Origin of the sequence: Bradyrhizobium sp. SZCCHNR1017 (genome assembly GCF_032381375.1) — a bacterium.
Taxonomy (GTDB): domain Bacteria; phylum Pseudomonadota; class Alphaproteobacteria; order Rhizobiales; family Xanthobacteraceae; genus Bradyrhizobium.
In genome coordinates, this window is record NZ_JAUHIR010000027.1 from 1 (window position 1) to 56,222 (window position 56,222).

Below are 56,222 nucleotides of genomic sequence, written 5' to 3' on the forward strand. Positions count from 1 at the left end.
TAGGTGGCGAAGCTCGCCGCGGTGTTGCTGTGGCAGTTCGAGCACTGCAGCGTCCCGGTCGGGATGTGCGGCGGCGTGGTCATCCCCATCGCGGTCTTGCCGTTGTGGCAGGTCGCGCAATTGGTATCGGTCGCCGCGTGCTTGAACGCCGCGCCGCCGAAGCTCGCCGTGCTGGTGTGACAGGACTCGCACGGCAGATTGGTCTGGAGATGGTTGCTGGACTTGCCGCGCGCCGTCGTCCCGTTGTGGCAGTTGGCGCAACCGGCGACAATGCCGGCGTGGTCCATCTTCATTCTGATGCGAAAGCTCGCCGTCGACCTGTGGCACACATCGCATGGCGCCGTCGTCGTGATGTGATTCTTCGACTTGCCTCGTGCCATCACGCCGTTATGGCAGGTCGTACATGACGCCTTCGCCTGGGTATGATCGATCGCCCGAACGTCCTTCCATGTCGAGGTCTGGTGGCAGCTCTCACATCGCCTCGTGGACATCGGGTGGTTGACCGACATGCCCGCCGTCTGCGCGCCGTTGTGGCAACTGGCGCACTGCGTCTGCGTGCCCTTGAACCGCCCGCCGACGTGACAGGACGAGCACTCCACCCCGACATGGCTTCCGGTCAGCGGAAAACCTGTCGAGGCATGGTCGAATGAGCTCTGCGCGGCAGCATGCCCTGCCAACACGAGAGCGAGCAGCATACAGGCGAGCAGCCACTGCACCATACGGTGCGAGGCTCGCGCCACCAGCCCCAGCTTGCTGTAGCAGCTGCTCAACTCCAACTCCGCTCTTCACTCTCGACTCGATCGCCAGCCGGACATCCGACGGAGACCGGCCGACCCCAATCCAGCCGAGACCGTTGAGCGTCCGCTGCTCGGCGGTCGCCCCGACAAATCCAAGACACCCTTGCGGATTTCCCCTACGGCCCGGCGGCACGTCTTCCCCAGCCACCGAATACTCGGAACGCTCCGTGCTCCCTTGATCGAGCGCTGCATCGATCGGGCGACGACGGAGTCATCGGCCAGATCACGCAGCCTTCGCTACGCCTACGACAGGGCTTCCAGAGACGCGCAAAGCTGGCCCAAAACTGGGCCAAGCTGAACTCAAGCTGAATGGAGGTTAAGGTTTCTGACGTCGCGCGCGCGCAATGGTCCCGCAAGCTCATCACGCAAGCCATTGATCTGCATGCGAACTGATAGCCGCTGCGAGCCGATGTCAGCTCGACACGATCTCAGACGCCGTGTGCGGCCAACGCAGCCGTTCGAATCAGTTCCTGATCTGAACGTTGCGCCATCCCGTTGCGACATGGCAGCGCTCGCACGTCTGACCGAAGGTGCCATTATGCACGTCCGAGCTGCGATGACAGCTGAAGCAATCCATCGGCAACTTCAGATCCGGCGGCGACTTGGCCTTGTGACAGGCCTCGCACGTGATCTTCTGGTGGACACCGACCAGCGGGAATCGTGTCTGCCGCGCGTGATCGAAACGCCAAAGCCGCCACCCATTCGGATTGTGACAGCTGGCGCACCGCCCTCCAAGCTTCCCCTGGTGGAAATCCTTGTGGCAGCTTTCGCAGGCCATCGGCGTATTCTTGTAGGTCGGCGTCCGGTGGCACTCCTCGCAAGGCACCGACTTGTGCAGACCTATCAACGGAAAACGCGTAATCTCGTGATCGAAGGTGAGCTTCTTCCGCCAGCCCGCATCGCTATGGCACGTCTCGCAGCGTTCGCCGAGCTTGCCCTGATGCGGATCCTGCTTGCGGTGACAGGACACGCATGACGTCGCGAGTTTGTCCCGATAGAGATCACCCGTATGGCAGCTCTCACACTTCACCTTGGCATGCGCATTTCGCAGCGGGAAGCGGGTCTTGTCGTGATTGAAGCGGACCGTCTTCCATTTCTCCTGATCGTGACACGTCTCGCACTTGTCGCCGAAGCGGCCGCCATGGACGTCCTGAAGACGGTGGCATGAGCCGCACGACGTCTGCAGATCCTTGTATTGCTCGCCGGAGTGGCACGTCGCACAAGCGACCGACTTGTGGGCGCCCACGAGGGGAAACCGGGTCTTCGTGTGGTCGAACTCCTTGGTCGCGCGCCATTTCACCGCCGTGTGGCAGTTCTCGCAGCGTTCACCAAGCCGGCCGCGATGCGGATCGAGCGCCTTGTGACACTCGAAGCAGGTCGAGGGCGTGTTGCGGAACTTCACCTTCGCGACGTGACATCCCGCACAAGGCACGGTCTTGTGCGCATCGACCAGCCGGTAGTTCGTCATGTCGTGGTCGAAGGTTTCCTTGTCGAGTTGGACGATGTCGGTTCCACGCCCCTTGTGGTCGGTGTGACACTGCCTGCACTCCTGGCTCAGCGCCGCCTGGTCGCGTCCGTGCAGGCGCTCACGCTGCCTGCGATCGACGGCAATCTCCTTGTGGCAATCGAGGCAGAGGCCCGACTGTGCCTTCCGGGTATAGGCTTCGTGGCACTTTCCGCACTCGCTCTCGAGCTTGGCATGCTTCTCGGCCAGCGGGCCGGGCATGACCAGCTTTTCCAGCAACGTCTGTGCTCGAACTCCGGCCGATAGCATGGCAACGCCGGCCAGGACGGCGACAACGACCGCAACACGCCACCGCATCACGCAACTCCGTCAATAGTGATGGACGGCCCAGACATGAACGACGCCCGCCAGCAGCATGAGAAAAAACAGCGGCAGATGAAGCACATGCCACAGCGAAAACAATCGTTCGAAGAACGTCAGCTCAGCGGCCTTGCGCACTGCGGCGGCGTAACGCCGCACCACCTCCTCGATTCGCTTCTCGCGACGCCGTCGCTCGGACCACGACCATCGCGCGCGCTTGGCTTCGGCGCGAATGAGCCGGCGCGCTTCCGCAACCACATTGGCGCGCAGCCGTCTCGTCCGCGCTGCGATGACCGCGCCGGTCCGCAGGCTGCCCAGCGCAGTTCGCGGCACCTTGTTGTCGAGCCCCTTGCTGAAGGCAGCCAGCTCCCGCGACACGAACGAGACGGCCTGCATCTCCTCACCGAGCTCCGTTCGCATTGCCTCGGCCTCGGCGAGCAGCTCCTTGACACGCGCTCTCCCGCCATGGAGGCCCATATGGATCTTGCCATAGATGTAACGGCCGATCACGCCGCTGATCGCCACGATCAGCATGGTGAAGAATGCCACGTTGCTGTTGAGCGCCCCCAGTTGGAAATTCGCATGGAATAGGATGAGCACGGGACCAACGACGCCGAGCAGCATGTGGGTCCTGAACCAGAACGGCACCGAGCCGATGCCCCGCAGCGACTTGAAGCGCTTGCGCATCGAATAGGCCAGCAGCGACAGCATGGCGACGCTGCCGTAGATCCCGAGCCAGTATCCGGTGCCGGAGCCCGGCGTAATATACTCCTCCTCCTTCTGCAGCCACCCGACGGCAATCGCTCCGAGGACGATGACCGTGATGACGACCGGAATGGTTCCTCGAAGAGGATTGCCGCTCGCGCGAGCGACCGCTGCTCTGCTCATGACCTCGACGTTTCCTGTGAATCCCGAATGCCGGATCGGCGGAAGCCAGACCCGTTCGCGGAGCCCCGGATCTCAGTCGAGAGAGAACTTAGTGATAACCACTTGCAACAACCCTCTCCGTCTTCCGACACCGACGTCATTAGTCCGAAATCAGTGCGAGCCATATTTCCGCCGACGGCATCTGTTCAACGAATGATCCAATCCTGGTCTCCAAGACGTCAGATCATTCTGGAATTTCTATGTCGGCATCTCTTGAGAGGAATTTGCATCTAGCACCGCATCCGACCTTTTCACGCGGAGTTCGCGGTCGGCGACTCTCTATCTTCCGCTGTTAGTTCGTAAGAAAGAGAGAGACGACATGGCGATCGATCTCCTGATTGTCTACGCCGCGCCAATGCTCGGCGTCTGGGCCACTTACATGGCCGTGCGCAAGCGGAAGGAAATAAAGAGCGTCGCGAAGCTCTCGGCCGCCAAGGACGCCGGTCTTCTCGAGCCGGCATCGCTCCATCCCATCATCGATCCTGCCTTGTGCATCGGCTGTGGCTCATGCGTCAGGGCGTGTCCGGAGGGTGACATTCTCGGCCTGATCGGCGGCAAGGCGTCGCTGGTCGAGCCTTCGCATTGCATCGGACACGGCGCCTGCAAGGCAGTGTGCCCCGTGAACGCCATCACGCTGGTGTTCGGCACCGAAACGCGCGGCATCGACATTCCGAACGTGGACGAGGCGTTCCAGACCAACGTGCCCGGCATCTTCATCGCCGGAGAGCTCGGCGGGATGGGGCTGGTCCGCAACGCCATCGAGCAGGGACGCCAGGCGATCGACTCCGTCCGCAAGGTCAAGAACATCGGCAAGTCCGATATGCTCGACGTCGTGGTCGTCGGCTGCGGTCCGGCCGGACTCTCCGCCAGTCTCGCCTGCCTGCAGCATCGGCTGCGCTTCGTCACGCTCGAGCAGGACTCGCTCGGCGGCACCGTCGCGCACTTTCCCCGCGGCAAGCTGGTGATGACGGCACCTTTCACGCTGCCGCTCGCGGGCAAGTTCAACTTCAGAGAGCTCAGCAAGGAGCAGTTGATCGCCTTCTTCATGAGCATCGTGCGCAAATCCCGCCTCAAGGTGAACGTCGGCGAACGCGTCGAGGCCGTCACGCGAGTCGGAGAAGGCTTCGACGTCAGGACGAACCGCGGCAGCTACAGAACGCATGCCGTGCTCCTGGCGATCGGGCGCCGCGGAACGCCGCGCAAGCTGGAGGCTCCAGGCGAAGAGCAGACCAAGGTCGTCTATCGACTGGTCGACCCCGAGCAGTATCGCGGCCAGCACGTGCTCGTCGTCGGCGGCGGCGACGCTGCATTGGAAGCCGCATGCTCCATCGCCGATGAGCCTGGAACGACGGTGACCCTGTCGCATCGCAGCGAGTCGTTCGGTCGCGCCAAGCTGAAGAACCGTCAACGGACGGAAGCAGCCGCGCAATCGGGCCGGCTCCGCGTCATCTACAATTCGTCAGTCAAACGGATCGGCGATGACGACGTCGAGATCGATGCCAATGGCAGCACGAGCACGATCCCAAACGATGCCGTCATCGTGTGCGTCGGCGGCATTCTGCCCACCGCATTCCTGAAGAGCATGGGTATCGAGGTCGAGACGAAATATGGCACGGCTTAAGTCCTCTCACGTCATCATCCCCCTGATCTGTCTCGTCGGCTCGACCGTGCCGTCGGTCGCCCCGGCCGGCGAAACGCCGGCCGGCGTGAGCTCCGAAGCATCCGCGAGCCAGGCGGCCGATGCCGCGATCCGCGCCGGACATCCCGAGGACGCACTGAAGCTGCTCGAGCGCGCCGCCAGCGCCGGCAATCCGGAGGCGCAGTACCGACTTGCATCACTTTACCGCGCCGGTCTCGGCACCAGAGCAGACGACACGCTGGCGTTCAAATGGATGGAGGCAAGCGCAAGGAAGGGACACGTCAAGGCGCAGTATAATGTCGCAGCGATGTGGCTTGCGGGCCGCGGAACGCCGGCCGATCCCGACCGGGCGCGGGACTGGCTACGCAAGTCGGCGGCGGCCGGCTATCAGCCCGCCGAGCAGTTGCTGGCCGACATGGTCAACCGAAATGTGCGCCCGCGCGCCGGGGAGCCGGCGCGCGAAGCTGCGCGCAGGCCGCCCCCGACGCTCGATGCGCAGGCCGCCATGCGAAACGGCCATCCGGCCATCATCGACGCCGCCCTGCGCGGCCAGTTCGATCCGATGCGCCAGCTCATCGCTGCGAAGGCTGACGTCAACGCGGTCAACGAGGACGGCGATACGCCTCTGGCGATCGCCGCGGCCGCCGGGCATCTTCGGCTGGTGGAGCTCCTGCTCGCCTCGGGAGCCAATCCGAACACCAGCAACCGGCGCGGCGACACGCCATTGATGCTGGCAGCGGACAAGGATCATGGAGACATCATCAGACTGCTGCTGACCAAGGCGGCCGACCCGTCTGCAGCGCGTGCAGATGGCGCGACCGCACTACTGATGGCGCTCAGCCGCTGCAACGGCGCCGCTATCGCCGCGCTCCTCGACGGCGCCTCCGGCAGTCTGCCCGCGTTGGCAGACGGCCGGACCCCACTCATGGTCGCGGTCGCGTCGTGCCCCAATGGCCCGCTCGATCGGCAACTCGTTCAGAGATCCGACCTCAACGCCGCCGATGGGCAGGGCCGCACCGCACTCTGGCACGCGGCCGGCAATGGCAATACGCACGCGATCGGACAACTGATCCGCGCAGGTGCGGACGTCAACCGCGCTGACACCGACGACAAGACGCCGTTGCTGAATGCCATCGAAGGCCGCAGCGCCGCGGCCTCGCTGCTTCTGTTGGACCATGGGGCCGACCCGAAACGCGCGACAAGAGGCGGAAATACCGCTCTCATCCTCGCTGCGCGCGCCGGGCTTGCGGATGTCGTCAGTGAGCTTCTCAGGCGCAAGGCCGACCCGAACATGCGCAACGGCCAGGGCATGAGCGCGCTGATGATGGCGGCCCATGAGGGGAACATTGGCATTGCGCACAGCCTTCTCGCCGCCGGTGCCGAAAAGCAGTTGAGGAACAAGCGCCGCGAACGTGCCACGGACATCGCCGCCGCCAGCGGTCACGGCGATATCGCCAAGCTTCTGGAATAGCGGACGATTTCGTTTCGCCACCCTGCCCATCATGCGGTCGACGTCGCGTTCGCTGCTCGACGGCGCGGCAGATGATTCGCGAGATATATCTCAATGAATATAACGCTAAGTACCAAGACGCCCCGATGATACCGTTCTCCGGCCGTGAGTGCGAATGAGTTGCAGTTACACTACGATGCACGTCGATGGATCATCATCATTCCGTACGAATGATGCCTCATTCGGCGCATTGATTGTCGGCGCATCACAGACACTTGATAGTTAGCTGCAGGAATATCCGCTGCAGTCGGAGATAACAAATGACAGCGGAGGTCGGATCGTTTGCGCTCATTCTCGCGCTCCTCGTATCGCTGGTGCAGTCGATCGTTCCGTTCGCAGCGCTGCGCCGCCAATCCGCGATGATCGCCGGCTTCGTTCGTCACGCTGCCTTGACTCAGTTTCTGTTCGTCGCGATCGCATTCGCATGCCTGACGTCGCTGTTCGTCCACTCCGACTTTTCAGTCCAGGTCGTCGCAGCGAATTCGCACACGCTGAAGCCGCTGCTCTACAAGGTCTCCGGAGTCTGGGGAAACCATGAGGGATCCATGCTGCTGTGGGTCCTGATCCTCTCCTTGTTCGGCGCGGCAGTTGCATTGTTCGGAACGAACCTTCCGGAGCGGCTGCAGAGCAACGTTCTCGGCGTGCACGGCATGATCGGCCTCGGCTTTCTGGCGTTCATCGTCTCGACGTCGAATCCGTTCGCGCGGCTGGTCGATGCTCCCCTCGAAGGCAACGGACTGAATCCGATTTTGCAGGATCCTGGCCTCGCCTTTCATCCACCGTTTCTGTATCTGGGTTACGTCGGCTTCTCGATGGCGTTCTCGTTCTCGGTCGCCGCGCTGATCGAGGGAAAGGTCGATGCCAGCTGGGCCCGCTGGGTCCGACCGTGGGTGCTCGCGGCCTGGTGCTTTCTCACGATTGGAATCACGCTGGGCAGCGCATGGGCGTACTACACGCTCGGCTGGGGCGGCTGGTGGTTCTGGGACCCCGTCGAGAACGCCTCCTTCATGCCGTGGCTTGCGGGGACTGCGCTCCTGCATTCCGCCCTGGTGGTCGAACGTCGGAGCGCCCTCCAGAGCTGGACGATCCTGCTGGGGATCGTGACCTTCTCATTGAGCCTGATCGGGACTTTCCTGGTGAGGTCCGGCGTGCTCACCAGCGTTCATGCCTTCGCACAGGACCCGTCGCGTGGCGCATTCATCCTGGCGCTCATCCTGGTGGCGACCGGCGGGGCGTTGACGCTGTATGCGATCAGAGCCCCAAGCCTGAAGCACGGTGCGCTGTTCGCAGCCGTCAGCCGGGAGAGCGGCCTCGTCCTCAACAATGTGCTGCTCACGGCAGCCGTGGCCACCGTGTTTCTCGGCACGTTCTACCCGCTCCTCGTCGACATGCTCGGAAACGACAAGATCTCCGTCGGTCCTCCCTACTACAACTTGACGTTCGTTCCGATCATGGTTCCGCTGCTGCTTGCCATGGTGATCGGCCCGGTTCTGAAATGGAAGCGCGATCTCCTCGTTGCGGCCCTGCAACGACTCCGCCTGGCCGGGGGACTTGCGGCATTCATTGCCGTCGCGATCCTCGTCGCGACGTTCGGACAGCGTTTCCTGGTTGCGTTCTTCTTCGGCATCGCCGTCTGGCTCGTGATCGGCTCGCTAATGGTGCTGGCTCATCGCGTCCGCCTCGGCATGACGACTCCCTTGGCGACCTCGCTCAACCTCGCGCGCACCACCCCGCTCGCGGTCTACGGCCTGGTGCTGGCCCATGCGGGAATGGGCGTCACCGTCGCAGGCATTACCGGGATGACCGCGTGGGCCAGCGAGAAGGTGCAGATGCTGCGGCCGGGCCAGAGCCTGCAGCTCGCGGGCTACGACATCAAGCTGCGCTCGATCGGAAAATTTCCAGGCCCCAACTACGAAGCCGAGCGTGGCACGTTCGACATCACGCGGAACGGCAAGCCGTTCACGCAGCTTTCCAGCGAGCGCCGCTTCTATCCCGTCAGACAGCAGCAGACGACCGCCGCCGGCATTCGAACCAACCTGATCTGGAACGTCTACGTGACGCTCGGTGATCCCGACGACAAGGGCGCGTGGGCGGTGCGCTGCTACTATCACCCTCTGGTGCCGCTGGTCTGGATCGGCGCACTGATGATGGCTTTCGGCGGCTTCATCTCGCTGGCCGACCGGAGATTTCGTGTCGGTGCTCCGCGACGGGCGATGCGGGCCGTACCGACTGCCGTTCCTGCTGAATAGGACGAGATATGCCGCGCCTCCCCTATCTCATACCTCTCGTGGCTTTCGCCGCACTGGCCGCTGGACTGGCTTTCAGCCTGACCAACGATCCGCAGCGAATGCCCTCGACCCTGATCGACAAGCCGACGCCGCGTTTCCAGCTCGCGTCGCTTGACGGCAAGAGCGGCGGTCTTGCCAATACCGACCTGCAGGGCGACGTGGTCCTGCTCAACGTTTTCGCATCCTGGTGCCCCGGATGCCGCGTCGAGCATCCCATGCTGCTCAAGCTCGCAGAGAGCTCCGCGATCCCGATCTATGGGCTGAACTGGAAGGACGATCGGAACGACGGCAAACGTTGGCTTGCCAAGCATGGCAGTCCCTATGCCCGTGTCGGCTCCGATGAGTCCGGCCGGGCCGGCATCGATCTTGGCGTGACCGGCGTTCCCGAAACCTTCGTGATCGATCGGGCCGGCCGCATCCGCTTCCGCTATCCCGGCCCGCTGACCGAAGATGTATGGCGTGACGATTTCGAACCTCTGCTGAAGGCACTCAGGAGCGAGTCATGAACTGCCGGCGGATCAAGCGCGCGGCCGAAGCGCTGCTCGTCAGCTCGCTCGTGCTGACGGCGACATGGTCGCCATCTCGTGCGGTGCTTCCCGACGAAATGTTGCGCGACGAGGGACTGGAGGCGCGCGCGCGCGCGCTGGGCCAGGAGCTGCGCTGCGTCGTTTGTCAAAATCAGAGCATTGACGACTCCAACGCTCCATTGGCGCATGACCTGAGGGTGCTGCTGCGCGATCGCCTGCAGGCCGGCGACAGCGACCGGCAGGCGGTGGACTTCCTGGTCGCACGCTACGGCAACTTCGTCCTGCTCAAGCCTCCCTTGCAGTGGAATACCATCGCGCTGTGGATCGGTCCCCTGCTCGCCCTGCTCACGGCCGCCGTCGGCTTCGGCCGCTACGTGCGCCGGGCGGCAGCCAATGCGAGTGCGCCCGAGGCGGAGCACGTCGCTCCGCTCAGCGCCGACGAACTCGAAGCCATCGAGGCGATCCTCGATCGACGGAGCCTTTCATGATGCTGTGGCTGATCCTGACGGCGATGATTTCCGTGGCCGCCGTGCTCATATCGACGCCATTCATCCGCAGCTACGAGCGGAGACAGTTGGCTTCGGCTCAGGGACTTGCCGTCCACCATGACCAGCTCCGCGAGATCGAGAACGAAACCGCACGCGGCCTGATCGACAAGTCGGATGGCGAGAACGCGGCCAGCGAGATCAAGCGGCGCATTCTCGCCGCAGCGGCCGCCGAACAGCCGCCGGCGCCCTCCCTCGCCAGCTCCGAACGAAAATTTGCGCTCAGTGTCGTCACGCTGACGGTGGTGTTCGGCTCCGTCGGTCTGTATGCGGTTATCGGAAATCCGGATGTCCCCGCGGCCGGACCGGGCCAGACCGCCAGCAGCACGACGGCGAGGTCGGTTGGCGAGGCGCGATCCGACGCCGGCACCCAGGCCATTGCCTCGCTGGAGCAGATGACCAGCCAGGACGGTCGCGACCGACCGCAGCAGGGCAGCGGACTGCCGCCGGTCGAAGAGATGATCCAGCGTGTGCAGACGAGACTGGAGCGGAATCCCAAGGATGCCGACGGATGGCGGCTGCTGGGCTGGTCGCTGTTCAACATCGAGCGCTTTGCAGAGGCGGCACAGGCCTATGCGCGCGCAATGGAGCTGCGGCCAGGCTCGGCAGAATACCGCAGCGCACGCGGCGAAGCGCTGGTGCGGGCGGCGGACGGCACCGTCACGTCCGAAGCCCGCGCGGACTTCGACGAAGCACTCAAACTGGATCCCAAGGACGCGCGCGCCCGCTTCTTCATCGGCGTCGTGAAAGAACAGGAGGGAGACAAACGGGGTGCGATGGCCGACTGGACGGCGATCGTATCGGAGGCCGATCCGAACGAGCCGTGGCTGCCCGATCTCAAGCAGCGGCTCGGCGCGCTTCGTCGCGAGCTCGGAGAGGACGGCGGCTCGCCATCGCCTGCCCGGCCGAACCTGTCCGCCGAGCGCATGCAGGAACTCCTGCGCTCCGGCAAGACCTCCGCGACCGAGCCGGCGGAGCCGCGCGGCCCCCGCGCCGAGGACATCCGCAAGGCGGAAAGCATGTCCACACAGGACCGCAACCTCATGATCCGGGGCATGGTGGATGGCCTTGCGAGCCGACTCGAGCAATCACCGCGCGATGCAGAAGGCTGGATCAAGTTGATCCGCTCGCGGGTGGTACTGGGCGATGTCGAGGCGGCGAAACAGTCGCTGCAACGCGCATTGTCGGTCTTTGCGGACGACGTCCCGGAGCGCACGCGCATCGCTGACGCAGCCAAAGAGCTCGGGATCAATCCATAGCGTTCGAGGCCCGATCAGCGTGTCCGCATCGTCGGAACCCGTTCGGCAACCGGAGGAATGGCAATGCGCATTCTGCTCATAGAGGACGAGCCCGTCTACGCGGAGCGCATCAGGGAAAGCCTGGCCGATGCCGGTTTCGAGGCGGATCTCGCCACCGATGGCAAGCAGGGCTGGATGCTGGGCAACAGCCAGCCCTATGATGCCGCGGTGCTCGACCTCGGCCTGCCGTGCATTTCGGGCCTCGACGTGCTGCAACGCTGGCGTCATACCGGGCACACGCTGCCGGTGCTGATCCTGTCCGCCCGCAGCGGCTGGGTCGAGCGTGTGAACGGCCTGAACGCAGGCGCGGACGACTATCTCGAAAAGCCCTTCAAGGCGCAGGAGCTCGTCGCGCGGGTCAAATCGCTGCTCCGTCGGGTCTCCAGCAGACCGGACGCCGTGCTCCGCCTCCGGCAGATCGAATTCAACGCGGCGGCCGGCCTGGTCAAGAAGGACGGGGAGATCGTCGACCTGACTGCACTCGAGTTGCGCGTTCTCGAACTCCTCATGCGCCGCGCCGATCATATCGTGTCGCAGACCGAGCTGCTGGAGCACATCTATCCGAGCAGCGACCATCGCGACTCCAATACGGTCGAAGTCTACATTGCCCGGCTCAGGAGAAAGCTGGGGCGTGACTGCATTCGCACCGTCAGAGGCATGGGATATCGCTTCGGGTAGAGCAATGTTCAGCCGCAACTTCCGAGCCCGGATGCTCGCGGTCGCCGCGATCTGGATTTCCATCGTCTTGTTCGCCAGCGGGCTCGGGCTCTCGATCGTCATTCGCCGTGTCGTCGAGGCCCACTTCGATCATGACCTGCTGGATCACGCCCGCGAGCTCGCCGATCTCGTGGAACTCGACGCCACGCAGCGGCTGTTCATCGCCCGCGATCTGAGCGATCCGCGTTTCTCCCCTGCCCGGTCCGGAATGTATTGGCAGGTCATCCTGCAGAACGGCGAAAGCGCGCGCTCGCCGTCGTTGCAGGATGACCTTTTCCTTTCATTCACGCCCGACCAGAGTCGCGAGGGTTCCCTGCCCTCCTCCACGGCGCTTAGTGTGGAGGGACCGACCGGGCCGATGCGCATGGTCCGAAACATCAGCGAGCCGTCTCGCCTCGGGCAACCCGTCGAAATCCGTGTCGGTGCCGACGAGCGACTGATTAGTGACGAGATGCAGCACCTCAATCTGACGCTGATAGCGACGCTTGGTATCATGGCCCTCGCCATGGTTGGCACCGCCTACGCTCAGGTCGTTTACGGCCTGCGGCCGCTCCAGCGCATGAGTCGCGCCATCGTGGACGTGCGTAGCGGCAAGACCTCAAGGCTGCCTGAGGACCTGCCGGAGGAAATCATGCCGCTCGTCACCGAGCTGAACGGAATGATTGCGGCAAATCTCAACATGGTCGATCGCGCTCGCGTACTCGCAGGAAGTTTTGCACACGCGCTGAAGACACCTCTGGCAATTCTCGACGAGGAGGCAGCACGGCTGAAAGCGTCCGGTCAGGAGATCCACGCTCAGATTCTGTCGGAGCAGTGCTCGCGAATGGCGCTGCTCATCGACTACCAGACGGCGCGCGCAAAGGCCTCCACGATCGCGAATGCAGGTGCGTTTACGGTCGTCGCAGACGTCTTGAGGAGCGTCATCAATACCTACTCGCGATTCAGCCCGGGGCACGACCGGCGGTTCGAAGTCGAAGGAGCAACCGACGTCGTCGTTGCCTGCGATACCAACGATCTGACCGAACTCTTCGGCAACCTGCTCGACAATGCGGCAAAATGGGCACGTGACCGCGTCGTGATTTCGATCGAGGATCTCGACAGCACCGTCTTGATCACGGTTGAGGACGACGGGCCCGGCATTCCAGTCGAGCATCGAATGCGCGTGTTCGACGTGGGCACGAGACTTGACGACGCGAAGCCCGGCACTGGGCTCGGTCTGGCGATCGCCCGCGACCTGACCAGCCTCTATGATGGCCGACTATGGATCGAGGATTCGCGAATTGGAGGCGCCGCCCTGAAGCTTTCGCTTCGAAAGAAGGGTGATCCAAGCTCATCGTGACATGCCTGGTACCCGCAGCCTCGAAACCGCTTGCAGAAACGCCGGCCCGACACCCAACCCGCTCATAGCGATGATGCCCTGGGCCAGCGCGCCAACGATGCCAGTCGTAATCGGTGAGCGGCTCTTTTCCAACGGCGCGGCCTGCAGCGTCGGCAAAGTCGCCAGCTTCCCCGGCTACGCTATTTCAGAGTCGACAGATAGGCGACGACGTCGGCCCGCTCCTTCGCGTCCGCCAATCCTTTGAAATACATCTTGACGCCGTGAACGTCCCCGCGAGGATCGGCGATATAGGCATCCAGTGCCGTCGCGGTCCAAGGCGCATTGTTCTTTTTCATGCTCTCCGAATAGGCGTAGTCCGGCACAGCCGCTGGCTGCCGTCCAACGATGTTCCAGAGGCTCGGGCCGACCTTGTTGACGCCGATCTCGGCAGAGTGGCAGTTCTGGCAGATGCGCTGGAAGATGCTTTTCCCGGCGGCCGGATTTCCGTCGAGCGCGCGGGCGCTCGGTGCCAGGCAGGCGAGAACGGCGACAAGAGCGATGCGGCGGAGCATGCGAAATCTTTCCCTTTTCGATCCGGAGCGGGCGCGGGCCAGCCCCCGGGCCATGCCGGTGAGCAGATCCGCGCAGATGATCGGACGACAGCCCGGCCCAAGTCCTTGTCCTGGATCAAGCCGCGCGGTTGCCGTTGCTGCTCAATTGGCTTAATCTTCTAAAAAAACGAACGATCGCCAACAAACCAAAGTGTCGTTCTGGGAGGTGCCCGATGGGAGACGCCGATCCTCGGCCCCCGCGTCCGTCTGGCGTGACTGCTGCAAAGTCCAAGGCCGCGACGGAGGCCGCTGCGGCGGCCGACATCTGCGGCCAGTTGCCGGCCGAGGGGTTGGCGATGGTGCTGATCTTCCTGTCGCCCCACTACGATCCAAACGAGTTCATGGTGGAGGTGACGACCCGTCTTGCGGACGTCCCCGTATACGGCTGTACGACGGCCGGAGAGCTGTCGCCCGATGGCTGGGACGACAACAGCGTCGTCGCTCTCGGATTTGCCGCCGAGGATTTCACGGTATTCGCACAGCCCATCTTCGGGTTGTCGGGCTTTCGCGTCGATGAAGGACGTCGCCTCGGCAACCAGATGAGGCAGGACCTCTCGCGGCACGGTGGTCGCGACGACGACGGCGTATTCGGGCTCGTCCTGATCGACGGCATGTGCCAGCGCGAAGAGGCGATCATGTCGGCGATCTACGCCTCGCTCGACAATATTCCGCTGGTTGGCGGATCGGCCGGCGATGGTCTGCAGTTCGAGCGCACCTGGGTCTTTCACGACGGCAAGGCCCACACGGACATGGCCGTGCTGATCCTGATCAGGACGTCATTGCCGTTCCGGCTGTTCAAATGCGACAATTTCGAGCCGACCTCGACCAAGATGGTGGTGACGGAGGCCGATCTCGAGCAGCGTATCGTCAAGCAGCTCAATGCCGAGCCGGCGGCGGAGGAATATTGTCGCGCGATCGGAATAGCCGATTCCGAGCTCGACCCGTTCCTGTTTGCGGCCCATCCGGTCCTGGTGCGCGTGGGAGGCTCCTATTTCGCGCGCTCGATTCAGCGCGTCAGCCCTGACGGCTCGCTCCGGTTCTTCTGCGCGATCGACGAAGGAATGGTGCTGACGGCGGCGAGGTCACGCAACTCCGTGGCGGCCGCCCGCGAGATGCTGGCCGAGGTCCGCGACGAGATCGGCGAGGTCTCGATCTTCATCGGTTTCGAGTGCATCCTCAGGCGTCTTGACGCAGAGCAGCATCAGTTTGCGCGGGAAATGTCCGATCTCTATCGCGACAACCGGATCGTCGGATTCCATACCTATGGCGAGCAGTACGGTTCAATGCACGTCAATCAGACGCTGACCGGGGTCGCGATCGGCAAACGTGGAGCGGCGCAGCCATGACCGCCGCGGGGTCTCCGGAAGACCTGCAGCGCGAGGCGGCCAAGCTCAGGAAGATCAACGCCGCGCTGATGTCCCGGGTCGAACGCTCGATGGACCAGCAGTTCAATGCGTTCTCGCTGTTCGAAACGGCGATCGCCCTCGATCAGCAGGTGCGCGAGCGGACGCGCCAGCTGCGTGATGCGCTGCGTTCGATCGAAACCGCCAACAAGGACCTCTTTCGGGCCAAGCAGCAGGCTGAAGCGGCCAGTTCCCTGAAATCCTCGGTTCTCATCTCCGTTACGCATGATCTGCTTCAGCCGCTCAACGCCGCGCGGCTCACGCTCTCGACCTTGGCGGACGAAGTCTCGTCCGATCGCGGAACGGCCATGGTCGGCCAGGTCGACCATTCGCTGGCCATGCTTGAGGATCTGCTGCGATCCCTGCTGGAGATTGCCAAGCTCGATGCCGGAGCCCTGCGCCCCGATGTCAGGCCCGTTCTGCTTTCGACCCTGTTCGAGCCGCTCGAACGCGAATTCGCCCCGATCGCTGCCAAACGCGGGTTGTCCCTGCGCATTTGTCCGTGCTCGATCGCCGTGGTCTCGGATGCCATGATGCTGCGGCGCATCTTGCAGAACCTCCTCGCCAACTCTCTGCGCTACACGCGGCGAGGCGGCGTCGTCATGGGATGCCGGCCGGGGCCGGGAGCAGGCCGGGTTCGCATCGAGGTCCACGACACCGGCCCGGGCATTCCCAAACCGCAACAAGAAGCGATCTTTCTCGAATTCCAGCGCGGTCAGCCGAGCGCCGAGGATCAAGCCGGCTTCGGGCTGGGCCTGTCGATCGTCCGTCGCTTCGCCAAGGCATTGGACCATGAGGTCGGGCTGGCTTCGCGGGTTGGACATGGGTCCACATTCAAGCTCGAGCTCGACCGCGCCGACCCGGCAGCCGTACTGCCGGATCCGCATCCTGCGGATCACGTCGACCGCGACTATGGCGGGCTCGAAGGCGCCAAGATCCTGCTGATCGAAAACGACCTGGCCACCGCCGAGGCCATGGTCAGTCTGTTGGAAAAATGGGGCTGCGACGTCGTGGCGACGGCGTCGCTGAATGACGCTTTGCAGCGTTTGAGTGCGCTCGGGGCGGTCCCCGAGACGATCATCGCGGATCTCCACCTGGATGGCGACGAGAGCGGGCTTGCCGCCATCCGGGACATCAGGCAATTCCTCGGCCGAGATGTTGCGGCCATGATCGTGACCGCCGACTATTCCGAAGACGCAGCCAGGGAAGCAAGCCAATACGGGCTCGAGATCTTGACCAAGCCGGTCAGGCCTGCGGAGCTTCGCGCGCTGTTGTCGTTCTTGCTGTCTTGAGCGCCTCAGCGCCGTTTGCCCGAGCCGGCGTGCGCGGCTCGCCGATGAGGTTCACGAAGTCGATCTTTTCCATCTCGATGATGGCCTTAGTCCTGCTCATGACGCGAAGCTTGCGCAGGATCTCCGAGACGTGGACCTTCACCGTCGTCTCGCAGATCCCGAGCTCATAGGCGATCTGCTTGTTCTGCAGTCCGCGGCGGATCAGGTCGAGCACGCGCAGTTGCTGCGGAGTCAGCTCGTGAAGACGCTTCAGGAGGTCCTGAGCAGGAAGTCGGCCACGGCGCGCACTGGCGCAGAGGGAGCCGCCTTCAACATGGACCTCGCCCCGCAGCACGGCCTTGATCGCGTCGGCAAGTTGCTGCTTCGAAGTCGATTTCGAGATGTAGCCGGAGACACCCAGCGCGAGAACATGGGCGACGAGGTCCGGGTCCCGATGCGCGGAAACCACCAGGATCGGTGTGCGCGGCGCGGTCTTGCGGATGCGGATGACGCCGGAGAGTCCGGTCGTTCCGGGTGTCGAGAGGTCGAGCAGGATCAGGTCGAATCTCGGCGGAGATGAAAGAAGCCCGACGGCCATGTCGACGGACGTCGCCTCGCACATCGCGGCATCAGCCAGAGCGGCGCGGATCGCGCTCTCCAGCGCCTCCCGAAACAGCGGATGGTCCTCGACGATGAGCAATCGAGCCACGTGCCTGCCTCCCCCGGCCGGATCGAAGATCCGAATCATTCAGTGTCGCGGATCCGACATTCAACCAGCGTGCGGGCTGCGTCTTCGAAGGAACGTCAGAACCGGAGCATCAGCGATACCGCGTTGGTTGGCATCAATCAACGACCAAGACGCCATCGACGTCGCCACGCCTGCGGTGGCCGTGGAGTCGTGCGGCGCAACAATTCGCTACGGGTGCTTTCGACTCGAAGCGGTGCGCGATCCCTGCCGGTCGGCCGGCACGTTCAGCGCGATCTTGCCGATCTCGATGACGGCCTTGTTGCGGCTGAACAGACGGAGTTTTCTCAGGATCTCGGTGATGTGCGCCTTGACGGTCGACTCCGCAAGCTGAAGCTCGCCGGCGATTTCCCGGTTCTGATAGCCACGCCTGATCAGGTCGAGGACGCGAAGCTGTTGTGGCGTCAGCTCCTCGAGACGCGCCTGCAGCGCGCGAGATGACCCCTTCCCGGGGCGCTCGACGACGGGCACGAAGTCTTTCGGGACCGAGATCGAGCCGCTGAGCACGCGCTCGATCGCGGACGTCAGCTCACGCTTCGAGGTCGACTTCGGCAGATAGCCGGCCGCGCCGAGCGAAAGCGCCTCGCGCACGACGTTCTGGTCCTCTTCACTCGAGACGATCGCGACCGGAAGCCGCGGATACGCGGCGCGAAGCCGCTGGAATCCCGAAAAGCCCATGGCATCGGGCAGCGTCAAGTCGAGCAGCGCCAGGTCGATGTCGGGTTTCATTGCGAGGGTGGTGAGCGCATCGGCAATCGACAGCGCCTCGAAGATCTCGGCGTCGGGATGCGCCAGACGCACCGCATTGCCGAGAGCTTCGCGAAATAGCGGATGATCGTCGATGATCAGAAAGCGCGTCATGTCCGACCTTCACTCGCCGCCAGCACGTGCCGGGTGGATCCGGCAGATCGTGTCGGCCGGTGCCCCTCCTTCAATTTGCCGTTTCTGACGACTGCACGGTCAGCAGGAACGTATAGATGCTCTCGAACTGGTCGTCGGTAAAGACCTCCTTCCAGGCGGGCATGCCCTTGGAGGGACGGCCTTCATGCACGGTGGTCCAAAATTTGTCGCGCATGTCCTCGCCGTAGCGGGTCCGCAGCCGTCGCAGGTCGATGCGCCGTTCCGCCTGCACGGCGTCGGGTCCGTGACAATGCGCGCAGGTGCCGTTGAAGATCTCTTTGCCCAGCGTCACCGCCTCGGACTTCGACTCGCTCGCAGTCGAGTCCGAAACCCTCATCACGGCGGCCTCGGCGACCGGCTGGCGGAGAAGCTGAGCAGGGTCAGTCGTCGACGCCAGCCTGATCGGGCGCGGCACGGCGCCGAGCCTGATCGACGGCTCGCCCGGCAGCCCGTATTTGACCGCCAGCTCGGCGATCCGCGGTGCGAGCTGCGGCAGCGCGGCGTCGATCTGATCGCGCAGCTGCATGGAGCTCTTGGCAAGGCCGATCGCGGCATCCCAGGACAGACCGTCGCCCTCGACCGGCTGGATCCGGAAGCCGCTCTGGTAGGTCGTCTTGTTCAGCCAGCCTGCAACCGGCCCCCAGACGAAGGCGATATCGGCCCTGCCCTGGGCCAGCGCCGCCAAGCCCTCGTCCGGCGTCAGCACCGTCACCTTCTCGATGTCGTCGCGCTGGGCCAGCAGATTTTGCGGCGTGGTCTGGTATTGCACCGCGACCCGCTTGCCTCGAAGGTCGTCGATGCCATGGACGACCAACGTTCCGCGGCTCACGAGCGCGTAGGTTTCGGTTGCGATCTTCTGCGAGAAGATCACGGCCGGTCCCATGAAGTCCGCTGACAGCGGCAGGCCGATCATCGCGTCGCACTGCTTGCCCAGCAGCGTCACGCGCACGGTTCGCTTGCCGAAATAGGATTTGTACCAGTCATACGTCACGGGGCGGCCGAGCTCCCGCGACAGCGCCTGGCCGACCTCGAGATAGAATCCCGGCTGGGTTGGATTGTCGCTCGAAAACGGAAGATTGGTCGGATCCGCACAAAGCCGCAGCGGCTCCGCCTCGTTGGCCAGGCCCGCCGCCGACGCGGCCAGCACGGTGGAGGCCACCAAGGCGACGAGAGCCGTCGCGCTTGCTGCCAGTTCGGCGGCGGCCCGCCAATTCGAGCCAGTCTGACGGCGATTCAGGCGCATCCTCGATCCCTCAGGTCTTGTTTATCTGTTTGTACGGCTCGGTCTCGCGGCCGGGCCGTCTTCGTCCGCTTGATGCGGATTGGCTGAACGCCGCGCGTGTCCCCGCGGCCGGGGCCACGCGCAGCCGTCGCGAGCGTTGCGGTTATTGGACCGCGAACACGAACAGAGCGCCGCCCTCGGGAGCAGCGTTCGTCATCTTCTTGCCGATCTCGCCCAGGAACGCCGGGATCGAGGCGGTGCGGCCGACGACGACGGCGACGTACTGCTTGCCGTCGACCGAATAGGTCACCGGACCGGCGCCGATGCCGGAGCCGAGATTCCTCTTCCACAGGATCTTGCCGGTCTTGGCGTCGATGGCGCGGAAGTCGCCGTGAAGATTGCCGGAGAACACCAAGCCGCCGGCGGTGCTCAGCGTGCCGCCGTTGAACGGAAGGTCTTCCTGGATCGACCAGACCTTCTTGTTGTTCACGGGATCCCAGGCGATGAGTTCACCGAGGAACCCGCCGGGGCCTTCCTTGGTCGGGAATTCCGCACCGAGATAGAACACGCCGCGCTTGTACGAGACGTCGCTGACCGACCAGTCCATGCAGACATTGTTCGCCGGGATGTAGACCAGGCCGGTGTCCGGATTGTACGACATCGGCTGCCAGTTCTTGCCGCCGATCAGGTTCGGGCAGACGTCCTTGACGGGATGTCCGGGGCCGGGCCGTTTGTCCGGATCCTCGACCGCGCGCAACGTCGAGGTGTCCCATTTCTGCGCCCAGTTGGCGAAGACGTATTTCTCGGCCGAGATCACCTTGCCGGTCTCGCGGTTGGCCACGAAGAAGAAGCCATTGCGATCGGCCTTCATCAGCGTCGGGACAGCCGCACCGCCAACCTTGAGATCGGCGAGAATAGCCTCGTTGACGCCGTCATAGTCCCAGGCATCGGCAGGCGTGGTCTGGATGTGCCACTTGATCTTGCCGGTGTTCGGATCGAGCGCCAGTGTGGACGCCGTATACAGATTGGTCAGCTTGCCGAAATCGCCATTGCCGGTCGAGCGCACGGCGGTGTTCCAGGGACCTGGATTGCTGGTGCCCCAATAGACCGTGTCGCTCTTCGGATCGTAGGAGCCGACCAGCCAGGCCGCGCCGCCACCATGCAGGCCGGTGTCACCCTTCCAGGTCTCGCTGCCGGGCTCGCCGGGCGCAGGCACCGTGTAGGTCTGCCAGACCATCTTGCCGGAGTTGATGTCGTAGGCCTGCAGCGAGCCGCGCACGCCGTACTCGCCGCCGCCGAATCCGGTGATGACCTTGTCGCGCACGACCAGCGGCGGCGAGGTGATCACCGAGCCCTGCTTGTAGTCCACCACCTTGGACGTCCACAGCTCCTTGCCGGTGGCGGCATCGAGCGCGGTCAGCTTGCCGTCGAGCCGGCCGACGAACAGCTTGCCGTCGGCGTAGGAGATGCCGCGGCTGTTCACGTCGCAGCAGGCATATTGCAGCGTATCGTCCGGAATGTCCGGCTCATAGGTCCATTTGCGCGCGCCGGTCGCGGCATCCAGCGCATAGACGTATTTCGGCCCCCACGACGTCGAGACGTAGAGCGTGTTGCCGATCACGATCGGCGAGGCCTCGTTCGAGCGTAGCGAGGCCAGCGAGAACGAATAGACCAGCGACAGCTTGCTGGCGTTCTCGGTGTTGATCTCCTTGAGCGGGCTGAACCGGGTGTTGCCGTAGTCATGCCCGGCCATCGCCCAGGCGCCGGGCTCGCTGGCGGCCTTCAGCGCCGAGTCGTTGGCGCGGACGCCCAGCGTGCCGGCGACAAGGAAGGCAACCGTCGAGATGCCAGCCAAGAATCTCCTGCTCGTGAAGTTCATCAGTTCCCTCCGCTTATGTCTTTGTTGTGGTCGTATGGCGCGTGCGCCAGCCCCAAGATGAGCAGTCGCGCTGCAAGCAACGGGGCGATTACAGCATCAGCTCCGCCCGGCTCTCATAGGCGGAAGGTAGTAGGCGCAGGGGATCGGGGTTGAACGCCGATTACCGCGCCTTTTCAGCGACTTACCTGAATTCCGTGACCTGCGGGCCGAAGGATCGTTGTCGCCATGATGAACGAGGCGCGCTTCTACTGTGCGGTCTCGTGGCAGCCCGGCGTCCTCGCGATCGCCACACCGAGGGAAGCCCTCGCTCTCGAGATGACGCCTTGAACAACCCGGACCGAACGGCGGCATCTTTTAGTTCAGACGCGCCGCCCGCTGGAATACGCAGGGCTCGGCGCCAGACAGGGAAACCCGAGCGCAAAGCTCGCTTTTGGCCTAGTGATGCCTAGCTCTCCGCGGGGTCGCTCGAACTGAGACGTTCGATCGCCTCCAGGTCGTGAATCGTGACCGACGCGTACTTTGCCGTCGCAATTCCATCCTGCTCGAGACTCTTGAGCAGTCGATTGATCGTCTGCCGGCCGACCCCGATCATCACCGCGAGGTCCTCCTGCGACAATCGCAAATCGATGATCATCCCCTTCTCGGTCTGGCGCCCGTGACTCTCTGCGAGCCTCTGCAATTCCTGCGCAAGCCGGTGAAGTGGACGCCGATTGCGCAGAATGATCAGGTTCTGCATCGAGACGCGCAGATGATCGCAGACCATTCGGACGAACGCAGAATAATACTCATTGCTCTCGCTGATGAGCGCCTCGAACCGCTCCTGGCTCACGTGAAACAGCACCGCCCTGCCAACGGCGAACGCATCGTAGCCATAGGGGCGCCCGTCGAGGGCCGAGGTGACGCCGATCCAAGATCCAGGCGAAGAGATCAGCAGGAAGGAGGGATTGCCGGACAGCGAAAAGCTGGTCAGTCGCACCTGCCCCGACACCAGGGCAATCAATCCGTCCCGGGAGTCGCTCGCGGAATAGATCAGGGAGTTGTCCACGTTTCGGATGCGACCCAGACGAAGAATGCTGTCCGCCAATGACGAAGGAAGGCCGGCAAACCACTTGTTCCTGCGCAGAACAGCCTTGAGCACCGCTTTGTTCATTCGTCGCCACACATGAAGACGGGCTTTGTCGCTGTCGCAACATCTGTGATCCCATATCAGTCTAGCGGAGATCAATCGAGGTGGTCGGGTTCGCTGCGGTGCAGGCCCACCCCAGCGCGAGTCGCCGGGTGGGGTAAAATGATGCGCGTCAGACCTGTGGGCCGGCTGGCGCTAGAACGATTTTTCCTCGGCCTCATAGATGGTCATGACTGGCGGTCTCGCGCACAGCTTGGCGACCTCCTGCACGAACGCCCGTGACTCGGGTCGGGCGAAATGCGCCTTGAGCGCGACGGCGTCACGCCAGCGCTCGAAGAAGCGCAGACGGAGGGAGTTTTCGCAATCAACCTGCACGGTGTGCTCCACGCAGCCGTCTTCCGCACGCGAACGATGCACATGCGCCAGGCAGATCTTCATCAGACGATCAAAGCTTTCGCCAAGCCCATCCACAGATCCCACAACGATGATCATCGGCTCTCATCCTCTCACATTGTCTTCTTCAGCAGGCGCCGGATGGCTGTCCTCGGCGAATGGCATGAGCGGGATCGTCCGGACGTCGAGACCTCGACGCCTGGGATGGACACCACAACATTCGTTGCCTCGGTTGTCATGGACCGCCCGTCCCCCTCGAAATTGTTGATGTTCTTGCGCGCGGCGACCTGCGTCCCGGCCCCCTCGCCGGCTCAAAGCTAGGGTGATTTTGTGCATCGATTGTCGCGATTGCGACAGTCTCGGCCATGATCTGCGCTTGTCTCTTGGCGGCGTCACGACGCGGCTCGGCCGGAGGCGCAACGGGCGGCCATGTCGAAACGAGGAGCCCCTCATGTCGCTGACGGCCGAACGCCTCTTCGCAGTCAACGGCCTCGTCACCATTGTGACCGGGGCCGCGAGCGGACTTGGCCTGGCCATTTCCCGGACCATGGCGGCCAACGGCGCCGATTTGATCCTGGTTGACAGGAACGAGAAGGAACTGAGGCGGATCGGCGAGGAGATCATCCCGGGGGCAGATATCGCGACGGTCGATGTCGCAGATCCAGACGCCATCCGGCGGACGGTCGATGACGTCGTCACGCGCAAGGGCCGGCTCGACGTGATGTTCGCGAACGCCGGAATCAGCGGGGGAGCCGGAATTCGATTGCCGCAGGGCCACATCGAGAACGTCGATTTCGCTGCATGGAGCGAGGTTCTCGCCATCAACCAGACCGGTGCATTCGCGACCATCCAGGCTGCGGCGCGACACATGAAGGTGCAGCGCAGCGGCCGGATCGTGGTCACGGCATCGGTCGGAGGATTGCGAGGCTCGGCAGCGACCGCCTATGCGTATGCGGCCGCCAAGGCCGCGGTCGTGAACCTGGTCAGGCAAGCCGCGCTCGAGCTCGCCACATTCGACGTCAAGGTCAATGCCATTGCGCCCGGCTTCTTCCGGACAGGGCTCGGCGGTGGCCGCCGGCTGGACGAGGCCGCGACAGCGCCGCTCCAGGCCATGGTGCCGATGAACCGGCTTGGGATGCCCGACGAGATTGCCGGCGTCAGCCTGCTGCTGGCATCGCCAGCCGCGAGCTATATCACCGGATCGGTGTTCACCGTGGACGGCGGAATCAGCGCGGCATGAAGCAGCTCGGGGGCAAGGTCGCGGTGATCACGGGAGCTGCGAGCGGCATCGGTCGCGAGCTGGCTGCGGCCTGCGCCGCGCAAGGAATGAAGCTCGTTGTCGCCGACGTCGATCGCGACGGACTATCAGCCACGAAAGACCTGATGCCGAGCGGGATCGCCGTGCGCACCGCACAGTGCGACGTGTCCAGCGTCGAGGCGGTTCAGCGCCTCGCCGACCTTGCATTTGAGGAGTTCGGCAACGTTCACCTGCTCTTCAACAACGCCGGTGTCGCGGCGCTTGGCCCGCTCTGGTCCGCAACTCCCGAGGACTGGAAATGGGTGCTCGGAGTCCACCTCCTGGGCGTCGCCAACGGCATTCGCAGCTTCGTGCCGCGCATGATGGCTGCAGGCGACGAGGGCCACATCGTCAACACGGCGTCAGCCGCGGGGTTGACCGCCGTTGCGGGCTCCGGCGTCTACTGCGCCAGCAAGCACGCGGTCGTCGCCTTGTCCGAGTGCCTCTTGAAGGACCTTCAGCTCGCCGGCTCTCCTCTCAAGGTCAACGTGCTGTGCCCCTCGCTCGTCAAGACTGCCATCGCCGACTCAGGCCGACATCGCCCCATACATCTGGCTTCAACAACCCCCGACACTGCAGCGTATGATCAGCGCGTCAGAGCGGGAATGGCGGCATCCGAGGTCAGCGCCGCCGATGTGGCCCGGATGACGATCCAGGCCATCCACGACGACGAATTCTACGTCCTTCCGCATCCAGCGGTACGGCTCCGCGTCGAGGAGCGGCTCCGCACCATCATCGGTGATCACCAGCACCTCCAGCCAGACGGCCTCCCTGCCGAGACGGATGAACCATGAGCAACTCAGACGACAACGTCGATCTCAGAGCCAGGATCGAGGCGCTCGAGAAGCGCCTCGCCGAACATGACGATCGCGAGGCGATCCGGACACTGCGCTGCACGTACCACGAATACGTCAACCAGGAGCGCGTCGCCGATCTGGCCGATCTTTTCGCGGAGAACGCCACGGTGTCCTATGGCGGACGGCCACCGGTCACCGGCCGCGAGGCGATCCGCGACTTCTTCCTCTATTTCCCGATCAAATGGGCGCGCCAGTTCATCCACGCGCACGTCGTCGAAATCGATGGCGACCGCGGCAGAGGCTACAGCCATCTCGACGGCCGTCCCGTTCTCAACGGCAAGAGCCTCATGGTCGGCGGCCGGTTCGATGATGAATATGTCAGAGAAAGCGGCCGTTGGCTGTTCTCGAAAGTCGTACTGACGACCTGGTACATGGTCCCGGTCGAGCCCGGCTGGGAAGCTGCGGCCGCAACCAAGCCGGCCCAGTCGTGAGCTGCACGAACTCAGGCTTGCTGATTTGACGGCCGAACTCCATCAGACGTGATAGCGGCACGCCCCCGCTCATCTGGCGATCATGGTTGAGCGATGACGCCACGCAGGCGCCGCAGGGTGGGCAAAGGCGCGCCAACAGCGATGGCGTCATGCACGATCTCTCATGGGCCGTGCCCACCGCCCCCACTGGCGCCAATGGTGGGCACGCGTCGCCTTCGGCGTCGCTTTGCCATCCCATGGCAGCGTCACGTGCGGCGGAGTCGGGGTGCACGGCGCGACAGACTCCATCAGCGTCATCAAGCTGATTTGGCCCGCCCAGACCTTCTGAAGAAAATAATCTTGTTGCTATTTTTCCGAATATGTGCTTGTGTATCGCCATCCTGGACCCGCCGAGAGGGGCGCTTCGCGATCGTCACGAGACGTGGGGTCTGGGGATGCGGTGGCCGCAGGCGTGCTGCAGCGGGCTCACGGGCTCGCCGACGAACGGCAGGTTTGCGGACGTGAAGACGCGTGGTCCTGGCGCCCCGATGCTGGCGCCAAGTCGTCGGGCGATGATCCCGAGGGCGACGGTGGCTAAAGAGCCGGACACCGGGGAGATCGCGACATAAGCGTGAAAACCATCGCGCGGGGAATGCCGGGATGTCTCGGCTGAACCTGTGGTTCCTGCCGCCTGCATTTTTTTCGCAGGCGGGCCATGGGTGCGGCCAGCGCCCGGCATTCCCTGCGCCCTCTCATTCTCGAGGGCGGAACGACCGGCACAACTCGGACGCCATCGCGCCGCGGGATCGCAGCCCATCGCCCGAACAAAGGGCGCGAGGCCGGAACAAACCGCAAACAGATTTGAAGTTTTGGGGAGAGAGGGATGGTGCGCTCGGAGGGACTCGAACCCCCACGGTGTTACCCACTGCCACCTCAAGGCAGCGCGTCTACCAATTCCGCCACGAGCGCGAAGAAGAAGCCGGAGCCAGAGGAAGGGCGGCACCGGATCAGTGGCGCCCGTGTATCAAATCGATGTCGGGGGGACAAGGCCCGCCCTGCCCTAAAATACCGGATTGTGGACGGTTTTGGCTTGGCCGGGGCGCGCTATCGCGACGTCGGCGTCGGCGAGCGCGGCAGCATCTGCTTGACCTCGACCGCGATGCGGTTGCGGTCGACCAGCACCACCCCATTTGCGATCGGCAGATTGTTGGCGAGCACCTTGACGTCGTCGGCCTCGGTGGCGTCCAGCTCGATGATGGCGCCGCGGGACAGGCGCAGAACCTGGTGGATGGGCATGGAGCAGGTGCCGAGAACGACCATCAGGTCGACTGTCACTTTATCGAGGGTTGACACTGCAGGACCACCGAAGTCACGACTGGATTTTCGTTGCACAGACATCACCATGTTGTGGTTAGCCAATGGTTAACAGCCGCGAAACACTCGACCTGACCACCTTTGCTGGCCCCCCCGGCAACGCCGTGGCGTGGCGCATCTCCGATTCGCTGATCGACTACGCCCAGGCCACCGAGTTCATGGAGGCGCGGGCGGCCGCGATCGCCGCTCACGAGGCCGCGGAGATGGTCTGGCTGCTCGAGCACCCGCCGGTCTACACCTCCGGTACGTCGGGCAAGGCCGAAGACCTGCGCGATCCGCGCTTTCCGCTGGTGCCGACCGGGCGCGGCGGCCAGGTCACCTATCATGGGCCCGGCCAGCGGGTGGCCTATGTCATGCTCGACCTCAAGCGGCGCCGGCCGGATGTGCGAGCCTATGTCGCGGCGCTCGAGGAGACCATCATCCGCACCCTCGATGCCTTCAACGTGCACGGCGAGCGGCGCGAGGATCGCGTCGGCGTTTGGGTCAAACGGCCCGACAAGGGCGAGGGCCATGAGGACAAGATCGCCGCGATCGGCGTGCGGCTGAAGCGCTGGGTCACCTTTCACGGCATCGCCATCAATGTCGAGCCGGACCTGTCGCACTTTCAGGCCATCGTGCCCTGCGGCGTGACCGATCCGCGCTACGGCGTCACTAGCCTGGTTGATCTCGGCCTGCCGGTGACGCTCGCCGATGTCGACATCGCGTTCCGGCAGGCGTTCGAGAGCGTCTTCGGCGCCGTCAGCGTCGCGCAGCCGGAGACGGCATGAGCTCACGCGGCGCCCTGTTGCGGCGGCACGTCGAGCTTCGCCGCGACATAGCGGCGCTCCTGGCTCAAGCCACCGAAGCCGTAGGCATCCGCCTTGACCTCGTCGACATGAAGGTAGGTCTCGTGATGCAGCGGGCCGATCAGCTCGGCCATGCGCGCGAACACCGCGGCCAGATAGGCGGCCTTCTCGTCCTTGGTGTTGGTGCCCTCGCTGACGTGAACGTCGATCCAGTAGCTGGCAAGCCCCTGCTCCGCCAGCGAGGCGCCGCCGGCGAACCAGTCCGCGGCATCCGCTTCCGAGACGATGACGGCGGTGACCTTGGGATCCTTGCGCAGGATCCGCGCCGTCAATTCGGTGACGGCGTCCGCGATGGCCTTTTTCAGCGACGGCGAGCGGCGCTGGCTGGCATAGACGATGTTGATCAACGGCATGGTTGGCTCCCGGTATCCAGCGCGTGACTGCGCCTCGACAGCAAAGCTAGCCGCGCGCCTGTCATTTTGGTATCTTATCGGGATGGATATCAATGATAACGATCGCATATGACAGCCACGCTCGACATCGCGACCGTCCGCGCCTTTCTGCTGGTGAGCGAGCTGCACAGCTTCACCCGGGCGGCCGAGACGCTCGGCACCACGCAGGCTGCGGTCAGCCTGAAGCTGCAGCGCCTGGAAGCGCTGCTCGGAAAGCGGCTGGTCGAACGCTCGCCGCGCGCGGTCCGGCTCACCGCCGACGGCGCGGCCTTCGCCGAGAACGCCCGCGCGCTGGTTGCCGCACATGACCTCGCGCTGACCGGCGCTCCTCGTGCCCGGCCGCTGTTGTCGCTGGGGATCAGCGATCACGTCGCCGGCCCCGAGCTGGTGCCGATGCTCGAGCAGTTGCATGCTGCCATGGCGGACCTCGTCCTGTCGGTCAGCATCGGCTTCTCGCGCGACCTGCTCGACCGCTACGATGCCGGCAAGCTCGACGCCGTGATCGTCCGCCAGGAGGCGAGCCGCCGCGGTGGCGAGGCGTTGATCACGGACGAGTTCGGCTGGTTCGCAGCTCCCAGATTTCGTCTGCCGGCGGCCGGCACGCTGCCGCTCGCCACGCTCGCGCCGCCCTGTGGCGTGCGCAGCATTGCGGTCCGCGCGCTCGAGCGCGCCCGAATCAGCTTCAGCGAGACGTTCGTCGGCGGCGGAGTGACGGCCGTTGCGGCCGCCGCGCGGGCCGGTCTTGCGATTGCGCCGCTGGCCCGCCGGATCGCGCCCAGCGGACTGATCGATGTCGGAACGGATCTCGGCCTGCCCAAGCTCGGCCGCTCCAAGGTGATGCTGCATGCGAAGGCGGGCGATGCGGCCAAGCGCGCAGCCTTGCGCACGCTGGCCGCAGCATTCCGAAGCGCCGCGATCTCGAAGTAATTGACGCCCGCGGAGCCTGATGTAGCATGGATGAATAATCGGAGTTCAGGAGCAGCGGCTTGAACCGTCTCTTGACCGCAGCTGACCTCGTCAGCGCCCCAGCAAAGCCGAGCCCGGCCTCGACCGGCGCGACCGGCCTCGAACCATTGCATCGCCACGCGCTGATCCGAACCTCGAACGCCGACGTGCTGCGCGACCTCGCGGGGCGCCGGCTCGGCGCCGAGCGCGTCGACTTCAGGAACGCCGAGCGCTTCGAGGCGATCGTCAACCTGATCGAGCTCGAGACCATCGGCCTCGCGTTCGGCACCACGACCTGCGACATGGTCTGCGACCATCGCGCCGCCGATCTCATGAGAGTGCAGATCGCCCTGAAGGGACGCGCGGTCAGTTGCACTCCCGGCGAGGCGACCGACGTCAATGAGCATCAGTTCGCAGTCGCGCCGGCCGGCGTGCCATGGCAGATGGCGTGCCAGGGTGGCCATCGGCGACTGACTCTGCGGCTCGATCCGCAGGCGCTGCGACGGCGCCTGACGGCGCTGGTCGGCGTGCAGCCGCGCGCCGACTTTACGATCGACCCTGCCATTCCGGCCGCCGATCCGCAGGCCCGCAACCTGATGCGGCTGCTGGATTTCCTGACGACCCAGCTCAACGAGCAGGATGCGGCGTTCCCCGCCGCGGTCTATCGCGAGCTGGAGGATGCGGTGCATGTCGCCTTCCTCTGCGCCAGCCGTCATCGTTTCCGCGACACGCTCCTGGATCCCTCTCCGATGCCGGATTTCGGCCTGGTCAAGCGGCTCGAGGACTACATCGAGGCGAACTGGCGCGAGCCGATCACGATCGAGCACCTGGCGCGCGAAGCCGGCGTCAGCGCCCGCTCGATCTTCCGTCTGTTCGAGCGCGTGCGCGGCTATTCGCCGATGGCCTTCGCCAAATCGGTGCGCCTGCGGCGCGCCCGCGAGATGCTGCGCTCCGGCGATCCCGACATCACGGTGGCAGCGGCCGCCGCCGCCTGCAACTTTGCCAATGCCGGACACTTCGCCCGCTACTACCGCGCCACGTTCGGCGAGCTGCCATCGGCGACGATGGCACGCGCCGAGCAACCGTGACGCTTTTTTCGACCGCTCACAGGATGGCTTCGAGCGCGCTACGCAGGCTCTGATGCCGGAACACGAAGCCGCTCGACAGCGCCTTGTTCGGCACCACGCGCTGGCCGCCGAGCAAAAGCTCCTCGGCGAAGTCGCCGCCGATCCGGCGCAGCAGGCCGGCGGGGACGCGCAGCAGCGCCGGACGCCGCAGGCAGCGCGCGAGTTCGGCGGTGAAGGCGAGATTGCGCACCGGCAGCGGCGCCGTCGCATTGACCGGCCCGGTGATGGCCTCGGTCGCGATCACATGCGCGATCAGCCGAACGAGATCGTCGCGCTCGATCCAGGACATCCATTGCAGACCGGAGCCGAATGGCCCGCCGAGGCCGAATTCGAACGGCGTCAGCATCCGCGCCAGGAAGCCGCCGTCGCGGCCGACCACGAGCCCGATCCTCAGCAGTGCGACGCGGACGCCGTGCGCTTCGGCACCGCGAGCCGCTTGCTCCCAGGCGTCGCAGAGCTCATGGCTGAAGCAGCCATGCGACTTGGCGGATTCGGTCAGCGGCTGGTCCTGCCACAGGCCGTACCAGCCGATCGCCGAACCGTTGACCAAGACCTTCGGCTTACGGTCGAGCCGCGCAATCAGGGATAAGACGGCTTCCGTCGTAGCCAGCCGGGACTGCAGGATCGTCGCGCGCCTGGCCGCGGTCCACGGCGCATTGCCGATCGGTTCACCGGCAAGATTGACGATCGCGTCGATACGGGTGTCGGACGCGAGCTGATCGAGACTGGTGATCAAGGTCAGCGGCGCCGGCAACATGGCGGCCTTGGCCGGGTCGCGGACCAGGGCGACGACGTGATGGCCGGCCGCGGTGAGACCGGCCGTCAGCCGCGCGCCGATGAAGCCGGTCGCGCCGGTGATGAGGATGGTCTGCGCCGGCGGCAGCGCCGCGACCAGCCCGGCCGCATCCGGCTGCGACATCCGCGCAAGGCGCCGTGCCGCAGTGAAGTCGCGCAGGCCGCACAGGGCAGCGCCAACCGCGGCGGCAGCCGCAATCCAGCTCAGCAAGCCGGCAAAGGCCGGCACGATCGCCGAGGGCTGCATCGCCCAGCCGATCAGCAGCGGCACCAGCAGCATGAGGATCGCGCCGTAGTTGATGGCGAGCAGCGTGTGATTCACGCGTTCGCTCGGCGGCAGCTTGCGCGTCAGATCCTCCTCGACGAAATCGGTCAAGGTGATGCCGATCTCGGCCACGAGCACCGCGAGCACGAGGATTGCGAACAATCCATGCACCTCGCACCAGCCGATGACGGCGAACAGCAGCGCATAGAGCATATTGCGGACGCCGTGCAGCTTGAGCTCGCCCTGCTGTGACGGGCGCCAGGCCAGGCGCTCGGTGAACTCATGGTGATAGACGGTGTCGAACACGCCCATCACGATCTGAAGCGCAATCAGGGACCAGAGCAGCGGCGTCATGGTGCGGACTCCCGGAACATTGCGCTCTGGCGGATGATGCGCCCGAAGCGCGGATGGATGATCTCGAGCGAGAAGCGAAAGACGCCGCTGCCGAGATCGGAATGGGTGACGGTGAGGTCGCCGGGCGTGAGCCATGCCGGCAGCGCCCAGCGCCGGCCCGCGAAGTCGAACGTGTAGCCGGCGCTATGGAAATGAAGCGCGCCATCGGCGACGCCGACGCGCAGGCTCATGCTAAGGCCCCAGCCGAGATATTCCTCGAGCCCCGTCGGACCGGCGAAGCGCTTGGCGGAATGGATCACCTGCGGGAAGCCATGCGGGCGTCCGCAGATGCGCGTCCAGATCTGGCCGCCTCTCGCCGCGTCCTCCGTCACCGCGACGATCATCGGCACACCGATGTCTGCGTGCGTCGGCAGCGGCCCGCCGATCAGCCGCGCCAGATGCGCGAACCAGAAGCCGGCACGACTGATCTCGGCCTGATCGACTTCGCCGACATAGACGACGGTCGCGCCGTCGGCGAGTTTCTTGGAGAAGCGGCGCCAGATCGACACCGGCAGCCGCCCCCAATCCTCGGCGGACAACAGCACACGAAACCTGTGATCGTCATGAAGCCGGGCGTTGGAGGGCGTTGAAAGTCCGAGATGTCCCATGGTCACCATGACGCCCTCCACTCATCTACGACCTTGATCTTCCCGACGGCAGCAGATTTGCGATCTTCTCGCCGAGCTTGATCAGCGCGACGAGACGCGGCCGCGGCACCTTCAGCATCTGCACGTACCAGCGGTCGACCAGCTCGGTGAACGCCAGCATGTCTTTCAGCCGCCTGGCTGCGACCGTGCTGATCGCGGGATCGCCGGTCGCTTCCGCGACGCAGGCGCGCAGCGCAGCGATCGCGGGATCGATCTCGCGCTCCTTGCGGCCGGCCGCGATCCGCTGTGCGACCTCCCAGATGTCGGTCTCGGCCTCGAAATGATCGCGGCGGTCGCCGAGGATCGGCACGCGCCGGATCAAGCCCCAGGCGAGCAGCTCCTTCAGCGAGTTCGAGACATTGGAGCGGGCCATGCCGAGCGTGTCGGCGATGTCCTCCGCCGTCATCGGCTTCTCGGCGAGGTACAGCAGCCCGTGGATCTGGCTCACCGAGCGGTTCACGCCCCACCGGTCGCCCATGTCGCCCCAGTTGAGGATGAAACGCTCGACGGCGGGCGGAAGTTTTCGATGGCCTGTAATTTCTGTCATAACAGAAATATCTGACGGGCGAGGATGAATGTCAAGAGACCCGGATTTGAACCGGGCTGGGAGCTGGCCCGACGGATGTTCGGCGCCCATTTTGCGCCTGCCGACCGCCCGGTTCCCCGCCTGCCCCCTCTGCAACAGGAGCAAGCCATGACGGCATCCGACAAGGCGTTCACTGGATCGATCCCGCAGATCTACGATCAACTGATGGTCCCCTTGATCTTCGTGCCCTATGCGCTGGACCTCGCGCGGCGCATCGCGGCGTACCTGCCGCGCGACGTGCTGGAGACGGCGGCGGGCACCGGCGTGGTTACGCGGGCCCTCCATGCTCAACTGCCGCCGGAGGTCCGGATCACCGCCACCGACCTCAACGAGCCGATGCTCGCGCAGGCGAAGACCCATCTCGCCGCTGCGGACCGCATCGCATTTCATCAAGCCGATGCGCTGGCCCTGCCCTTTGCCGATGCGAGCTTCGATGCCGTCGCATGTCAGTTCGGCGCGATGTTCTTCCCCGATCGCGTCAAGGGCTATGCGGAGGCCCGCCGCGTGCTCAGGCCCGGCGGACGTTTCGTCTTCAACGTCTGGGACCGGATCGAGGAGAATGAGATCCCCCACGTCGTTCACGAGACGTTGCAGCAGGTCTTCCCCGAAAGCCCGCCGCAGTTCTTCACCCGGACTCCGCACGGCTATTTCGATGCCGGGCGGATCGAGGCCGATCTGACCGCAGCGGGCTTCACCGATATCGCGATCGAGACGGTGACGCATCGCAGCCGCGCGGCGTCGCCTCAGGACCCGGCCACGGCATTTTGCCAGGGCACACCGATGCGCGGCGAGATCGAAGCACGCGGCACGCCCGGCCTCGCCGCCGTGACGCAGGCGACCGCCGACGCGCTGGCGCGCCGGTTCGGCAACGGACCGATCGAGGGCCGCATCCAGGCGCTGGTGATCTCGGCGGGGTGAGCGGCGGGCTCGCGCGCCGTGTCGTTAGAGCGTCGGCAACACGGAGAACGCCTCGCCCGGCCGGCGCGGTTTGAGCTGATCGGCCGTCGCCGGGTTTTCCATCACGGCATCGACATGCGCTGCTGGCGGTCCCTCGCGGCAGGCTGCCAACACGGCGGCAACGTCGTCCGAGGGACCCGCGAACAACGCCTCGACACTGCCATCGGTGCGGTTGCGGACCCAGCCTTCGAGGCCGTTCAGGATGGCCTGGTCCTCGACCCAGGCACGATAACCCACTCCCTGGACGCGGCCGCGCACCAAGACGTGGACGATGGCGCGATCGATCATGATCCGAGCCCCAGAAAATCGCGCAGGCGCTTCTTCACATCCGCCTCGCGCATCACGCGTGCCGTCAGTTCGGCCGACGGCAGCCCCTTGAGCTGCTTCGGCGAGGCGTCGTCGCGGAGCGCCTTCAGCGTCTCATACACCGCCTGCGTCGCCGCGGCGATCGGCGCATGGCCCTGTAGCGCGACGCGGACACGGCGCGAGGCGAGATAGCCGAGATCGGACATCTCCTCCGGCGCGCCGCCGAGCACGATCGGCAGCGTCGTCGCCGCCGCGACCGCGTCGAGTTGGTCGCGCGCGGTAATGCCGGTGAAGAACAGGCCGTCGACGCCGCAGGCCTCATACGCCCTGGCCCGCGCGATCGCGTCGTCGAGCGAGGTGATGGAAACGGCGCCCGTCCGTCCCAGGATGACCAGCGCGGGATCGTCGCGGCCATCGAGCGCGGCCTTCACCTTGCCGACCCCTTCGGCAAGCGAGATCAGTTGCGGCTTCGCTTCGCCGAAAGCCTGCGGCAGCAGCGTATCCTCGATGGTGAGACCCGCGGCACCGGCCGCTTCCAGTTCCTGCACCGTGCGGCGCACGTTCATCGCATTGCCGTAGCCATGATCGGCATCGACCAGCACCGGCAGCGCGGCAGCGCGCGACATTCGCCGCATCTGCTCGGCCAACTCCGTCAGCGTGATCAGCGCGATGTCGGGGTCGCCGAGCACGGCGAGCGAAGCAGCCGAGCCGCCGAACATGCCGAGCTCGAAGCCGAGGTCCTCGGCGATCCGGATCGAAATCGCGTCGTATACCGATCCCGGATGGATGCAGCGATCGCCGGCGAGGATCGCACGGAGCGCCTCTCGACGTGCACGGAAAGTCATCCTCGCCTCCTCTCTCCCATCATTGCGAGGAGCCAACGGGTCCGCACAAAGCGCGGCCCGATGACAGGCTCCGCGACCAGGCAATCCGGAGTCGTCTCCCGAGCCCCGGATTGCTTCCGCCTTCGCCTACAGGCTTCGGCGGACAAAGTCGCTTCGTTCGCAACGACGTCGACTTCTGAGCTTACGCAAACTCCAGGATCAGCGCGTCCACCGCGAGCGTAGCGCCGGCTGTCGCGTGGATCTTCTTCACCGTACCGTCCTGCTCGGCGCGCAGCACGTTTTGCATCTTCATGGCTTCGACCACGGCGAGCGTCTCGCCGGCCTTGACCTCCTGCCCTTCGGTCACGGCGATCGAGACCACGAGGCCGGGCATCGGGCACAGGAGCTTCTTGCCGCTATCACCTGCGGTGACGACCGGCATCAGCCGCGCCGCGGTCGCCTCGGCTTCCGTGTAGACGTAGACCGGCGCTTCGACGCCCTGATGCGCGAGCCGCACACCGTTCGCAATGAGGCGCGTCTGAACTGCGATGGCCGCACCATCGATGGTGCCGTGCCAGACCGCATCGCCCGGTTTCCAGTCCGACACCAACTGATGCGCCGGACCGACCTTGCCGTCGGCCCCGACGAAGCGGACCGTGATCGCGCCGTTCTCCCTCGTGATGTCGAGCAGGATCTCGTCACGCCCGAGCCACACCGCGCGGCGGCCCTGTCGCTTCACAGGCCGGCCGATCATCTGCTGCGAGATCTGCCGCTTGCGCTCGCCGAGCACGTGGTCGATCGCAGCACCCACCGCCGCCAGCCGGCGCGCGATCTCGCCTTCCGGCGCACGCGCGGCAAAGCCCTTGGGAAACTCCTCGGCGATGAAGCCGGTCGACAGCCGGCCCTCGCGCCAGCGCGGATGGTTCATCAGCGCCGACAGGAACGGAATGTTGTGGCGGATGCCATCGACATAGAACGCATCGAGCGCGGTCGACTGCGCCTCGATCGCGGCAGCCCGCGACTCCGCATGGGTGACGAGCTTGGCGATCATCGGATCGTAATAGATCGAGATCTCGCCGCCCTCCTGCACGCCGGTGTCGTTGCGCACGGTGATGCCGTCAGCCTTGCTCTCGGCCGGCGGGCGATACTTCACGAGGCGGCCGATCGACGGCAGGAAGCTGCGGAACGGATCTTCCGCATAGACGCGCGATTCCACCGCCCAGCCGGTCAGCGTCACGTCCTTCTGCGCAAGCGAAAGCTTCTCGCCGGCGGCGACGCGGATCATCTGCTCGACGAGATCGATGCCGGTGACGAGCTCGGTCACGGGATGCTCGACCTGCAGGCGGGTGTTCATCTCGAGGAAGTAGAAGCTCTTGTCCTGGCCGGCGACGAACTCGACGGTGCCGGCGGAGTCGTAGTTCACGGCCTTGGCGAGCGCGACCGCCTGCTCGCCCATCTTGCGCCGCGTCTCCTCATCGAGCAGCGGCGACGGCGCCTCCTCGATGACCTTCTGGTTGCGGCGCTGGATCGAGCATTCGCGCTCGCCGAGATAGATCACGTTGCCATGCTTGTCGCCGAGCACCTGGATCTCGATGTGGCGGGGATCGACGATGAACTTCTCGATGAAGACGCGATCGTCGCCGAACGAAGCCTTGGCCTCGGCCTTGGCGAGATTGAAACCCTCGGCGACCTCGGCGGTCGAACGCGCGATGCGCATGCCCTTGCCGCCGCCGCCGGCGGAGGCCTTGATCATCACGGGGTAGCCGATCTCGTCGGCGATGCGCACGGCGTGCTTGTCGTCCTCGATGACGCCGAGGAAGCCGGGCACGGTCGAGACCTTGGCCTTGGCGGCCGCCTTCTTGGATTCGATCTTGTCGCCCATGGCGGCGATGGCGCCGGGATTGGGGCCGATGAAGACAATGCCGGCCTCGGCCAATGCCCGCGGGAAAGCCTCGCGCTCGGACAGGAAGCCGTAGCCCGGATGCACCGCCTCGGCGCCGGTCTTGCGGCAGGCCTCGACGATGCGGTCGATCAGGAGATAGCTCTCGGCGGCGGCGGGCGGGCCGATCAGCACGGCGTCATCGGCCATCTCGACATGAAGCGCATCGCGGTCGGCTTCCGAATAGACCGCAACGGTTCGGATTCCCATGCGGCGGGCGGTCTTGATGACCCGGCAGGCGATCTCGCCGCGGTTCGCGATCAGAATGGTTTTGAACATTTCTTGCTTGATACCTTTGGGCGGGCTCCCCGCTCGTGGCACAGGCGTAACACCGCGAGCTTGACCGGTTCGTCTATACCAAAATCGCCCGCGCGCAACCCGCCTCGCGTTCCGCCCCTGCCGTCCGGCGAGGCATGCCAGCCGTGTCCCCTGCCGTCAGCCGGAATAGCTGTGGAAACGTCCGCGGGCATAGGCGTGCGACACCGCCTTCATCAGCTCGCCGACCTCGGTCTCGAGGAAATCGTTCGCAACGATCAGGGCACGAATGGCCGCCCGCGGATCGCCTTCGCAGGCAGCGATGGCCTCGTCCACGGCGGCCTCCAGCGCGAGGTCTTCGCCGTCCGCGGCTTGAGCATCGGTCTTGGATTGCGATCTGGGCTGCATGCGCGATGACGGTCCTCGCTCCGGTCACGCCTTCATGTTCACTTTATGTTCTCAAGAGTCAAGGCGGATCACGCGGCCCCGATCTCTTCCTGCTGCGGCTCGGCCTGTGGCTTTTCGGGAGCCAGAGCGACAGACTCTTGCTGTGCACCCTGCCGCACCAGGCGGTGGATGAAGCCCAGCTTGCCGATGACCGGCGGCGTCAGGATGAAAGGATAGAGATCCCGCGCGCCCATCGCTCGCGCGACGCTGTTCATCGCAAAGGTGAACGGCAGCCAGGCGTTGACGATGGTGTCGAAGTCCTCCGCGACGTACGGATCGAAGGTGACACGCGCCGTCAGCCCGCCGATCTGGTCGGCGGGCGGATCGATCTCGATACCGAACTCGGAGGCCATCTCCAGCGTATCGACGATGTGGAGGTAGTGCGCCCAGGTCTCGGCAAAATCCTCCCACGGATGTGTGGTGGCGTAGGCCGAAACGAAATTGTCCTGCCAGTCCACCGGCGGCCCCTGCTCGTAATGCCGCCTCAGCGCCGCGCCGTAGTCCTGGGTATCGTCGCCGAACATGGCCCGGCATTCCTCGAGCCTGCCGGCATCGCGCACCAGCACGTCCCAGAAGTAGTGCCCGACCTCGTGGCGAAAATGACCGAGCAAGGTCCGGTACGGCTCGCCCATTTCGAGCCGGCGCCGCTCGCGCTCGAAATCGTCGGCCTCGGCCAGAGCGATGGTGATGAGGCCGTTGTCGTGGCCGGTCAGGACCTTCTGTTGGCCCGCGGGGTCATCGGCAAGGAAGTTGAAGATCAACCCGTGCCCGGGATCCTCGATCCGTGTCTTCACAGGGAGTTTCCAGCGGATCAGCGAATAGAACAGCCGGTGCTTGGCCACCTCCAGCTCTCGCCATCCGGCGAGTTGCGCGGGATCAGACAGATTGGGAATCGTACCGTTGTGCCGGCAGGCGCGGCAGAAGCCCGAAGTCTCGCCGATCTCGAGCAGCCAGTTGCAGGCGTCGTGCTCGGCATTGGCGCAGAAGAAGCGCCCCGTCCCGTGGTCGGCGAGCGTCCGAAAGCCCTCCTCCGCCGGCTCGATCGCCGACAGGATCTGGCGCTCCGGCATGAAGGCGAGGCGGTGGCCGCAGCGCCCGCAGCTGCGATTCTCGAAATACAGGATGTTCTTGCAGGCCTGACAGACGAAGAGCTTCACAGCGTGGACCTTCGTGTTGCGGTGTTCAGGGCCTGACGACGCACGACAGTAACAGTCCGTTCCGGGAGCACGGAACTTTTTATCTGCCCTCACGTTCACGTCATGCCGGCGTTTGCCCGCCATAATCTCTGGTCAGTTTGCTTTCCTTGGTCCCAATGTCGCCACGCTTCCGAACACCCGCGATGGAATGCTCGGGCGACTGCTCGCCACATCAGTGCAGGTCAGCATGAACAGCGCGGATGCGCCCAGAGACGAAGTGAGGCCGGAGGCTGCCGCCGATGCGCTGCGCCAGCATATCGAGGAGATTGCGCGCGATCGCGATGAGGCCTATCGCGCGCTGCAGGAACGCGAGGCGGAGCTCGCGCGCATCCAGCGGATCGCCCGGGTCGGCGGCGTCGAGGTCGACCTGCGCGAAGGCTACCGCAACCGCCGCTCCCCCGAATACCTGATCATTCACGGCCTGCCGCCGGAGGCTGTCCACGAGACTCACGAAGACTGGGTCAGACGCGTGCATCCCGACGACCGCGTCAAGGCCGAGCAGGACTTCATTGCTGCAGTCAAGAGTAAGCAGGAGGACTACACCACCGAATACCGCATCATCCGTCCCAGCGACGGCGAGATCCGCTGGGTCCGCGTCATCGCCCGCATCGAGCGTGACTGGAACGGCCGCGCGATCCGTCTGGTCGGCGCGCATATCGATGTCACCGACCAGATGCTGGCGCAAGCCAAGCTGCGCGAGAGCGAGGAACGCTTCCGGCTGATCGCCGACAGCGCGCCGGTGCCGATCTGGGTGACGAAGCTCGACCGCACCCGCTCCTTCGTCAATCGCGCCTATATCGATTTCCTCGGCATGTCCCCTGACGAGGCGCTGGCCTTCGACTGGCGCAAGGTGCTGCATCCCGAGGACCTTCCGCGCATCCTCGAGCAGCAGCAGTCGGGAGAGCGCTCGCTGAAGCCGTTCTTCCTCGAGGCACGCTACCGGCGCGCCGACGGGGAATGGCGCTGGCTGCGATCGGAATCGCAGCCGCGCTGGGATGCGAACGGCAAACATGTCGGTTTCATCGGCGTCGCTCACGACGTCACGGCCGCCAAGCAGGCCGAGATCGAGCTGCGCCGCATCAACGAGACCCTCGAAGAGCGGATCAGGGAGCGCACCGCCCAGCTCGAGGCCAATGAAGCGCGCATGCGCGCGATCTTCGACACCAGCAATCAGTATCAGGCCATCCTCGACGTCGAGGGCCGCGTGATGCATGCCAACCGCATCGCGGTCGCCGGCATGCGCGCCGGTGAAGTGAACGTCATCGGCCAGCCGCTCTGGGATGCGCCCTGGTTCACCCATACGCCGGGCGTGACCGAGATGCTGCGCAAGGCGTTCGCCCGCGTTCTCGCCGGCGAGAGCTTTCGGACCGAGATGCGGCTCGACTTCGCCAGCGGCCAGCGGCATTTCGAGCTTTCGATGCGGCCGCTGTTCGACCAGCATGATGTCGTGACCGGCGCGGTCGCCGAGGCGATCGACGTGACCGAGCGCATCCAGGGTGAGGAGCTGTTGCGGCAGTCGCAGAAGATGGAGGCGATCGGCCAGCTCACCGGCGGCGTCGCACACGACTTCAACAACCTGCTCACCATCATCCGCTCGGCCACCGACTTCCTGCGCCGCCGCGATCTTCCCGAGGAGCGGCGCCGGCGCTATGTCGATGCGATCTCGGAGACGGTGGAGCGCGCCTCGAAGCTGACCGCGCAGCTCCTGGCCTTCGCGCGGCGACAACCCTTGGCGCCGCAGGTGTTCAATGTTGGCGAGCAGGTCGAGAGCGTCGTGCAACTGATCCGTCCTCTCGTCGGCAGCCGCATCCAGATCGAGCTCGCGGTCACGGACAGCGGGCTGTTCACCCTCGCCGACGTCGCGCAATTCCAGACCGCGCTCATCAATCTCGCCGTCAATGCGCGCGACGCCATGAACGGTGAAGGACATCTGAAGATCGGCGTGCAGCGGACCGAGAGCATCCCGGCCTTGCGTGGCCAGAGCACCCGGCCCGGTGCCTTCATCGCGATTTCGGTCGCCGACACCGGGGGCGGCATCGCGCCTCAACATCTCAACGCAATCTTCGAACCCTTCTTCACCACCAAGGAGGTCGGCAAGGGCACGGGTCTCGGCCTCAGCCAGGCGTTCGGCTTCGCCAAGCAGTCCGAAGGCGACATCGCGGTCGACAGCCGCATCGGCGACGGCGCGACCTTCACGATCTATCTGCCGCAGGCCACGGCTCCGCAATCCGGCACGGAAGCCGGCTCCGCGCGCATCGAGCCGGCGACCATCGGGCGCGGCTACCGCGTGCTCGTGGTCGAGGACAATGACGAGGTGGGGCAGTTCTCGACCGAGCTGCTCGAGGATCTCGGCTATGTGACGCGCCGCGTCGCCAATGCCGCCGATGCGCTGGCAATCCTGGCGAACGACGAATTCGCGGTCGACCTCGTGTTCTCCGACGTCATCATGCCCGGCATCAACGGCCTGGAGCTCGCCGGCATCATCCGCGACCGCTATCCCGGCCTGCCGGTGGTGCTGACATCCGGCTACAGCCACGTGCTCGCGGAGAACGCCCATCACGGCTTCGAGCTGATCAAGAAGCCCTATTCGGTGGAGTCGCTGTCGCGCATCCTGCGCAAGGCGATGGCCGAGAAGGCGCCGCTGCCGCGCTGAGTAGGTAGTGCGCGCTTCGCGCGCCCCGGAATGCCACGTGGACGGAGTGGGTCACACCGAGGGCCCTGCGGAACCAAATGGCGTACACCGCTGTTGCGATGGATCACGCGCAACGAGGCGGCATGGCGGACTTCGATAGCGGCAAGGACCTGGCCCGCGCCGGCCATGCACTCGACACCACCAATTTCTTCCTGGCCGATGTGCGTGACGGGCTCGGCCCTTATCTCGCGATCTATCTCCTGACCGAGCAGAAATGGGACGAGGCCTCGATCGGCGTCGTGATGTCGCTCGCAACGATCGCGGGCATCGTCGCGCAGACGCCCGCCGGCGCGCTGGTCGACGCCACCAGGGCAAAACGGCTGGTCATGATATCAGCCGCGATCGTCGTCACGGCCGCTTCGCTGCTGTTACCTCTCATGACCAGCTTCTGGCCGGTCGCGATCTCGCAGAGCATCGCCTATGCCGCCGGCGTGATCTTCGCGCCGGCGATCGCGGCGGTGTCGCTCGGGATCGTCGGCGCCAAAGCCTTCACCGCGCGGGTCGGCCGCAACGAGACCTTCAACCATGCCGGCAACACGGTCGGCGCCGTCATCGCCGGCGCTGCCGCCTACGCGCTCGGACCGTCGGCGGTGTTCTATCTGATGGCGGTGACGTCGGCCGGTAGCCTCATCAGCGTGCTCGCCATCCCCGAGCGCGCCATCGACCATGACGTCGCGCGCGGACTGGCGCATCAGGCGGAGGGCAATCGCCCGAAGCGGGGCGAGCAGCCCTCGGGCCTCAGCATTCTCCTGACCTGCCGTCCGCTGCTGATCTTCGCGGTCTGCGTCGCGCTGTTTCACCTCGCCAACGCCGCCATGCTGCCGCTGGTCGGCCAGAAGCTGGCGCTGCAGGACAAGAATCTCGGCACCAGCCTGATGTCGGCCTGCATCGCCGCGGCCCAGCTCGTGATGGTACCGATGGCGCTGCTGGTCGGCGTCCGCGCCGACCGCTGGGGCCACAAGCGCTTCTTCCTGACGGCGCTGCTGATCCTGCCGCTGCGCGCGGTGCTCTATACGCTATCGGACGACAAGGCGTGGCTGGTCGGCGTGCAGCTGCTGGACGGCGTCGGCGCCGGCATCTTCGGCGCGATCATGCCGGTGATCGTCGCGGACCTGATGCGCGGCACCGGACGCTTCAACATCGCCCAGGGCGCTGTGATCACAGCGCAGAGCATTGGCGCGGCGCTGTCGACCGCGCTGGCGGGCCTGGTCGTCGTCCATAGCGGCTACAGCGCCGCATTCCTGGTGCTCGGCGCGGCGGCCGCGCTCGCCGTGATCGTATGCTGGCTGCTGCTTCCCGAGACCGGTGGAGCAGAGGCCGCGCACCCGAATGCGGCGCCCTCGCCCGCTATCCCCGCCGAATGATTTGCTCTATCGATCCCTGATCATGTCCCTGCACGATACCTGGCTCGCCTACGCCATCATCATTCCCGCCACCGCTGGCGTCATCATCCGCCCCTTCCGGCTGCCCGAGGCCGTGTGGGCCGTCGCCGGCGCGATCCTGCTGGTCGCGCTCGGCCTGCTGCCTGTCGCTGAAGCGCTCACCGGCATCCGCAAGGGCGTCGACGTCTATCTGTTCCTGATCGGCATGATGCTGATTGCCGAGCTGGCGCGCCGCGAGGGCCTGTTCGACTATCTGGCGGCCTATGCGGTGGAGCATGCGCGCGGCTCGCCGCAGCTCCTGTTCCTGCTGGTCTATGCGGTCGGCACCCTGGTCACCGTGCTGCTCTCCAACGATGCGACCGCGATCGTGCTGACGCCGGCCGTCTATGCCGCCACCCGCGCCGCCGGCGCCTCGCCGCTGCCCTATCTCTACGTCTGCGCCTTCATCGCCAATGCCGCGAGCTTCGTGCTGCCGATCTCCAATCCGGCCAATCTGGTCGTGTTCGGCGAACGCATGCCGCATCTCACCGAATGGCTGCGCCAGTTCACCCTGCCCTCGATGGTCGCGATCGCCCTGACCTATGTCGCGCTGTGGCTGACCCAGCGCCGCGCGCTCCGTGAGGAGACGCTGCGCACCGATGTCGAGAAGCCGCACCTGAGCCGCGAGGGCCGGCTCGCCGCGTTCGGGATCGGCGCCATCGCAGCGGTGCTTCTGACTGCCTCGGCGCTCGACGTGCAACTCGGCCTGCCGACCTTCGTCTGTGGCGTCGTCACGGCGACCGCGATCCTGCTGGTCAGCCGGCAATCGCCTTGGCCGACCATCAAAGGTGTGTCCTGGGGCGTGCTGCCACTGGTCGCCGGCCTGTTCGTGATGGTCGAGGGTCTGAATCGCGCCGGAGCGATCGGCCAGCTCAGCGCCTGGCTGCATCAGGGCGTGGCCGGCTCGCCCGTCGGTACGGCCTGGGCGGCCGGCCTGATCACTGCGGTGGCCGACAACATTGCCAACAATCTTCCGGTGGGACTGGTCGCCGGCTCGGTCGCCGCCAGCGACCACCTGCCGCATGAGGTCATCCGCGCGATTTTGATCGGCGTCGATCTCGGCCCCAACATCTCGGTGACCGGCTCGCTCGCCACCATCCTGTGGCTGACCGCCTTGCGGCGCGAAAAGATCGAAGTGTCCGCCTGGCAGTTTCTCAAGATCGGACTCGTAGCAACGCCGCCAGCGCTGATCGCGGCGCTGGCCGCAGCGATCTGACATCGATGTGATGGCGGTGGGCACGGTGACGAAGGCGGGAGCCCGCCCTACCTCTCCAGGGCACCGTTGAAGAAGTCGACGAGCCCGAATGGTGCGCTGTCGCCGAGGCAGAGCTTGAGGATTTGATGCGCGCCTGCGGCCGCCGACGAGCTGCGCGGGAATAGCGCTGCTTCGTAGATGGCGAGTGCCGCTTCGATGTCGCCGGGGTGGGCAGCGATCGCCTTGCCGAGCTCGGCGCCGTCGAACATCGCCAGGTTCGCGCCCTCGCCCGCCGGCGGCGCCAGGTGCGCGGCATCACCGAGAAGCGTCACCCCAGGCACACGGTCCCACCGATGGTCGTTCGGAAGCGTGTGGATCATGCGCGGGACCGGCGGGGTTTCGCCGTCGGTGATCAGCGCGGTGAGCGCAGGCGCCCATCCGTCGAACTCGGCCGCAATTCGCGCCGTCGCGGCGGCAGCGTCCATGAAGTCGATGCCGGCGATCCACTCGGCGGAGCGGTTCAGCGCGACGTAGGCGTGAAGAACCTGTCCTGCCTCACGGTGCGCGCAGATCCCCTGTCCCGGAGCGAGCGCGAACAATGCGCCGCCGCCGACCGCTTCGGCCGCCGCGGTGTGCCGCTCGTCGGCGTCATGCAGGTAGGTCTCAACGAACGTCGTGCCGACATATTCCGGCTTGGCGGCCGACAGCAGGGGCCGGACCTTCGACCAGGCGCCGTCGGCGCCGACCAGGAGGCTCGTGACCACGCTCGACCCGTCCGCGAATCTCAGTTCATGCCTGTGGTCGCCGAGGGGCACGGCGCCGGTCAGCTTCTTGCCCCACCGGATCGTCTCATCTGGAAGGGAATCGAGAAGAAGTCGCCGCAGATCGCCGCGCAACACCTCGGGGCGTCGACCGTCATCGGCCTGTGCGAGCAGCACCGTGCCATGCGGGTCGAGCACGCGCGAAGCCGCGCCGCCCTCATGGATGATCGCACGGAACGCGTCGATGAGGCCGGCGTCTGCGAGGGCACGTTGCCCGTCGTGCTCGTGAATATCGAGCTGGCCGCCTTGCGTCCGAGCGTCCGCGGACGGCTCCGCCTCATAGATCGTCGCCGGGACGCCGTGGACATGGAGGACGCGTGCGAGCGTGAGGCCACCGAGGCCCGCACCGACGATCGTGACGGGTGTCGTCATCATCTGCCTTTCAATCGACCTGGAACACCGTTCCATAAAAGCGGATTGGAACAACGTTCCAATCATGTCAAGATGATGGTCATGGCGACCAGATCAATACGGACGGAACGGCGCGCGGACGCGCTCTCGAAGGAGAAGATCGTCGAGGCGGCGATCGAGATCCTGGACGCCGGCGGCGAAAGCGCTCTGACCTTCCGCGCGCTCGCGGCTCGGCTGGCAACCGGGAGCGGGGCGATCTACTGGCACGTCGCCAACAAGAGCGACTTGCTCGCAGCGGCCACCGATGACGTCATTGCCCGCGTCACGACCGGTGTCGGCGGCGATGCCGAGCCGCGACAGGCAATCCGTGCCGTTGCGCTCGGGGTGTTCGATGCGATCGACGCCCACCCGTGGGTCGGCGCCCAGCTTTTCCGTGAACCGTGGCGGTCCGCGATGCTGCAGATCGTGGAAAGCGTCGGCGGACGGCTCCAGACGCTCGGTGTCCCCGAAAGAGCCCTGTTCGATGCCGCGTCTGCGCTGGTGAACTACATCCTCGGCGTGGCCGGGCAGAACGCCGCGAACGCCCGCCTGCTGCCGCGCGAGACGGACCGCGCGGCGTTCCTCGGATCGGTCGCCGTGCAATGGGCGCAGCTCGATTCCGCCAAGTACCCGTTCGCCCATCGCGTGGCGACGGACCTGCGCGAGCACGACGACCGCGAGCAGTTTCTTGCCGGCATCGACCTCATCCTGGCCGGGATCGGAACCATCCGATAGGCAGCGACCGACTTGCAGCCCCTGCTTCGTCAGAACGCAGGGAAAGACGCAACCGGTGGGAGAAGATCGAGGTCGGCACCTTGGCAGGCTCCAACCAGCCTCCAAAGGTGCGACTCGTGACGACGCCGCCGGCGCTGGTGGCACGCTGGCGGCGGCGTTGTGGTCACGACGATCGACCTGACGATCAGGCCGCAGCTTCGTAGTTGACCGCGGTCTCAGCGATCTTGGTCAGCGTCTCGTCGGTCTTCCGCTCTTCATTCAGCGTCTGGTCGAGCAGCTTGGCGGCTTTCGGCAGGTTGAGCTTGAGGGCCCAGGCCTTCAGGGTGCCATAGCGCGACATCTCGTAGTGCTCGACCGCCTGCGCTGCAGCAAGAAGGCCGGCGTCGAGCGCCTGTGTCCCCTTGTACTCGTCCATGATCTCCTTGCCCTCGTCGATGATGCCCTCGATCGCATCGCACTTCTTGCCGCGGGCGGGCTTGCCGATCAGCTCGAAAATCTGCTCGAGCCGCTCGATCTGGCCTTCGGTCTCCTCGTGGTGCTTCTCGAACGCCGCCGCCAGCTTCTCCGACTGCGCCGCCTTGGCCATTTTCGGCAGCGTCTTCAGGATCTGCTTCTCGGCGTAGTAGATGTCCTTGAGGGTATCGAGGAAGAGCTCGTTGAGGTCTTTGTCGGCAGGCATGGTGTGCTCCTGTTGATTGTGAGCCGACAACCAGAAAGCCATACCCTAGTTCCTGCCACCGACGAGCCCGCCGCAAGAAAATCCTGTCCTGAGCGCTGCCGGCGGCCTCCGAGCCTCTTGTAACAAAACTGTCACCCGGCAAAACTAAAGCTCTTCCCTGCGGCGAGACGCCGCGATTCCGCCGATTGCCTTCAGGAGTTTTCAATGCGCCGCCCGCTCGTGCTGCTGTGCGCCGGACTGACCTTGCTGTCGTCCGGAGCCGCATTTGCGCAGAACGCCACCCCCCATAATCTCATCCTGTTCATTCCCGACGGCCTGCGTGCGCTCAAGGTGACGCCGGAGACCGCCCCGGCCATGGCCGCCGTCCGCGACAAGGGCGTCAACTTCAAGAATTCGCACTCGCTGTTTCCGACCTTCACGATGGCCAACGGCTCGGCCATGGCGACCGGCCACTATCTCGGCGACACCGGCACATTCTCGAACACGATCTTCACGGGCTACACCTCGGCGCCGGCCGGCGATACCGTCGTGCCCTTCATCGAGAACGACGCCGTGCTCGGCGACATCGACGAGCATTTCAACGGCGACTACCTCAACGAGGACACGATCCTGAAGCTTGCCCGCAAGGCCGGTTATTCGACCGCCGCGATCGGCAAGCTCGGCCCGACCTATCTGTTCGACCACACCGGCTGCCCTTGCAAGCCCGGCGCGACCTCCTCGATCGTGATCGACGACTCCACCGGCAACAAGAATGGCGTGCCGGTGACCGACGAGGTCAAGGACGCCATGACCAAGGCCGGCCTGCCGCTGGCGACGCCGTCGCGCGGCGACAACGGAAAGGCGGGCGACGCCAAGACGCCGGGCACGACCTCGGCCAACGTCGCGCAGCAGGCCTACATGGTCGACGTCGCCACCAAGGCGGTACTGCCGATGTTCAAGGCCCGCAACAAGCCGTTCGTTCTGGTGTTCTGGTCGCGCGACCCGGACGGCAGCCAGCACAATCACGGCGACAGCCTCAACACCATCACGCCGGGCATCAATGGCCCGACCTCGATGGCCGGCATCAGGAATGCCGACGACAATCTGGCGGCGCTGCGCAAGGCGCTCGACGATCTCGGGCTCGCCGCCTCGACCAACATCATGGTCCAGGCCGACCACGGCTTCTCGACCATCTCCAAGGAGAGCAAGACCTCGCCATCGGCCAAGGTCAGCTACGACGACACGCCGAAGGATTTCCTGCCGATGGGCTTCCTGGCGATCGACCTCGCCAAGGCGCTCGACCTGCCGCTGTTCGATCCCAACGACAAGAACGCGGCGGTGCCCGACGGCAAGCACCCGAAGGCCGGCAACGGCGTGCTCGGCAAGGATCCTGCCAAGCCCGACCTCGTCGTCGCCACGAATGGCGGCTCCGACCTGATCTATCTGCCCAACAACGACAGGAAGCTCGCCCGCCGCACCGTCAAGGCGCTGCTGGCGCAGGACTACGTCTCCGGCATCTTCGTCGACGACAAGCTCGGCGAGATTCCCGGCACGCTGCCGCTGTCGCGGATCAACCTGCAGGGCAAGGCGGTGACGCCGCACCCGGCGATCGTGGTCAATTTCCGCTCCTACGTCGCGCCGGACTGCGACCAGCCGTCCAACTGCCAGGTCGAGGTCGCCGACACCGTGCTGCGCCAGGGCCAGGGCATGCATGGCTCGTTCGGCCGCGGCGACACCTACAACTTCATGGCGGCCATCGGACCCGACTTCAAGGCTGGCTTCGTCGATCCCCTGCCCGTCAGCAATGCCGATGTCGGCATCACCGCGGCGAAGCTGCTCGACCTCAAGGTCGCGCCGAAGGGCAAGCTGATCGGCCGCATCATGACCGAGGCGATGCCGAACGGCACAACGCCCAAGGCGACGTCGGACGTCATCAAGTCGGACCCGGCCGCCGGCGGCCTGCGGACCGTGCTGAAGCTGCAGCGCGTCGGCACCCAGCGCTATTTCGACGCTGCTGGCTTCCCCGGCCGCACCGTGGGGCTCGACGACGAGGCGCCGAAGCAGACGGCGGTGATGAGGTAGTCAGACAACGCGAATACATTCCTCCCCGGGCGAGCGGAAGCAAACCCGGGGACGTCGTCCCGCATACTGTTTCGCCTTGCGAGCCACTACTTTCTCCACGTCATTGCGAGCGCAGCGAAGCAATCCAGAGTCCCGCCCACCACTCTGGATTGCTTCGCTGCGCTCGCAATGACGCGTGGAAACATCCCGCTGCTTCACGACCACCTCATCGCGCGACATCGAGCGTCACCTTGACCTCGATCGTCTTGCCGCCGCGGAGCACGCGCAGCACCACCCGATCGCCTGGGTTCTTGTTCTCCAGCGCGCGCGTCATGTCCTCAGGCGACTCCACCGCCTGCCCATCGATCGCCAGCACGACGTCGCCGAGCGCAAAGCCGCCGTCGCGGGTCAGCCGCGCCGGGACCAGCCCGGCCTTGTCGGCCGCGGAATCCTGTTCGACGTCGAGCACGAACACGCCGGACAGGCCGAGACGCGTAGACAGCGCCTCGTTGGCCTTCGGATCGGTGCGGATGCCCAGGCTCGGCGTGACGTAGCGGCCGCTGGCGATCAGGCGCGGCACGATGCGGTTGACCTTGTCGACGGGCACCGCGAAGCCGATGCCGGCGGAGGCGCCCGAGGGGCTGTAGATCGCGGTGTTGACGCCGATCAGCCGCCCCGCGCTGTCGAGCAGCGGCCCGCCGGAATTGCCGGGATTGATCGCGGCATCGGTCTGGATCAGTCCATTCAAGACCCGGTCCTGTGTGACCTGCAGGTTGCGATTGAGCGCCGAGACGATGCCTGTGGTCAGCGTGCTGCTGAGTCCGAAGGGATTGCCGATCGCGAACACCTTCTGCCCGACCTTGAGGTCGGCGCTGGTGCCGATCGGCAGCGGCTTAGGCCGGTCGACGCCGACGCCGATCACCAGCACCGCCAGATCGTTCTCCGGACTGGCGCCGACCAGCGCTGCGCGGAACGAGCGTCCATCGGTCAGGCTGACCAGCGCCTCGGTGGCGCCCTCGATGACGTGATAGTTGGTGACGACGTGACCGAGGTCGTCCCACACGAAACCCGAGCCGGTGCCGGAGCGCTCCTGCTGCGCGTTGCCGGTCCACGGGTTGACCGATTGTTGAACGGTCGTGATGAACACGACCGAGCCGCTGCGGCTCTCGAACAGTGCGATCGTACTCTTCTCGTCGGCGGCGAGATCGCCGCGCGGCGTGATCTCGCGCGGCTTGGCGCGGAGGCCGAGCAGCTCGGCCTGGATCAGCGGAAAGGTCTGCCAGGCCATCATGAGCAGCAGCGCCGTCGCCGCCACCGCGAACAGACGCGCGGCGAAACTCCATCGGCTCATCTTCGACATCTCCGTGTTCGGTCGCATCACCGCCGATTGATTCACCGGCCGGGCGGCGCCATCAAGAGCCGTGATGCGACCGCCGCCGGTCAAAACGAAAAGAGCGCGATGATGTCATCGCGCTCCTCGAACTCGGTCTCGTGGATGAGGCGTGCTGCGCTTACATCCCGATGTCGATCATCGACGGCAGTTGCGCCAGCGGCAGCACGGTGACGCCGACGAGCGTCGCGACCATGGCTCTCAGGACGCGGTTGCCCTGGCGCTTGCCGCGCATCTGCTTGGCGACCCATTCCAGCACGTCGGTGCGGACGCCGCGCGCATTGGCCGGCGCCCAGCTCGCGATGTCGGTCTCGGCGGCCAGCGCGACGCTGCGCGGCGGCACCGGCAGGCCGGATGCGGAGGCGGTGTGATGCGCAATCGCCTTGGCGAGCAGGTCCTCGAACCGGCCGTTATCGTTGCGTTCGGTCGCGGCCTGGTCGATCGCGAACAGGGCCTCGGCTTCGGCACGGCTCACCGGGGCATCGTTCACCGCAGCGGCGGTGAGGATGCGCACGCACCAGGCGACGTCGTCGGCATCGAGCACCCGGGAGAAATGCACGCGTCCCGCGGTGGTCGGACCCTCACCGGTGATCACGCCGTCGCGCACGATGCCGAGCGCGAAAGCAGCGGTCTCACAGGAGGACGGTTCGAGACCATCGATGCCGATGGTTTTTGGTGCAGAGGTAGCCATGTTCTCTTCTCAGTTGCTGTGTTGACCCACCTTGTCGGCGCGCGTCTGAACGAGTGGTTAACGGTTCGAAACGCTGCTGTGGGTTTTTGTATCGGTTGCCGATTTGCCGCAGTGACCTCGATCACGGTTCAATGCCGAGGGCCGTCAGGGGGCGGCGTGTTGCGACCGCCAGATGGCGAAATCTGGGCAACCGGTCGTCTCACGGATGTTTCGTCGCAGCCCGGGAACTCAAAAGAAGTTGTTGGCTCCGTGAGTTCCAGAGAAATCTTTTTCTCTTTCTCGTGAGACAGTTCCCTTGAGGAGCAGTATTTCCTATAGTGTTTAGAAGAATTTATTTCCGCCACTGCAATGAATTGAGGACTGCCATGGCTCTCCAGATCGGCTCCACTGCCCCGGACTTCGAGGCGCAAACCACCGAAGGCAAGATCAAATTCCACGACTGGATCGGCGACAGCTGGGCCCTCTTGTTCTCGCATCCGAAGGATTTCACCCCGGTCTGCACCACCGAGCTCGGCGCGCTGGCGCGCCTGAAACCGGAGTTCGACAAGCGCGGCGTCAAGCTGATGGGCCTGTCGGTCGACCCGGTGGAGAACCACGCCAAGTGGTCCGAGGACATTCGCGAGACGCAGGGTGCCGCGCCGAACTACCCGATGATCGGCGACACCGACTACAACGTCTCCAAGCTCTACGACATGCTGCCGGCGGCGATCTCCGGGGATCCGTCCAAGCGCAGCGCGGCCGACAACCAGACCGTCCGCAACGTCTTCATCATCGGGCCCGACAAGAAGATCAAGCTGATCCTGGTCTACCCGATGACCACCGGGCGCAACTTCCAGGAAATTCTTCGCGTCATCGACTCGCTGCAGCTCACCTCCAAGCATCGCGTCGCCACCCCCGCCGACTGGAAGCAGGGTGAGGACGTCATCATCGCCGGCTCGGTGTCCGACGACGAGGCCAAGACGATCTATCCGAACGGCTGGAAGGCGCCGAAGCCGTATCTGCGCGTGGTGCCGCAGCCGAAGTGACGGCGGCAAACTCAGCCCAGATCATCCCGGGACGCCTCGCAGAGGCGGACCCGGGATCTCGATAGACTGGGCTCGAACTCTGAGCGCTTCGGGCCAACGCCACTTCAGCCCCGTGGCGTCGCCCAGTCCGCGATCAGCAGCCCGAGTGTCGCCGACACCGCAGTGACGAACACGCCCCAGCTGATGTCGACCGCCACCACCGCCCAGGTCCATTGCTTGAGCATCGCCAGCGACGTCAGCTCGAAGGTCGCGTAGCAGAACAGCCCGAACAGCGCGCCGTAGAGCAAGGTCGAGCGCCATGTCGCGTCGGCCGTCCCGCTGACGAAGATCAGCACGCCCACGACATAGAGCAGATAGAACAGCACCGCCGGCACGGGGCGGATCTCGCCCAGCATCTCGCCGACCTGCGACTGGAAGAAGCCCCTGGCGACGACGCTCAGGAACGGGATGTCGAAGCCGAGCAGCACGGCCAGTGTCGCGAAATACAGAACGGCGTACCGGCTCATGCGCGGCTCCTCCCTGGTCCTGCCGATAACGCGGAGCGACGGCAGCCTCCGCCCGGGCCGGGCCGATCAGCCGCGGCGCTTGGCCTTGGCCTTCTTTCCACCCGGCGCCTTCGCCCGCGAGGGTCTGTCTGAATACGTCTGTCCGCCGTGGCTGGACTTGTCGCGATGCTGCTTTTTGTTCGCGAACGCCGGCTGTTGGCCGGGTTTCGCCGGCCCCTCGCGATGCGGCTTGCCGCGCGGCTTGGCGTCCCTGCCCCCGCGCGGCTCATCGTGCTGCAGCGGATGGTAGGCCGTCTCGTCCGCCTCGCGGCGCGGCGGCCGCTTGTCGGCGCGCGGCTTGTCCGGCGACGCCTGCCCCGAGGGCGCGCCCGCCAGCGGCTCGATCCGGATATTGTCCTCCTTGTCGGGACGGCAGATGTTCGCAGTGAAAGCGTCGGCGACGCGCGCGGCGATCTCGAACTCGGTCGTCGTGTCCTGGATCTTGATGGCGCCGATGTCGTGCTTGTCGATGCCGCCGCGGCGGCAGATCATCGGCAGCAGCCAGCGCGCTTCCGCATTCTTCCTGCGCCCGATCGCCGCCCGGAACCAGACGCTCGGCTCGCCCATGCCGTGGCGCGCCGACGGCTTTCCTGTCTTCGTTCGGGGCGCCGGCGGCCGCTCCTCGCCGCGCGCCGGCCTGGCGGTGTCGCGACCGCGATCCTCCCGCGCACGGCCGCGATCCTGGCCCGGATCGAGAATGTCCTCGGGCGACGGCAGCCGCGCGCGATAGAGCCGCGCCAATGCGGCGGCGATGTCCTCGGCCGACCGCTCCGCCAGCAGCGCCTGCGCGAGCGCCAGATCCTCCGCCGTCGTCTCCTCGGTGAACATCTGGTCGTGGAGCATGCGCTCCTGATCGAGCTTGCGGATCTCATCAGCTTGCGGCGCCGCGCCCCACGCGGCCTCGATGCCGGCGAGGTTCAGCAGCGTTTCCGCCCGCCGCCGCCGCGCCGGCGGCACCAGCAGCACGCTCACGCCCTTGCGGCCGGCGCGGCCGGTGCGGCCCGAGCGATGCTGCATCACCTCGGGATCGTTCGGCAGCTCGGCGTGGACCACGAGGTCGAGCTTGGCGAGATCGATGCCGCGTGCTGCGACGTCGGTTGCCACGCACACCCGCGCGCGCCCGTCGCGCAGCGACTGCAGCGCCGTGGTCCGCTCGTTCTGGGTCAGCTCACCCGACAGCGCGACGACGGAAAAACCGCGTTCCAGCAACGCCGCCTGCAGATGGCGCACCTTCTCGCGGGTGTTGCAGAATACGATCGCGCTCGGCGACTCGTAGAAGCGCAGCACGTTGACGACCGCGTGCTCGACATCGTCGGCGGCGATGCGGATGGCGCGGTACTCGATGTCGGCATGCCCGCCTTCGTCGCCCTCGACCTCGATCCGGAACGCGTCGTCCTGATACTGCTTGGCCAGCGCCACGATGCCGCGCGGGAAGGTCGCCGAGAACAGCAGGGTCCGGCGCGTTTCCGGCGTGGTCTCGAGGATGAACTCGAGGTCCTCGCGAAAGCCGAGATTGAGCATCTCGTCGGCCTCGTCGAGCACCACGGCCTTCAATTCCGAGATGTCGAGACGCCCGCGCCGCAGATGGTCGCACAGCCGCCCGGGCGTGCCGACCACGATATGGGCGCCCGCCTCGAGCTCGCGCTGCTCGCGGCGCGGATCCATGCCGCCGACGCAGGAGACGACGCGCGCGCCGGCGTGCTGATAGAGCCATGCGAGCTCGCGCTGCACCTGCAAGGCAAGCTCGCGCGTCGGCGCCACGATCAGCGCCAGCGGCGCGGTCGCCCGCGCAAACCGCTCGGTCTCGCCGAGCAGGTTCTTCGCAAGCGCCAGCCCATAGGCCACGGTCTTGCCCGAGCCGGTCTGCGCCGAAACCAACAGGTCACGGTCGACGGCGTCATGTGCAAGCACGGCGAGCTGTACGGGCGTCGGAGTCTCATAATTGCGCTCGGCCAGGGCGCGGGCGAGCGGCGGATTCGTCGTGGGAAAGGACAAGTGACGGGAAACCTCGTTTCGATCCGGCTGCTTTACGCCATGCCGCGCCGGAACACGAGGGCCGTGAACGGTCAAATGCCGTCCTGCTCAGTGCGCCCAGCCCGCCCGGACGACACCGATGGTCGACGGCCGCGCGGCCGGGAAGGCGAGACGCGCGGCCACTGCCGCGCCAGGTCTCGGCTACTCGTCGCTCCACGGCCAATGCCAGTGATGCCAGCCCCAGTTGCGCGGACCGCTGGCGTCCATGGCCGCCTTCTGCTTGTCATCGAGCGAGTCGTACAGCGCCTGAAACGCCGGGCGGACGATCTTGATCGCCTGCTGCATCGTGTCGAGGCGCTGTTCCGCCAGTGCGAGGCGGTCGGTCGCCTTGACCGGCGGCGTCGCCGGGCAGTCCTTCGTGATCAGCTCCGCGGCCTTGGCCGATGCCGCCTTGAGATCATCGAGCCGCGCCCGCTGCGTGTCGTTCGGCTTGATGGCGGCCTCGATCTGCGACATCCGCCATTCGGCAAATCCGGCCATGCGGGGATTGCACAGGAAGCCGAAGCCCCGACCGCCCATCATCCCCGGCCCCATCATCATGCCGGGGCCCCACCCTGGTCCGCCCGCGCCCGGCTGGGCAACGCCCGGTGCGGCGGTGAGGATCACGATTGCGGCCGCGAAGACCAGCGCGCGTGGATCTAATCGCATGGCAGAACTCCTTGACGTGGCACCGATGAGTTTGCGCAAACTAAGCGCGCGGCGAGCTTTGATGCTTGAGCGAGATCAACGGATCACTGCAGAGCCATGGCGAATTGAGGAGATGACAACGATACGCAGCTATCGCTGGATATGGACATCGGCGGTCGCATCGGGCTGCGGGACGCTGGCGCATATCGGCCTGATGGAGCTCAAGAGCGGGCTTCACCTGTTGCCGCAATTCGATCCCGCCACGGCGCTTCTCGACACGCTCTCGCCCCTGTTCGCCCGAGCGATGCATGATGGGGCGCCGCTGTGGTTGCTCTCGCAGCTCAACGGAGCCTTCCTGATCGGCCTGCTGTTCGGGCGCTTCTTCCACCGCCTGCCCGGCGGCAGCGGTGTCGCCAAAGGCTTCCTGCTCGGGCTCGCCGGCTGGTTGCTGCTCGGAATCGGGTTGTTTCCCGCCATCGGCCTTGGACCGTTCGCAACGTCGCTCGGCCTGGGCGCCGGCCCGGCGCTGTTTTCGCTGGCGATGGTCGAGGCGTATAGCGTCGTGCTGGGCGCCGTGTATGCGGCCCTGCAGAGACCGGATCAGAAGATCGAGCCTGGCCGCGGAGACAGCAATCACGCCTGACCGCCGCCGGGAGGTCGCCCGCCCCATTTCGAAAAGGCCGAATTTTTATCTTTCGTTTTCTCGTAAATCGTGTATGATCCGCGTCGTCCTGCCCCATGCAGAGGGACGTACGCGTCGTCACGAACGTCGGTGCGGGATGCGGTGGCCGCGAACCATGCCGGACGCGCGTTTCGCGCAGACGACCGGCATGATCGCGGACGTGAAGTCGCAGCGTCCTGACACCCCGAAGCTGGTGTCACGTTCGCGACGGCGCTAACGCGCCGCGCGGATCATGGTGGCCAACACGCCCGGCGCACCAGGGAGACTGCGTATAAGCGTGAAGACATCGCGCAGGGAATGCCGGTTGACCGGCTTTGCCTGTGGTACCTGCCGCCTGCATTTTTTTCGCAGGCGGGCCATGGGTGAGGCCTTCACCCGGCATTCCCTGCGCCCTCTCGTTTTGCAGAGGGTAAACAGGCCGCAGAACTCGGGCTCATCGTGCCGCGGGAATGCGAGG

General features: G+C 65.4%; 51 protein-coding genes and 1 tRNA gene. 24 read left to right on the plus strand and 28 right to left on the minus strand.

What is annotated here, in order from left to right:
• The 3 genes from QW863_RS34630 to QW863_RS34640 form a co-directional block, all read right to left on the minus strand.
• Positions 1 to 770 (minus strand): cytochrome c3 family protein (locus QW863_RS34630; RefSeq protein ID WP_315717742.1); only part of this gene is annotated, 770 nt, incomplete at its 3' end.
• A 490-nt stretch (positions 771 to 1,260) separates the two neighbouring features.
• On the minus strand, positions 1,261 to 2,619 hold the full coding sequence (locus QW863_RS34635) for a cytochrome c3 family protein (RefSeq protein ID WP_315717741.1): 1,359 nt from the start codon (positions 2,617 to 2,619) through the stop codon (positions 1,261 to 1,263).
• 12 nt (positions 2,620 to 2,631) lie between these two features.
• Positions 2,632 to 3,510, minus strand: a complete 879-nt coding sequence (locus tag QW863_RS34640; protein WP_315717740.1) for a pyridine nucleotide-disulfide oxidoreductase — start codon at positions 3,508 to 3,510, stop codon at positions 2,632 to 2,634.
• Positions 3,511 to 3,868: 358 nt separating this feature from the next.
• Here QW863_RS34640 and QW863_RS34645 point away from each other — a divergent pair, with 358 nt between their 5' ends.
• The 8 genes from QW863_RS34645 (at position 3,869) to QW863_RS34680 (ending at position 13,412) form a co-directional block, all read left to right on the plus strand.
• Positions 3,869 to 5,170, plus strand: coding sequence for an NAD(P)-binding domain-containing protein (locus tag QW863_RS34645; RefSeq protein ID WP_315717738.1), 1,302 nt, complete (start codon positions 3,869 to 3,871; stop codon positions 5,168 to 5,170).
• Positions 5,157 to 6,659: an ankyrin repeat domain-containing protein gene (locus QW863_RS34650; RefSeq protein WP_315769961.1), complete on the plus strand. Its 1,503-nt coding sequence runs from the start codon at positions 5,157 to 5,159 to the stop codon at positions 6,657 to 6,659. The genes QW863_RS34645 and QW863_RS34650 overlap by 14 nt, the downstream gene beginning before the upstream one ends.
• Positions 6,660 to 6,958: 299 nt before the next feature.
• Positions 6,959 to 8,947, plus strand: a complete 1,989-nt coding sequence (locus QW863_RS34655; RefSeq protein ID WP_315717736.1) for a heme lyase CcmF/NrfE family subunit — start codon at positions 6,959 to 6,961, stop codon at positions 8,945 to 8,947.
• 8 nt (positions 8,948 to 8,955) lie between these two features.
• Positions 8,956 to 9,492, plus strand: a complete 537-nt coding sequence (locus tag QW863_RS34660) for a DsbE family thiol:disulfide interchange protein (protein WP_315754748.1) — start codon at positions 8,956 to 8,958, stop codon at positions 9,490 to 9,492.
• Positions 9,489 to 10,001 (plus strand): cytochrome c-type biogenesis protein, encoded by a 513-nt coding sequence (locus QW863_RS34665; RefSeq protein WP_315769962.1) that lies wholly within the window; start codon positions 9,489 to 9,491, stop codon positions 9,999 to 10,001. Before QW863_RS34660 ends, QW863_RS34665 begins: the two co-directional genes overlap by 4 nt.
• Positions 9,998 to 11,317, plus strand: a complete 1,320-nt coding sequence (gene ccmI / locus QW863_RS34670; RefSeq protein WP_315769964.1) for a c-type cytochrome biogenesis protein CcmI — start codon at positions 9,998 to 10,000, stop codon at positions 11,315 to 11,317. The genes QW863_RS34665 and ccmI overlap by 4 nt, the downstream gene beginning before the upstream one ends.
• Before the next feature lie 63 nt (positions 11,318 to 11,380).
• Positions 11,381 to 12,034 (plus strand): response regulator transcription factor, encoded by a 654-nt coding sequence (locus QW863_RS34675; RefSeq protein ID WP_315754753.1) that lies wholly within the window; start codon positions 11,381 to 11,383, stop codon positions 12,032 to 12,034.
• A gap of 4 nt (positions 12,035 to 12,038) precedes the next feature.
• The gene (locus QW863_RS34680; protein WP_315769966.1) at positions 12,039 to 13,412 is read left to right on the plus strand and encodes a HAMP domain-containing sensor histidine kinase; all 1,374 of its coding nucleotides are present in this window, start codon (positions 12,039 to 12,041) and stop codon (positions 13,410 to 13,412) included.
• Between the two features lie 179 nt (positions 13,413 to 13,591).
• On the opposite strand, the gene QW863_RS34685 is transcribed toward QW863_RS34680, so the two are convergent.
• Positions 13,592 to 13,963 carry a c-type cytochrome gene (locus QW863_RS34685; protein WP_315717730.1) on the minus strand — a complete coding sequence of 124 codons (372 nt, stop codon included), beginning with the start codon at positions 13,961 to 13,963 and terminating at the stop codon, positions 13,592 to 13,594.
• Between the two features lie 212 nt (positions 13,964 to 14,175).
• Here QW863_RS34685 and QW863_RS34690 point away from each other — a divergent pair, with 212 nt between their 5' ends.
• Positions 14,176 to 15,348, plus strand: coding sequence for an FIST N-terminal domain-containing protein (locus tag QW863_RS34690; protein WP_315769968.1), 1,173 nt, complete (start codon positions 14,176 to 14,178; stop codon positions 15,346 to 15,348).
• Complete coding sequence (locus QW863_RS34695; RefSeq protein WP_315769970.1) at positions 15,345 to 16,697, plus strand: hybrid sensor histidine kinase/response regulator; 1,353 nt, start codon at positions 15,345 to 15,347, stop codon at positions 16,695 to 16,697. Before QW863_RS34690 ends, QW863_RS34695 begins: the two co-directional genes overlap by 4 nt.
• Here the strand turns inward: QW863_RS34695 and QW863_RS34700 are convergent.
• From QW863_RS34700 to QW863_RS34725, 6 genes are all read right to left on the minus strand, one after another.
• On the minus strand, positions 16,651 to 17,385 hold the full coding sequence (locus QW863_RS34700) for a response regulator transcription factor (RefSeq protein WP_315769972.1): 735 nt from the start codon (positions 17,383 to 17,385) through the stop codon (positions 16,651 to 16,653). The genes QW863_RS34695 and QW863_RS34700 overlap by 47 nt on opposite strands.
• Positions 17,386 to 17,592: 207 nt before the next feature.
• A complete protein-coding gene (locus QW863_RS34705) occupies positions 17,593 to 18,282 on the minus strand; it encodes a response regulator transcription factor (protein ID WP_315769973.1) in 690 nt (229 codons plus the stop codon).
• Between the two features lie 70 nt (positions 18,283 to 18,352).
• Positions 18,353 to 19,564: a c-type cytochrome gene (locus tag QW863_RS34710; protein ID WP_315769975.1), complete on the minus strand. Its 1,212-nt coding sequence runs from the start codon at positions 19,562 to 19,564 to the stop codon at positions 18,353 to 18,355.
• A 142-nt stretch (positions 19,565 to 19,706) separates the two neighbouring features.
• Positions 19,707 to 21,398, minus strand: a complete 1,692-nt coding sequence (locus QW863_RS34715) for a PQQ-dependent methanol/ethanol family dehydrogenase (RefSeq protein WP_409977999.1) — start codon at positions 21,396 to 21,398, stop codon at positions 19,707 to 19,709.
• A 469-nt stretch (positions 21,399 to 21,867) separates the two neighbouring features.
• Positions 21,868 to 22,572 carry a Crp/Fnr family transcriptional regulator gene (locus QW863_RS34720; protein WP_315717723.1) on the minus strand — a complete coding sequence of 235 codons (705 nt, stop codon included), beginning with the start codon at positions 22,570 to 22,572 and terminating at the stop codon, positions 21,868 to 21,870.
• 171 nt (positions 22,573 to 22,743) lie between these two features.
• On the minus strand, positions 22,744 to 23,040 hold the full coding sequence (locus QW863_RS34725) for a putative quinol monooxygenase (RefSeq protein ID WP_315717722.1): 297 nt from the start codon (positions 23,038 to 23,040) through the stop codon (positions 22,744 to 22,746).
• 352 nt (positions 23,041 to 23,392) lie between these two features.
• Between QW863_RS34725 and QW863_RS34730 the strand changes: the two genes are divergently transcribed.
• The 3 genes from QW863_RS34730 to QW863_RS34740 are packed head-to-tail and all read left to right on the plus strand — an operon-like array spanning position 23,393 to position 25,526.
• Positions 23,393 to 24,181 carry an SDR family NAD(P)-dependent oxidoreductase gene (locus tag QW863_RS34730; RefSeq protein WP_315717721.1) on the plus strand — a complete coding sequence of 263 codons (789 nt, stop codon included), beginning with the start codon at positions 23,393 to 23,395 and terminating at the stop codon, positions 24,179 to 24,181.
• Positions 24,178 to 25,032, plus strand: coding sequence for an SDR family NAD(P)-dependent oxidoreductase (locus QW863_RS34735; protein ID WP_315769979.1), 855 nt, complete (start codon positions 24,178 to 24,180; stop codon positions 25,030 to 25,032). Before QW863_RS34730 ends, QW863_RS34735 begins: the two co-directional genes overlap by 4 nt.
• Positions 25,029 to 25,526, plus strand: coding sequence for a nuclear transport factor 2 family protein (locus QW863_RS34740; RefSeq protein ID WP_315717719.1), 498 nt, complete (start codon positions 25,029 to 25,031; stop codon positions 25,524 to 25,526). Before QW863_RS34735 ends, QW863_RS34740 begins: the two co-directional genes overlap by 4 nt.
• 863 nt (positions 25,527 to 26,389) lie before the next feature.
• On the opposite strand, the gene QW863_RS34745 is transcribed toward QW863_RS34740, so the two are convergent.
• Together QW863_RS34745 and QW863_RS34750 are read right to left on the minus strand one after the other, a co-directional pair.
• Positions 26,390 to 26,474 (minus strand) — tRNA-Leu (locus QW863_RS34745).
• A gap of 135 nt (positions 26,475 to 26,609) precedes the next feature.
• Positions 26,610 to 26,858 (minus strand): FliM/FliN family flagellar motor switch protein, encoded by a 249-nt coding sequence (locus QW863_RS34750; RefSeq protein ID WP_315717718.1) that lies wholly within the window; start codon positions 26,856 to 26,858, stop codon positions 26,610 to 26,612.
• A gap of 65 nt (positions 26,859 to 26,923) precedes the next feature.
• Between QW863_RS34750 and lipB the strand changes: the two genes are divergently transcribed.
• Positions 26,924 to 27,646, plus strand: coding sequence for a lipoyl(octanoyl) transferase LipB (gene lipB, locus QW863_RS34755; RefSeq protein WP_315717717.1), 723 nt, complete (start codon positions 26,924 to 26,926; stop codon positions 27,644 to 27,646).
• A gap of 2 nt (positions 27,647 to 27,648) precedes the next feature.
• On the opposite strand, the gene QW863_RS34760 is transcribed toward lipB, so the two are convergent.
• Entirely contained in the window at positions 27,649 to 28,077 is a 429-nt protein-coding gene (locus QW863_RS34760) for a 4-oxalocrotonate tautomerase family protein (protein ID WP_315717716.1), read from the minus strand.
• Between the two features lie 108 nt (positions 28,078 to 28,185).
• Between QW863_RS34760 and QW863_RS34765 the strand changes: the two genes are divergently transcribed.
• Both QW863_RS34765 and QW863_RS34770 read left to right on the plus strand, forming a co-directional pair.
• The gene (locus QW863_RS34765) at positions 28,186 to 29,043 is read left to right on the plus strand and encodes a LysR family transcriptional regulator (RefSeq protein WP_315717715.1); all 858 of its coding nucleotides are present in this window, start codon (positions 28,186 to 28,188) and stop codon (positions 29,041 to 29,043) included.
• A gap of 59 nt (positions 29,044 to 29,102) precedes the next feature.
• A complete protein-coding gene (locus QW863_RS34770; protein WP_315717714.1) occupies positions 29,103 to 30,149 on the plus strand; it encodes an AraC family transcriptional regulator in 1,047 nt (348 codons plus the stop codon).
• Between the two features lie 16 nt (positions 30,150 to 30,165).
• Here QW863_RS34770 and QW863_RS34775 read toward each other — a convergent pair whose 3' ends face one another.
• The 3 genes from QW863_RS34775 to QW863_RS34785 are packed head-to-tail and all read right to left on the minus strand — an operon-like array spanning position 30,166 to position 32,835.
• Positions 30,166 to 31,602: a TIGR01777 family oxidoreductase gene (locus QW863_RS34775; protein ID WP_315717713.1), complete on the minus strand. Its 1,437-nt coding sequence runs from the start codon at positions 31,600 to 31,602 to the stop codon at positions 30,166 to 30,168.
• Positions 31,599 to 32,258: a DUF4166 domain-containing protein gene (locus QW863_RS34780; protein ID WP_315717712.1), complete on the minus strand. Its 660-nt coding sequence runs from the start codon at positions 32,256 to 32,258 to the stop codon at positions 31,599 to 31,601. Before QW863_RS34780 ends, QW863_RS34775 begins: the two co-directional genes overlap by 4 nt.
• A 16-nt stretch (positions 32,259 to 32,274) precedes the next feature.
• On the minus strand, positions 32,275 to 32,835 hold the full coding sequence (locus QW863_RS34785) for a GbsR/MarR family transcriptional regulator (RefSeq protein WP_315717711.1): 561 nt from the start codon (positions 32,833 to 32,835) through the stop codon (positions 32,275 to 32,277).
• Positions 32,836 to 32,982: 147 nt separating this feature from the next.
• On the opposite strand from QW863_RS34785, the gene QW863_RS34790 reads away from it, so the two are divergent.
• On the plus strand, positions 32,983 to 33,792 hold the full coding sequence (locus QW863_RS34790; RefSeq protein WP_315717710.1) for a class I SAM-dependent methyltransferase: 810 nt from the start codon (positions 32,983 to 32,985) through the stop codon (positions 33,790 to 33,792).
• A gap of 24 nt (positions 33,793 to 33,816) precedes the next feature.
• Here QW863_RS34790 and QW863_RS34795 read toward each other — a convergent pair whose 3' ends face one another.
• The 5 genes from QW863_RS34795 to QW863_RS34815 form a co-directional block, all read right to left on the minus strand.
• A complete protein-coding gene (locus QW863_RS34795; protein WP_315717709.1) occupies positions 33,817 to 34,119 on the minus strand; it encodes an acylphosphatase in 303 nt (100 codons plus the stop codon).
• Positions 34,116 to 34,982, minus strand: coding sequence for an isocitrate lyase/PEP mutase family protein (locus tag QW863_RS34800; protein ID WP_315717708.1), 867 nt, complete (start codon positions 34,980 to 34,982; stop codon positions 34,116 to 34,118). Before QW863_RS34800 ends, QW863_RS34795 begins: the two co-directional genes overlap by 4 nt.
• A 181-nt stretch (positions 34,983 to 35,163) precedes the next feature.
• Positions 35,164 to 37,179 carry an acetyl/propionyl/methylcrotonyl-CoA carboxylase subunit alpha gene (locus tag QW863_RS34805; RefSeq protein WP_315717707.1) on the minus strand — a complete coding sequence of 672 codons (2,016 nt, stop codon included), beginning with the start codon at positions 37,177 to 37,179 and terminating at the stop codon, positions 35,164 to 35,166.
• 156 nt (positions 37,180 to 37,335) lie between these two features.
• Complete coding sequence (locus tag QW863_RS34810) at positions 37,336 to 37,563, minus strand: hypothetical protein (protein ID WP_315717706.1); 228 nt, start codon at positions 37,561 to 37,563, stop codon at positions 37,336 to 37,338.
• Positions 37,564 to 37,631: 68 nt separating this feature from the next.
• The gene (locus QW863_RS34815) at positions 37,632 to 38,759 is read right to left on the minus strand and encodes a putative zinc-binding peptidase (RefSeq protein ID WP_315717705.1); all 1,128 of its coding nucleotides are present in this window, start codon (positions 38,757 to 38,759) and stop codon (positions 37,632 to 37,634) included.
• Between the two features lie 226 nt (positions 38,760 to 38,985).
• On the opposite strand from QW863_RS34815, the gene QW863_RS34820 reads away from it, so the two are divergent.
• The 3 genes from QW863_RS34820 to QW863_RS34830 all read left to right on the plus strand — a co-directional run bounded on the left by QW863_RS34820 (position 38,986) and on the right by QW863_RS34830 (position 44,127).
• A complete protein-coding gene (locus QW863_RS34820) occupies positions 38,986 to 41,451 on the plus strand; it encodes a PAS domain S-box protein (protein ID WP_315717704.1) in 2,466 nt (821 codons plus the stop codon).
• 122 nt (positions 41,452 to 41,573) lie between these two features.
• Entirely contained in the window at positions 41,574 to 42,854 is a 1,281-nt protein-coding gene (locus QW863_RS34825; RefSeq protein WP_315717703.1) for an MFS transporter, read from the plus strand.
• A gap of 22 nt (positions 42,855 to 42,876) precedes the next feature.
• A complete protein-coding gene (locus tag QW863_RS34830; protein WP_315717702.1) occupies positions 42,877 to 44,127 on the plus strand; it encodes an arsenic transporter in 1,251 nt (416 codons plus the stop codon).
• 47 nt (positions 44,128 to 44,174) lie between these two features.
• Here the strand turns inward: QW863_RS34830 and QW863_RS34835 are convergent, their stop codons facing one another.
• Positions 44,175 to 45,299, minus strand: a complete 1,125-nt coding sequence (locus QW863_RS34835) for an NAD(P)/FAD-dependent oxidoreductase (RefSeq protein WP_315717701.1) — start codon at positions 45,297 to 45,299, stop codon at positions 44,175 to 44,177.
• A gap of 81 nt (positions 45,300 to 45,380) precedes the next feature.
• Between QW863_RS34835 and QW863_RS34840 the strand changes: the two genes are divergently transcribed.
• Positions 45,381 to 46,052: a TetR/AcrR family transcriptional regulator gene (locus tag QW863_RS34840; protein ID WP_315769988.1), complete on the plus strand. Its 672-nt coding sequence runs from the start codon at positions 45,381 to 45,383 to the stop codon at positions 46,050 to 46,052.
• A 184-nt stretch (positions 46,053 to 46,236) separates the two neighbouring features.
• Here QW863_RS34840 and QW863_RS34845 read toward each other — a convergent pair whose 3' ends face one another.
• Entirely contained in the window at positions 46,237 to 46,731 is a 495-nt protein-coding gene (locus QW863_RS34845; RefSeq protein WP_315717699.1) for a ferritin-like domain-containing protein, read from the minus strand.
• A gap of 204 nt (positions 46,732 to 46,935) precedes the next feature.
• On the opposite strand from QW863_RS34845, the gene QW863_RS34850 reads away from it, so the two are divergent.
• On the plus strand, positions 46,936 to 48,792 hold the full coding sequence (locus tag QW863_RS34850) for an alkaline phosphatase family protein (protein ID WP_315717697.1): 1,857 nt from the start codon (positions 46,936 to 46,938) through the stop codon (positions 48,790 to 48,792).
• Positions 48,793 to 48,997: 205 nt separating this feature from the next.
• Here QW863_RS34850 and QW863_RS34855 read toward each other — a convergent pair whose 3' ends face one another.
• Together QW863_RS34855 and QW863_RS34860 are read right to left on the minus strand one after the other, a co-directional pair.
• Complete coding sequence (locus QW863_RS34855; RefSeq protein ID WP_315717696.1) at positions 48,998 to 50,122, minus strand: S1C family serine protease; 1,125 nt, start codon at positions 50,120 to 50,122, stop codon at positions 48,998 to 49,000.
• 160 nt (positions 50,123 to 50,282) lie between these two features.
• On the minus strand, positions 50,283 to 50,852 hold the full coding sequence (locus QW863_RS34860) for a hypothetical protein (protein ID WP_315717695.1): 570 nt from the start codon (positions 50,850 to 50,852) through the stop codon (positions 50,283 to 50,285).
• A 365-nt stretch (positions 50,853 to 51,217) separates the two neighbouring features.
• On the opposite strand from QW863_RS34860, the gene QW863_RS34865 reads away from it, so the two are divergent.
• Positions 51,218 to 51,877 (plus strand): peroxiredoxin, encoded by a 660-nt coding sequence (locus QW863_RS34865; protein WP_315717694.1) that lies wholly within the window; start codon positions 51,218 to 51,220, stop codon positions 51,875 to 51,877.
• Between the two features lie 104 nt (positions 51,878 to 51,981).
• On the opposite strand, the gene QW863_RS34870 is transcribed toward QW863_RS34865, so the two are convergent.
• From QW863_RS34870 to QW863_RS34880, 3 genes are all read right to left on the minus strand, one after another.
• Positions 51,982 to 52,383 (minus strand): DUF2177 family protein, encoded by a 402-nt coding sequence (locus tag QW863_RS34870; RefSeq protein ID WP_315717693.1) that lies wholly within the window; start codon positions 52,381 to 52,383, stop codon positions 51,982 to 51,984.
• Positions 52,384 to 52,449: 66 nt separating this feature from the next.
• Positions 52,450 to 54,417, minus strand: a complete 1,968-nt coding sequence (locus QW863_RS34875) for a DEAD/DEAH box helicase (RefSeq protein ID WP_315717692.1) — start codon at positions 54,415 to 54,417, stop codon at positions 52,450 to 52,452.
• Positions 54,418 to 54,597: 180 nt separating this feature from the next.
• Positions 54,598 to 55,104: a Spy/CpxP family protein refolding chaperone gene (locus tag QW863_RS34880; RefSeq protein ID WP_315717691.1), complete on the minus strand. Its 507-nt coding sequence runs from the start codon at positions 55,102 to 55,104 to the stop codon at positions 54,598 to 54,600.
• Between QW863_RS34880 and QW863_RS34885 the strand changes: the two genes are divergently transcribed.
• Complete coding sequence (locus tag QW863_RS34885; RefSeq protein ID WP_315717690.1) at positions 55,103 to 55,726, plus strand: hypothetical protein; 624 nt, start codon at positions 55,103 to 55,105, stop codon at positions 55,724 to 55,726. The genes QW863_RS34880 and QW863_RS34885 overlap by 2 nt on opposite strands.
• The last annotated feature ends 496 nt before the right edge of the window (positions 55,727 to 56,222 follow it).

What these genes read in the sequence shown, in the direction of transcription:
- QW863_RS34635 (WP_315717741.1), bottom strand. Translation starts at nt 2,619, where the DNA reads ATGCGGTGGCGTGTTGCGGTCGTTGTCGCCGTCCTGGCCGGCGTTGCC.
- QW863_RS34640 (WP_315717740.1), bottom strand. Translation starts at nt 3,510, where the DNA reads ATGAGCAGAGCAGCGGTCGCTCGCGCGAGCGGCAATCCTCTTCGAGGA.
- QW863_RS34645 (WP_315717738.1), top strand. Translation starts at nt 3,869, where the DNA reads ATGGCGATCGATCTCCTGATTGTCTACGCCGCGCCAATGCTCGGCGTC.
- QW863_RS34650 (WP_315769961.1), top strand. Translation starts at nt 5,157, where the DNA reads ATGGCACGGCTTAAGTCCTCTCACGTCATCATCCCCCTGATCTGTCTC.
- QW863_RS34655 (WP_315717736.1), top strand. Translation starts at nt 6,959, where the DNA reads ATGACAGCGGAGGTCGGATCGTTTGCGCTCATTCTCGCGCTCCTCGTA.
- QW863_RS34660 (WP_315754748.1), top strand. Translation starts at nt 8,956, where the DNA reads ATGCCGCGCCTCCCCTATCTCATACCTCTCGTGGCTTTCGCCGCACTG.
- QW863_RS34665 (WP_315769962.1), top strand. Translation starts at nt 9,489, where the DNA reads ATGAACTGCCGGCGGATCAAGCGCGCGGCCGAAGCGCTGCTCGTCAGC.
- ccmI (WP_315769964.1), top strand. Translation starts at nt 9,998, where the DNA reads ATGATGCTGTGGCTGATCCTGACGGCGATGATTTCCGTGGCCGCCGTG.
- QW863_RS34675 (WP_315754753.1), top strand. Translation starts at nt 11,381, where the DNA reads ATGCGCATTCTGCTCATAGAGGACGAGCCCGTCTACGCGGAGCGCATC.
- QW863_RS34680 (WP_315769966.1), top strand. Translation starts at nt 12,039, where the DNA reads ATGTTCAGCCGCAACTTCCGAGCCCGGATGCTCGCGGTCGCCGCGATC.
- QW863_RS34685 (WP_315717730.1), bottom strand. Translation starts at nt 13,963, where the DNA reads ATGCTCCGCCGCATCGCTCTTGTCGCCGTTCTCGCCTGCCTGGCACCG.
- QW863_RS34690 (WP_315769968.1), top strand. Translation starts at nt 14,176, where the DNA reads ATGGGAGACGCCGATCCTCGGCCCCCGCGTCCGTCTGGCGTGACTGCT.
- QW863_RS34695 (WP_315769970.1), top strand. Translation starts at nt 15,345, where the DNA reads ATGACCGCCGCGGGGTCTCCGGAAGACCTGCAGCGCGAGGCGGCCAAG.
- QW863_RS34705 (WP_315769973.1), bottom strand. Translation starts at nt 18,282, where the DNA reads ATGACGCGCTTTCTGATCATCGACGATCATCCGCTATTTCGCGAAGCT.
- QW863_RS34710 (WP_315769975.1), bottom strand. Translation starts at nt 19,564, where the DNA reads ATGCGCCTGAATCGCCGTCAGACTGGCTCGAATTGGCGGGCCGCCGCC.
- QW863_RS34720 (WP_315717723.1), bottom strand. Translation starts at nt 22,572, where the DNA reads ATGAACAAAGCGGTGCTCAAGGCTGTTCTGCGCAGGAACAAGTGGTTT.
- QW863_RS34725 (WP_315717722.1), bottom strand. Translation starts at nt 23,040, where the DNA reads ATGATCATCGTTGTGGGATCTGTGGATGGGCTTGGCGAAAGCTTTGAT.
- QW863_RS34730 (WP_315717721.1), top strand. Translation starts at nt 23,393, where the DNA reads ATGTCGCTGACGGCCGAACGCCTCTTCGCAGTCAACGGCCTCGTCACC.
- QW863_RS34735 (WP_315769979.1), top strand. Translation starts at nt 24,178, where the DNA reads ATGAAGCAGCTCGGGGGCAAGGTCGCGGTGATCACGGGAGCTGCGAGC.
- QW863_RS34740 (WP_315717719.1), top strand. Translation starts at nt 25,029, where the DNA reads ATGAGCAACTCAGACGACAACGTCGATCTCAGAGCCAGGATCGAGGCG.
- lipB (WP_315717717.1), top strand. Translation starts at nt 26,924, where the DNA reads ATGGTTAACAGCCGCGAAACACTCGACCTGACCACCTTTGCTGGCCCC.
- QW863_RS34760 (WP_315717716.1), bottom strand. Translation starts at nt 28,077, where the DNA reads ATGCCGTTGATCAACATCGTCTATGCCAGCCAGCGCCGCTCGCCGTCG.
- QW863_RS34765 (WP_315717715.1), top strand. Translation starts at nt 28,186, where the DNA reads ATGACAGCCACGCTCGACATCGCGACCGTCCGCGCCTTTCTGCTGGTG.
- QW863_RS34775 (WP_315717713.1), bottom strand. Translation starts at nt 31,602, where the DNA reads ATGACGCCGCTGCTCTGGTCCCTGATTGCGCTTCAGATCGTGATGGGC.
- QW863_RS34780 (WP_315717712.1), bottom strand. Translation starts at nt 32,258, where the DNA reads ATGGTGACCATGGGACATCTCGGACTTTCAACGCCCTCCAACGCCCGG.
- QW863_RS34785 (WP_315717711.1), bottom strand. Translation starts at nt 32,835, where the DNA reads ATGACAGAAATTACAGGCCATCGAAAACTTCCGCCCGCCGTCGAGCGT.
- QW863_RS34790 (WP_315717710.1), top strand. Translation starts at nt 32,983, where the DNA reads ATGACGGCATCCGACAAGGCGTTCACTGGATCGATCCCGCAGATCTAC.
- QW863_RS34795 (WP_315717709.1), bottom strand. Translation starts at nt 34,119, where the DNA reads ATGATCGATCGCGCCATCGTCCACGTCTTGGTGCGCGGCCGCGTCCAG.
- QW863_RS34800 (WP_315717708.1), bottom strand. Translation starts at nt 34,982, where the DNA reads ATGACTTTCCGTGCACGTCGAGAGGCGCTCCGTGCGATCCTCGCCGGC.
- QW863_RS34805 (WP_315717707.1), bottom strand. Translation starts at nt 37,179, where the DNA reads ATGTTCAAAACCATTCTGATCGCGAACCGCGGCGAGATCGCCTGCCGG.
- QW863_RS34810 (WP_315717706.1), bottom strand. Translation starts at nt 37,563, where the DNA reads ATGCAGCCCAGATCGCAATCCAAGACCGATGCTCAAGCCGCGGACGGC.
- QW863_RS34820 (WP_315717704.1), top strand. Translation starts at nt 38,986, where the DNA reads ATGAACAGCGCGGATGCGCCCAGAGACGAAGTGAGGCCGGAGGCTGCC.
- QW863_RS34825 (WP_315717703.1), top strand. Translation starts at nt 41,574, where the DNA reads ATGGCGGACTTCGATAGCGGCAAGGACCTGGCCCGCGCCGGCCATGCA.
- QW863_RS34830 (WP_315717702.1), top strand. Translation starts at nt 42,877, where the DNA reads ATGTCCCTGCACGATACCTGGCTCGCCTACGCCATCATCATTCCCGCC.
- QW863_RS34835 (WP_315717701.1), bottom strand. Translation starts at nt 45,299, where the DNA reads ATGACGACACCCGTCACGATCGTCGGTGCGGGCCTCGGTGGCCTCACG.
- QW863_RS34840 (WP_315769988.1), top strand. Translation starts at nt 45,381, where the DNA reads ATGGCGACCAGATCAATACGGACGGAACGGCGCGCGGACGCGCTCTCG.
- QW863_RS34845 (WP_315717699.1), bottom strand. Translation starts at nt 46,731, where the DNA reads ATGCCTGCCGACAAAGACCTCAACGAGCTCTTCCTCGATACCCTCAAG.
- QW863_RS34850 (WP_315717697.1), top strand. Translation starts at nt 46,936, where the DNA reads ATGCGCCGCCCGCTCGTGCTGCTGTGCGCCGGACTGACCTTGCTGTCG.
- QW863_RS34855 (WP_315717696.1), bottom strand. Translation starts at nt 50,122, where the DNA reads ATGAGCCGATGGAGTTTCGCCGCGCGTCTGTTCGCGGTGGCGGCGACG.
- QW863_RS34860 (WP_315717695.1), bottom strand. Translation starts at nt 50,852, where the DNA reads ATGGCTACCTCTGCACCAAAAACCATCGGCATCGATGGTCTCGAACCG.
- QW863_RS34865 (WP_315717694.1), top strand. Translation starts at nt 51,218, where the DNA reads ATGGCTCTCCAGATCGGCTCCACTGCCCCGGACTTCGAGGCGCAAACC.
- QW863_RS34870 (WP_315717693.1), bottom strand. Translation starts at nt 52,383, where the DNA reads ATGAGCCGGTACGCCGTTCTGTATTTCGCGACACTGGCCGTGCTGCTC.
- QW863_RS34885 (WP_315717690.1), top strand. Translation starts at nt 55,103, where the DNA reads ATGGCAGAACTCCTTGACGTGGCACCGATGAGTTTGCGCAAACTAAGC.
- QW863_RS34880 (WP_315717691.1), bottom strand. Translation starts at nt 55,104, where the DNA reads ATGCGATTAGATCCACGCGCGCTGGTCTTCGCGGCCGCAATCGTGATC.